The organism is Kitasatospora cinereorecta, from assembly GCF_024172095.1.
GTDB lineage: Bacteria > Actinomycetota > Actinomycetes > Streptomycetales > Streptomycetaceae > Kitasatospora > Kitasatospora cinereorecta.
Map to the genome: position 1 here is coordinate 286,049 of NZ_JAMZDX010000005.1, position 57,671 is coordinate 343,719.

Below are 57,671 nucleotides of genomic sequence, written 5' to 3' on the forward strand. Positions count from 1 at the left end.
GGCAGGCCGAGTTCGGCGCGGGCGCGGAGCCGGTCGGCGGCGGAGGCGGCGGGCGGGTAGTCGGCGGCGGAGCGGGCGTTGGGGATGGTGCGGACGCGGGCGGCCGGCAGCCGGAAGCGTTCCAGCAGCACGGCGCGGGCGCCGTCGGAGATGGCGGAGACGGCGGCGGCGCGGTGCAGGAAGGCGCCGACGCGCAGGCGCCGGGAGGTGCTCGCGGTCCAGTGCCGGGGGTCGCCGATGTTGACGTAGACGAAGGGGGTGCGGCTGCCGAGCAGGGCGAGGGCGCAGGCCTGGAGGGTGGAGGAGCCGTGGGCGACGACGACGTCCGCACCGGCGGCGCGGGTGCGCAGGGCGCGCAGGGTGGCGGGGTGGTGCCGGGAGGGGCCGAGGACGGGTGCGTCGGTGGTGTCCGGGGCGGCGTCGGGGTGCGGGTGGAGGGCGCGCAGTTCGGAGGGGTGGCCGCGGCGCAGGAGTTCGGCGTGCAGGTCGCGGGCGAGGTTCTGGGCGCCGCGCGGACGCGGATCGGTGATCACGTGCAGTACGCGGGGCGTCGGGGCGTCGGGCATGCGGCCGACAGTAGCGGCCGGTCCGCGGCGCAGTGCGGGTCTCGTCGTTTTCGTGGCGCGGAAGGCAGTTGGGCTGGGATGCTGATCCGCAGTCGGGGTGTGGGGGGTGGCGGCGGTGCATGTGCTGTACGTGATCGACAGCGTCAGCCGGGTCGGCGGGGCGGAGCAGGGGCTGGTGGCGATGGCGCCTCAGCTGGTGCGGGCCGGGGTGCGGTTGGACGTGGCGTACCTGAAGGAGTCGCCGGGGGGCTTCCAGCCGGAGTTGGCGGCGGCGGGTGCGCACGTGGAGGGGGTGCACCGGGCGGGCCGGGCGGCGACGGTGGCCGGGTTGCGCGGGCTGATCCGGCGCCGGCGGCCGGAGTTGGTGCACACGACGTTGTACGAGTCGGACGTGCTGGGGCGGGCGGCGGCACTGTCGGCGGGGACGCCGGTGGTGTCGAGCCTGGTCAACTCCTCGTACGGGCCGGAGCATCTGCACGCGCGGGGGCTGAACCCGTGGAAGGTGCGGGCGGCGCAGGCGGTGGACGCGGCGACGGCGCAGGGTACCCGGCGGTTCCATGCGCTGACGCACCATGTGGCGGGGGCGATGGCCCGGCGGCTGCGGGTGTCGCGGAGCCTGATCGACGTGGTGCCGCGGGGCCGCGATCCCGAGGTGCTCGGGTCGGTGACGGCGGAGCGGCGGGCGGCGGTGCGGGCGGCACTGGAGCTGGACGAGGGGACGCCGGTGGTACTGGCGGCGGCCCGGCAGCAGTACCAGAAGGGTCTGGACGTGCTGCTGGAGGCGTGGCCGGCGGTGCGGGCGTACGCGCCGGAGGCGGTGCTGCTGCTGGCGGGCAGCCGGGGGGCGGAGACGGCCCGGCTGGAGGCGCTGGCGGAGGCGGCGGGCAACGTGCGCTTCCTGGGGCCGCGCGGGGACGTGTTCGACCTGATGGCGGCGGCGGACGCGTTCGCGGTGCCGTCGCGCTGGGAGGGGTTGGGCAGCGCGGCGATGGAGGCGATGGGCGTGGGCGTGCCGCTGGTCTGCGCGGACGTGCCGGCGCTGCGGGAGACGGTCGGCTCCGAGGACTACGCGCTGCTGGTGGAGCCGCAGCGGCCGGGGGCGCTGGCCGCGGCCCTGGTGTCGGCGCTGGACGACCCGGGCGCGGCGGCGGTGCGGGTGAAGGCGGCCCGGGCCCGGTTCCTGACCAGCTTCACGCTGTCCGGGGTGTCGGCGCAGATGGTGGGCTTCTACGAACGGGCACTGCGCAGATCCGGCGGCTGAGCGATCGGCCGCCGGCTGACGCCGCGTCCGGTCCGACACCGTTCGACCCATCCTGGTCTCAGTATCGCCAAAGCGCTTGCGCCGCAGGTCGAAGGCGACAAGCATCCCTGTCGGGGGCGGGCACCCGGCAGCACCGGACGAGCCGCAGCACATTCGCGCGTCTCTGCGCGCGCATCGCACCAGTAAGGCGAGGGGATCCAACCGGTGGAACCGGCAAACCTTTTCACGGTCCTGAGGCGCTACTGGCGGCTGCTCGCCGGGTGCACGGTGGCCGCATTGCTGGTGGGCTTCCTGCTCACTCCGGCCGGCGACGCCGTGGACACCGCCAAGTGGCAGTGCAAGGTGGCGATAACGCCGGTGGCGGGCGCGGCCGACACGGTCCGGGCCGACCAGGTGCTGTCGTACGCGCAGGGCTCGGCGGTCTCCACCGCCGCCGCCCAGAAGCTCGGCGCCACCGACGTGGCCGCGCTGGCGGCCCGCCGCACCGTGACCGCGGCCTCCACCCAGATGCTGCTGTTCACCACCACCGGTCCCAACCAGCAGGGTGCGGCGGACCTGGCGGCGGCGCTCGCCGAGGCGACCATCAACGGGTACGCCCAGGAGTCGAAGAAGAGCGCCGACGAGTCGATCAAGCGCCTGCAGGCCGAGGCCAAGGACCAGCAGGACCAGCTGGACCAGCTCCAGAAGGACGCGAGCAAGGCGAGCGCGGCCGACCAGGCCAAGCTGGCACCGCAGTTGAGCGCGGCGACAGCCTCGCTGACCAAGACCCTCGGCGCGATCAGCGACCTGCGCAGCCACAGCCAGACCGACGCCATCCAGCAGTGGGGCTCGATCGACTGCAAGGAGGCGAGCGGCAACCCGCTGACCGCGCCCAGCCGCGGCCTGCGGCTCTCCCTCGCGGTGGTGCTGGGCCTGGGCCTGGGTGTGGTGGCCGCGCTGATGCTCAGCCGGATGGACACCCGGCTGCGCGGCCGCAACGGCGCCGAGGAGGCGTTCAACCTGCCGGTGATCGGCGAGATCCCGCTGGTGGCACGGAGGTTGCGCCGGCTGCGGGAGCCGCTGGTGGTGGCCCGGCCGTCCGACCCGGCGGCCGAGGCGTACCGCTCGCTGCGCTCGACCCTGCTGCTGACCGGGCCGGACGCGCTGGCCGCCCAGGTGGGCGAGGGGACGCTGGACCCGGCCGAGCGGGTCTCCCGGCGGCTGGCCCACCCGGCGCCGGTGATCCTGGTGATGTCCGGGCGCAGCGGCGACGGCCGTACCACCACGGTGGCCAACCTGGCGGCCGCGCTGGCCGAGACCGGGCGCCAAGTTCTCGTGCTGGACTGCGACTTCCGCCATCCGCAGGCGCATGTGCACCTGGGGGCGGCCGAGGGGCCGGGCATGGCGGAGCTGCTCAGCGGTGAGCAGCTGGCCGACCCGGGCGACCTGATCAGCCGGACCAACGTGGACGGGGTCGCGCTGATCCCGGGCGGCAACACCTCCACGGCCTACCCGGCGGCGCTGGTGCTGCGGGCGGGCGAGGTGCTGCGCCGGGTGCAGCGGCACGCGGACGTGGTGCTGGTGGACAGCTCCCCGCTGCTGCACGCCAACGACGCCTACGACCTGGTGCGGCACGCGGACGCCGTGCTGGTCACGGTGATGGCGGGCAATGTGAAGCCCGAGGAGGCGGACCGGGTGGCCGAGCTGCTGGCCCGGACCGGTGTGCCGGTCGCGGGCGTGGCCCTGCTCGGCACCGACCGGCCGGTGGGCCTGCGGCGCAAGCGCGGCAAGGCGAGGACGCTCGCCGCTCCGGCGCCCCGCGTCCCGGGTACGGCGGCGCCGGGGGCGCCCCGCCCGGCGCCGGGGGCCGAGGAGCGCAGGTCCACGCCGAGCTGGGCCCGGCGCCCGGCCCCGGACGCGCCGCCGGAGACTCCCGCGGAGACCACCCTGCGGCTGCGCCAGGGCGAGGACCTGTGACCGGCCCCGAGGGCGGCGCCGCGGGGAGCGCGGACGGCGCCCCGCGGGCCCGGGTGCTGTGGCTGGCCAAGGGCCTGGGCCGGGGCGGCGCCGAGCAGTTGCTGGTCAACTGCGCACGCCACGCCGACACCGGCCGGTACGAGATCGAGGTGGCCTACGTGCTGCCGTGGAAGGACGCGCTGGTGCCCGCGCTGGAGGCGGCCGGCGTCCGGACCCACTGCCTGGGCGGGGCGCCCGGTGCGCTGTGGCCGTGGCGGCTGCGCGCCCTGCTGGCCGAGCGGCGCTACGACCTGGTCCACTCGCACATGCCGGTCCCGGCGGTGGCCGCCCGGCTGCTCGCGCTGGGCCGTCGCTCGCCGCGGGTGGTGCACACCGAGCACAACGTGTGGGAACGCTACCGGCCGGCCACCCGGTGGGCCAACGCGCTGACGTACCGGCGCAACGACGCGGTGATCGCGGTCTCGCACGCGGTGGCGGACTCGATCAAGCAGCGCAGGCCGGCCATGGCGCGGCCCTCGGCCGCCGGCCCGGCGAGGCTGACCGTGGTGCACCACGGCCCGGACCTGGGCGGCGCGCCGCAGGGGCCGGCGGCGCGGGCCGCGGCCCGGACCGAACTCGGCCTGCCACCGGACGCGTTGGTGATCGGCACGGTCGGCAACCTGACCGCGAAGAAGGACCAGGCGACCCTGCTGGCCGCCTTCGAACAGCTGCGCAGCGCGCATCCCCGGGCCGTGCTGGTGCTGATCGGCGCCGGCCCGCTGGAGCAGCAACTTCGGTCCCTGGCAGGCGAGTCGGTGGTGTTCGCCGGCTCCCGGCCGGATGTGCCCGCACTGCTGCCGGGCCTGGACGTGTTCACCCTCAGCTCCCGGCAGGAGGGCCTGCCGGTCGCGCTGATGGAGGCGATGACCAGCGGCCTGCCGTCGGTGGTCACCCGGGTCGGCGGAATGCCGGAGGTGCTGGACGACGGCGAGCAGGGCTTCCTGGTGCCGCCCGGCGACCCCGCCGCCCTGGCCGCCGCGTTCGGCCGGCTGGCGGCCGACCGGGGCCTGCGGGAGCGGCTCGGAGCGGCGGCCCGCGAGCGATCGAAGGGCTTCGACGTCGCCGGCGCCCAGCGCTCCGTCGAGCAGGTCTACGCCCGGGTGCTGCTGCAGCGCTGATTCCCCCGAAGGGACCGGAGACGCACGTGAATTCCGACCTGACGTACCGTCAGCTCGCCGAGACGGACACCCCGGCGGTGCTGGAGCTGCTGACCGCCTCGCTGGCCGGTGGCCCGACCGGCACCCGGACCGCCGACTTCTTCGCCTGGAAGCACCACCGCAACCCGTTCGGGGCCAGCCCCGGCCTGCTCGCCGAGACCCCGGAGGGGCGGATCGCGGGCGTCCGGCTCTTCCTGCGCTGGGACTGGCGGGACGGCGAGGGCCGTACGGTGCGCGCCGTCCGCCCGGTGGACACCGCCACCCACCCGGACTTCCAGGGCCGCGGAATCTTCCGCCGGCTCACCCTGGACCTGCTCGAACAGATATCCCCGGACGCCGAGTTGGTGTTCAACACCCCGAACGGCAACAGCCTTCCGGGCTACCTGAAGATGGGCTGGCGGGAGCTCGGCCGGGTGCCGATCGCCCTGCGGGTGGCCCGGCCGGGGGCGTTCGCCCGCGGCGCCCGGGCGGCGCTGGCCCGCCGCGGTGCGGTGCGGACCGCGCCGCGCTGCGAGGTGCCCACCGCCGCCGCGTGGTTCGCCACCACGCCGAAAAGCCTGCCGGAGCTGCTGGCCGAGCGGGCCGCCGCCGACCTGGCCGACCCCCGGCTCGCGGTCCACCGCACGCCGGAGTTCCTGGCCTGGCGCTACGGCGACGCCCCCGGTCTGGACTACCGGGTGCTCACCTGCGAGCGCGGCGGCGAGCTGACCGGGGTCGCCTTCGGGCGCCCGCGGCGCCGCGGGCCGCTGGCCGAGTTCACCCTGGCCGAGGTGATCGTCCGCCCCGGCGACCGGGGCAGCGCCGCCCGGCTGCTGCGGGCCGCCGCCGCAGCCGGCTGCGACCACGCCGCCACCCACCTCGCCCCCGGCACCGAGGCCGCCGCGGCCGCACTGCGCTGCGGCTACCTGACCGCCCCGCGCACCGGCATGACGCTGGCCGCCCGCACCCCGACCGGCCCGCTGCCGGCCGACCGCACCCTCGACGCCTGGCGGTTCAGCCTCGGCGACCTGGAGGTCTTCTGATGCTCCCGCCGGCGCGGCTGGCCCGGCTGCGCTCCCTGGCGCGCCGCGGACAGCCCACCGCGCTGGCCGCCACCCTGGTGGTCGGCTACGTCACGGTCTTCGTCCTGGCCATGGTGCACACCAGCTACGACACCTGGGGCGCGCTGCTGGTGGCGCCCGCCCTGATGGTGATCGGCACCCCGATCCTGGCCCGGGTGGCCGCGGCCAACCCCGAGCGCGGCGTCTTCAAGCTGCTGATGCTGGCGATGGGCCTGAAGCTGCTCTGCGCCTTCCCCCGCTACCTGATGGCCTTCGTGCTGTACGGCGGCGCCGCCGACGCCAAGATGTACCACCAGCGCGGCAGCGAGCTCGCCCAGTACCTGGACACCACCGACCTGTTCGCCGGGATCCACTACGACCTGGGCATGAAGGTCGCCGGCACCGGCTTCGTCATCATCGTCACCGGCGTGGTCTACGCGATCACCGGCCCGACCCTGGTCGGCGGTTTCCTGGTGTTCTCCTGGATGGGCTTCTGGGGGCTGCTGCTGTTCTGGCGGGCGCTGCAGATCGCCTTCCCGGAGGCCGACTCCCGCCGCTACGCCAAGCTGGTGTTCTTCCTGCCCTCGCTGCTGTTCTGGCCGTCCAGCATCGGCAAGGACGCCTGGATGATGCTCTGCCTGGGCCTGACCACCTACGGCGTGGCCCGGCTGCTGGACCGCCGCTTCGGCGCCTTCGTCTGCATCGCGCTGGGCTCGCTGGGCACCGCGATGGTCCGCCCGCACGTCACCGTGCTGGCCGGCGCCGGCCTGATGGTGGCGTACGTGCTGCGCAAGCGGCCGCAGCAGGTCAGCGCGCTCGGCCCGCTGCGCACGGTGCTGACCGTCGCGGTGCTGGGCGTGATGGTGATGCTGATGCTGCAGCAGGTGTCGGCGTTCTTCGGCACCCAGGGCACCGACGGCGACGCGGTCAACCACGTGCTGTCGGAGACCTCGCGGCGCACCTCGCAGGGCTCGTCGGTGATCAACCAGCCGACCGCGGAGGACGCCGCCCCGTCGTTCAGCCTCAATCCGGCGCGGCTGCCGGTGGCGGTGGTGAGCGTGCTGTTCCGGCCGTTCCCGTTCGAGGCGTCGAACATCCAGAACCTGATCCAGTCGGTGGAGTGCTTCGCGCTGCTGGTGATGTTCATCCGGGACTGGCCGCGGCTGACCCGGCTGCCGCGGCTGTTCGTCAAACGCTCGTACATCGCCTTCACCTCGGTGTACGTGCTGCTGTTCTGCTGGGCCTTCTCGACCATCAACAACATGGGCATCCTGTCGCGCGAGCGCGTCCAGGTGCTGCCGCTGGTGCTGGTGCTGCTCGCGGTGCCGAAGGCCGAGTCCGCCGGGCGGAGCTTCCAGCGGCGCCGGCCGCCGGTGTGGCGGGTGCAGCCGGGCCAGTGGGGCGAGCGTGCCGAGGCCGCCGCCCGCGACGACTCTCCGGCCCGCGTGGGCGGTCCGGAGCCACCACCTCGACCCAGGGGGGATCGACCCGACCATGACGACCACTGACCTGAACCTGCCCGCCGCCCTCGGCGGCGCCCCCGCCTTCCCCGATGGCCTGCCGCTGACCCGGGTGCAGGTGCCGGACCGGGAGGGCCTGCTCTCCCGGCTCGGCGACGTCCTGGACAGCGGCATGCTCACCAACGGACCGACCGTGCGCGCGCTGGAGGAGCGGGCCGCCGAGCTGCTGGAGGTGGAGCACGTGGTCGCGGTCTCCAACTGCACGGCCGGACTGATGCTGGTGCTGCAGGCCGCCGGGGTGGGCGGGGGCCGCCCCGTGGTGATGCCGGGCTTCACCTTCTCGGCCACCGCGCACGCGGCGCACTGGGCGGGCGGCACCCCGCTGTTCGCCGAGGCCCGGGAGGAGGACATCACCCTGGACCCGGCCGACGCCGAGGCCCGGCTGAAGGCCGCCGACCACCCGGCCGCGCTGATGGCCACCCACGTCTACGGGACCCCGTGCCGGGTCGAGGAGCTGCAGCGGATCGCCGACGCGGCCGGGGTGCCGCTGGTGTACGACGCGGCGCACGGCCTGGGCAGCCGCCGCCGGGGGGTGCCGATCGGCAACTTCGGCCTGGCCGAGGTGTTCTCGATGAGCCCGACCAAGGTCGCGGTGGCCGGCGAGGGCGGCCTGGTGGCGACCCGGGACGCCGCACTGGCGGCCACCCTGCGCACCGCCCGGGACTACGGCAACCCGGGCGACTACGACACGCTCTTCCCCGGCCTGAACGCCCGGATGAGCGAGCTGCACGCGGCGGTCGGCCTGAGCTGGCTGGCCGGGCTGCCCGAGCGGGTGGCGCACCGCGGCGCGCTGGTGGCGGAGTTCGCCGCCGCGGTGGCGGGCCTGCCGGGGCTTCGGCTCGCCCTGCCGGAGGAGGGCGACGTGTCGACCTTCAAGGACCTCACGCTGATCCTGGACGCCGAGGCCTTCGGCCTGTCCGCGGACGCGCTGGCCCGGGCTCTGAAGGCGGAGGGCATCGACACCCGGCGCTACTTCCACCCGCCGGTGCAGCGGCAGAAGTCGTACGCGCACCTGGGCCAGGCCGAGGCGCTGCCGGTCACCGACCGGCTGGCGGCCTCGGTGCTGACCGTGCCGCTCTGGTCGCACATGGACGCGGCGACGGTGCGGCGGGTCGCCGAGGCGGTGGTACGCATCCAGCCGCACGCGGAGCGGCTGGGCTGAGCCGGGGCGGCGCCGTGCGGGGCCCCGGCGGGGTCGCGGGCTCCAGGATTTCGAGCCTCGCACGGCGGTTCGCCGATTGCGCAATTCAGGTGAACTCGGTTGGACCGCAAGCCTGTTGGCCGGGCACGATGGCGGCCATGTTCAAGGGATTCCGCAGCTTCCTGCTGCGCGGCAACGTGGTCGACCTGGCGGTCGGCATCGTCATCGGCGCGGCGTTCACCGCCGTCGTCACCGGGTTCGTCACCGCCTTCCTCACCCCGCTGATCGGCGTGGCGACGGGTGCGGTCGGCGACTTCTCGCAGAAGACCTTCTCGATCGCCGGCACCACGTTCCCGTACGGCGCCTTCCTCAACGCGCTGATCAGCTTCGTGCTGGTGGCGGCGGTGATCTACTTCGCCGTGGTGGTGCCGGTCGGCAAGCTGCAGAACCGGTTCCACCCGGTCAAGGACGTACCGGTCGCCAAGAACGACTGCCCGGAGTGCCTGAGCACCGTTCCGGCCGCCGCGACCCGCTGCGCGCACTGCACCACGGAGCTGGCCGGGCGGCCCGGCTTCCCCGCCCAGGCCGCGGCGCTGCAGTCCCGCTGACCTCCGCACTTCCCGCTCGGGCCCTCCGGGACCGGCCATCCGGCCGCCGGGGGGCCGCCTTCGTCGGTTCGCACGCCGTTCGACCTCCCGTCAGGTGGTCGTGATGGCCTGATTCCACCCACCCAAATGTCCGTTCTTCATCCTTTCGGGTGGTTTGATCGAGCGAAGAGTGTGTAAACAGTTGAACTCCCCGGTCTCCCACTCTCCTCAGCAGGCACATTGTGGGCTTACGGTATGCCCCATGACCTCGCCCCGCTCCTACGACGGAGTCGGCTACCCCTCTCCGTCCTTTTCCTCCGGCACGCCCATCTACGACAGCCTTGTCGCAGAACGTGGCATCCCGCAGATCGCCCCCATCAACGTGCCCCCGGCACTCCCCTCCTCGTACGGCTCCGGCTACGGCAGCAGCTCGTACGGGAGCTACGGCGGCTACGACAGCCCGGGCAGCAACCTGCCCGCGCTGCCCCCGGCCCGCCTCGCCCTGGGCCCCGGACCGAGCAGCGCCCCGGCGCCGGTCCAGCCGACTCCGGTGAGCTACGCCGGCGTCCCGCAGCCGCAGCCCGGCTACGGGGCCGCCCCGCAGCCCTACGTCCCCGGCCAGCGCCCGGGCGGCCCCGCGCCGTTCCAGCCGGCCGCCCCGCAGCCGTCCTACGGCGCGACCACCCAGGGCTTCGCCGGCCAGAGCCCCGCCTCCACCGGCTTCGCCAACGCGCCGCAGAGCTTCTCCGCGCCGAGCTTCGGCGGGCAGGGCTTCGGTACGCAGGGCTTCGGCGCGCAGGGCTTCAACGGCCAGGGCCAGCAGGCCTCGGCCGACCAGAGCTTCGGCGGCAACCAGCTGCGCCCGGCCGCACCGGTCGCCCCGGTGCGTCCGATGCAGCAGCAGTACCCGACGCAGCCGACGTACCCGCAGTACCAGCAGTACCCGCAGGCCGGCTGAGCCCAGCCGAGCCGTCCGCCCGGTGTACGAGGGAGCCGGGCGGGGTCTTGGCGGAGCAAGGGGTCGTCCCCAGGGCCGTCCGTACCGTCCACAGCGCGGTACGGACGGCCCTCGCGTCTTCCGGGCCGGTCCGCAGCCCCGGCGCTTCGCCGCCGGACGGGTCCGACCCCGGTGCCGGCGGCAGTCCGACCCCGGTGCCGGCGGCAGCGACCGGCTGGCAGGATGGGGTCATGCCACAGCTGACCGGACTCCACCTCTACCCCGTCAAGTCCACCTACCGGCTGAGCCCCGACACCGCCCGGGTCGAACCCTGGGGACTGGCCGGCGACCGCCGTTGGATGCTGGTGGACGAACGCGGGCGCGCCGTCACCCAGCGCGACGTGGCCGAGCTGGGGCAGTACCGCGCCGTACCCGAAGCCGACGGCTCACTGACCGTCACCGCGCCCGACGGCGCCCGGATCGCCGTCCCCGCGCCCGCCGTCGCCGAGGGCGCCACCGACACCGAGGTCGAGGTCTTCGGCACCTTCTTCCCCGCCGCCGAGGCGGCCAAGGAGGTGCAGATCTGGTTCGCCGAGCGGCTCGGCGAGGTCCGCCTGGTCCACCTGGACCGGCCCGGCAGCAGCCGCCCGATCGACGCCGCGTACGCCCGACCCGGCGAGACCGTGTCGATGGCCGACGGCTACCCGCTGCTGCTCACCACCACCGCCTCGCTGGCGGACCTGAACCGGCGGATCGCCGAGGACCACCCGGACGATCCGGTGAAGGCCACCGCGCTGCCGATGGAGCGCTTCCGCCCCAACGTGGTGATCACCGGCACCGAGGCGTGGGCCGAGGACGGCTGGCGGCGGATCCGGATCGGCGAGCTGACCTTCCGGGTGGCCAAGCCCTGCGGGCGCTGCGTGGTCACCACCACCGACCAGGAGACCGGCGTGCGGCGCGGCCCGGAGCCGCTGCGGGCGCTCGGCCGGCACCACCGGTTCGGGCAGAAGCTGGTCTTCGGGCAGAACCTGATCCCCGAGGGCGTCGGCACGCTGCGGATCGGCGACGAGCTGACCGTCCTGGAGGAGGGCCCGCGGCCGGAGCCGGACCGCCGCGGCTGATCCGACCCGGGTCGGGTGACCGGCGGAGGTGTCCGGGTCGGGTGACCGGCGGAGGTGTCCGGGTCGGGTGACCGGCGGCCGTCGTCCGGAACCGTGGCCGCCGTCCGGAACCGTGGCCGCCGCCACTCGTTGAACCGGATGGCCGGGAAGGGCGTTACGGTGGGGCGATCACACGGCGTCTCGACGAAGGTGGGGCTGACAGACCGTCATGGGTGAGCGTCATGGGTGAGCACAGGGTCCGGGTCACGCAGGACGGCGCCTCCCGCTGGCGGCGCCGCGCCGGGGATTACGAGACGCTCCACGAGGCCCTGGCCGTGGCCGAACCCGGCGACACCCTCACCCTGCGCCCCGGCACCTTCCGCGAAGCGGTACTGCTCGACAAGCCGGTGACCCTGCGGCCCGCCGACGGCCCGGGGAGCGTCCGCCTCGACCCGCCCGCCGGGGTCCCGCTGACCGTGACCGCCGCGGCCACCGTCCAGGGCCTGGTGATCGAGGGCTCGGACGTGTCCGTCCCGGCGGTCCTGATCACCGGCGAGAAGGCCGCCGCCCGGCTCGCCGACTGCCGGGTGGAGACCCGGGCGGCGGTCGGCGTGGAGATCACCGGCGGCGCCGACGCCGTGCTGACCGGCTGCGTCGTGGACAATCCGGCGGGCCTCGGCGTCCGGCTGCGCGGCGCCGTCGCCGAACTGCAGGACAGCGAGGTCACGGCCGCCGCCCAGTCCGGACTCGCCGTCCTCGGCGGCGCCACCGCCCGACTGGAACGCTGCCGACTGCACCACGCCGGCGGCGCCGGCGTGCTGATCGCCGACCCCGGCTCCACCGCCGAGCTGATCGGCTGCGAGATCTACGAGGTCCGCGGCAGTGGCGTCCAGGCCGAGGCGCAGGCCGTCGGCCGGCTCACCGACTGCACCGTCCACCGCGTCACCGGCAACGGCCTGAGCCTCGACAGCGAGGCCGAACTCACCCTCACCGCCTGCCGGGTGCACGACCTGCCGGAGAACGCGGCGGACCTGCGCGGCCGGTCACGGCTGCGGCTGGAGCGCTCCACCCTGCACGACTTCGGCCGCGGGGCGCTCTCGGTCTGGGACACCGGCACCCGGGTCGAGGCCGAAGGCTGCAAGATCCACTCGGCCGGCGGCGACTACCCGGCGCTCTGGGTCAGCGACGGCGCCACCGTCGAGCTGACCGACTGCGCCCTCGACGACCTGCCCGACGCGCTGTTCGTCCTCGACCAGGGATCGACCGCCACCGCCCGCGACTGCTCCTTCACCGGCATCCGCAGCTCCGCCGTGTCGGTCAGCGGCGGCGCCACCGCCGACCTCGCCGACTGCCGGATCCACCAGGCCGGCACCGGCCTGTGGTTCCGCGACCACGGCAGCGGCGGTCGGCTCACCGGCTGCGAGATCTCCGAGGTCTCCACCGGCGTGATCGTCACCAAGGGCGCCGACCCGCTGCTGCGCGACTGCACCGTCCGGGGCGCCGGCGACGCGGGCGTGTACGTCTCCGCGCAGGGCCGCGGCACCTTCGAGGAGGTCCGGGTCTCGCACGGCCGCGGCTTCGGCTTCCACGTGATCGACGGCTGCCGTACCCGCCTGGTGCGCTGCCGGGCCGAGAGCAACGGACGGGCCGGCTTCGAGTTCTCCGAACCCGGCCCGATCGCCGAGGCCTGCACCGCGGACGACGTCCTGCCCGCCGCCCCGCCGACTGCCCCACCCGCCGACCTGCCCGCCCCGCGCGGCGCCCTGCCGTCCGGGACCGGCGACCGCTCCCCGCTCCCGCACCCCGCGGAATCCGGCCCCGGCGGGCCGGGCGCCTCTGCCGTGGGCGCCTCCGTCCTGGGTGCCTCCGGCCTGGGCGCGGTCGCGCCGAGCCACGGCGGGCGGCCGCCGACCGTCCCGCAGATCGGCCCGATCCCGGACTGCCGCCCGGCCGACGAGGCGCTCGCCGAACTCGAGGCCCTGGTCGGACTCGCCACCGTCAAGCGCGAGGTGCGCACCCTGATCGACCTGATCTCGGTCGGCCGGCGCCGCCAGCAGGCCGGGCTCAAGGCCCCCTCGCCGCGCCGGCACCTGGTCTTCACCGGCTCCCCCGGCACCGGCAAGACCACCGTCGCCCGGCTCTACGGCGAGATCCTCGCCTCGCTCGGCGTGCTCCAGCGCGGCCACCTGGTGGAGGTCGCCCGGGTCGACCTGGTCGGCGAGCACATCGGCTCCACCGCGATCCGCACCGCCGCCGCCTTCGACCGGGCCCGCGGCGGCGTGCTGTTCATCGACGAGGCGTACGCCCTCGCCCCCGAGGACGGCGGCCGGGACTTCGGCCGGGAGGCGATCGACACCCTGGTGAAGCTGATGGAGGACCACCGCGACGCGGTGGTGGTCATCGTGGCCGGCTACACCGCCGAGATGGAACGCTTCCTCGCCGCCAACCCCGGCCTGTCCTCCCGGTTCTCCCGCACCGTCACCTTCCCCGACTACTCCGCCGACGAGCTGTTGCAGATCGCCCGCGCCCAGTGCCTGGAGCACGAGTACCAACTCGCCGAGGGCACCGCGAGCGCCCTGCTCGACCACTTCGCCGCCCTCGACCGCGGCACCGGCTTCGGCAACGGCCGCACCGCCCGGCAGGTGTTCGAGACCATGGTGGAGCGGCACGCCATGCGGGTCGCCCACCTGTCCGACCCGTCGACCGAGGAACTCCAGCTGCTGGTCCCGGCCGACCTGCCCGGCTGACCCGCCCAGCTCGCCCACACCGCCGAGCGTTCTCGCGTTCCGCCTCCGCCTCCCGAACGCGCGGCGGGGCATGCGAGGATGGCCGTACGATCATCTGCCGGGCTCGACGGGCTCGACTACCGGAGGGACGGTCCGTGACCGACACCAGCAACCTGCTCGCCGAGCAGCGCCGCGCACTCATCCTCGACGAGGTACGGCGCCGGGGCGGCGTCCGGGTCAACGAACTGACCCGGCAGCTGAACGTGTCGGACATGACGATCCGCCGGGACCTCGACGCGCTCGCCCGGGCCGGCGCGGTGGAGAAGGTCCACGGCGGCGCGGTCTCGGTCGAGGCTGCCCGTACCCACGAACCCGGCTTCGAGGCCAAGTCCGCGCTGGAGCCGTCCGCCAAGGAGGAGATCGCCCGCGCCGCCGCTGACCTGGTCGTCCCCGGCAGCGCCATCGCCCTCTCCGGCGGCACCACCACCTACACCCTGGCCCGCCACCTCACCGGAGTGGCCGAGCTGACCGTGGTCACCAACTCGGTCCGGGTCGCGGACGTCTTCGCCGAGGCGCAGCGCCGCCAGCCTGAGGTCCCGGCACCGACGGTGGTGCTCACCGGCGGCGTACGGACTCCGTCCGACGCCCTGGTCGGCCCGGTCGCCGACCGGGCGATCCGCTCGCTCCACTTCGACCTGCTGTTCCTCGGCACCCACGGCCTCTCCCCCGAGGCGGGTCTGTCCACGCCGAACCTCGCCGAGGCCGAGACCAATCGCGCGTTCATCGCCTCCGCCCGCCGCACCGTCCTGGTCGCGGACCACACCAAGTGGGGCACCGTCGGCCTCTCCAGCTTCGCCGACCTCACCGACATCGACACCTGGGTCACCGACGCCGGTCTCCCCGACGACGCCGCCGACACCGCCCGCGCCCACGTCCGCGAACTCATCCTCGCGGGCCGATGACCGAACTGACCTTCCGGGCACGGGACATTCGCCTGCGGCGGCGCAGTCTCGTCACCCCGGGCGGCATGGCGATCCTGCAAGCGGCCGTGCTCGCCCACCGGCAGGGCGGCGTGACCCTCTTCCTCGGGCTGTGCGGCGGAGTCTTCGGGCTGCTCGCGCTCGGCGGCCTCGTGCGCAGGCGGAGCTGGACCACGGTCGGAACCGACGGCATCACCACCTGCGGCGGACTCCGCCGCCGCAGCTACCCCTGGCAGGACATCCGCTGGATCGACGTGCGTGAGACCAGGTCCCGCGACGATGTGTCGCGGACGGCCCGGATCACCCTCGCGAGCGGCCGACGCCGTTCACTTCCGGGGCTCGTCGCGGGCACCTCGTACACCGGTCCCGACTTCGACGCGGGCTTCCAGCAGCTGATCGACCGGTGGGAGCTGAGCACCGACCCGGCCGACCGGGTGCGGCCGGCGGAGCGGCGTCGGTTACGCCGGTGGCCCGCGGCGATCGCCGTGGTGTCGACGGTCGTCGCCGGGGCCGTCGCCGTCGCGTTGTGGTGACGGTGGATCAGAGGGCGAGGCGGTAGTACTGCAGGTCGTCGTCCTGGCGGACCAGTTCCAGGCCGGCGGCGAGCAGGACCCGCTGCGAGGGGACGTTGTCGTGGGTGGTGTCGGCGAGTACCGCGGCGGCGCCGTGGCTGCGGGCGAGTTCGACGACGGCGGCGAGTGCCTCGCGGGCGTAGCCCTGGCCGCGGGCGGATTCGGCGAGGCCGTAGCCGACCTCGACGGCGCCGTTCTCGTCGGGGCCGCCGTGGAAGCCGATGCCGCCGATCGCGGTGCCGTGATCGCGCAGGCGGATCTCGTAGTTGCCGAAGGGCTGCGGGTCGCCGATGGCCGCGCACGCCTTGAGGAACATCCGCGCGCCGATCCGCTCGCCCGGCGCGGGGTAGTCCGGGGCCCAGTCGGGGTGCGAGCCGGCCTCGTCGGCGACGATGGTCTCGGCGTCGGCGGCGGTCAGCGGTCGGATGATCAGACGTCCAGTCAGAAGATCATTCATAGTCCGAGTGACTATCACACCGACGGCCCGGTCAGTCCAGCCGGGACCCGCCTGCGAGGAAGCGTTCCATCAGCTCGCGGTACGGCTCGATCTCGATGCCCTGCTCGTCGAGCCACTCGTTCGAGTAGTACTTGTCGAGGTAGCGGTCACCCGGGTCGCAGATCAGCGCGACCACGCTGCCGGTGGCGCCCTCGGCCCGCATCTCGGCGACGATCCGCAGCGCACTCCACAGGCCGGTGCCGGTGGAGGCGCCCGCCTTCTTGCCGAGGACCCGCTCCAGCACCCGGATCGCGGCGATGGAGGCGGCGTCCGGCACCCGCATCATCCGGTCGACCGCGCCCGGGACGAAGCTGGGCTCCATCCGGGGCCGTCCGATGCCCTCGATCCGGGAGCCGGTGGCGCAGGTGGCGTCGGGGTCGTGCTTGACCCAGCCGTCGAAGAAACAGGAGTTCTCCGGGTCGGCCACGCAGATCCGGGTGTCGTGCTGCATGTAGTGGACGTAGCGGGCGATGGTGGCGGAGGTGCCGCCGGTGCCGGCGGTGGCCACGATCCAGGTCGGCTCCGGGTGGGGCTCCCGGCGCAGCTGGGCGAAGATCGACTCGGCGATGTTGTTGTTCCCGCGCCAGTCGGTGGCCCGCTCGGCGTAGGTGAACTGGTCCATGTAGTGGCCGCCGGTCTCCGCGGCGAGTCGCGCGGAGACCTCGTACACCTCGCACGGGTTGTCGACCAGGTGGCACTCCCCGCCGTGGAACTCGATCAGGTCGATCTTCGCCCGGCTGGTGCTGCGGGCCATCACCGCGATGAACGGCACGCCGATCAGCTTGGCGAAGTACGCCTCGGAGACCGCGGTGGAGCCGCTGGAGGCCTCTATCACCGGCTTCCCGGGGCGGATCCAGCCGTTGCACAGGCCGTAGAGGAAGAGCGAGCGGGCCAGCCGGTGCTTGAGGCTGCCGGTCGGGTGGGTGGACTCGTCCTTCAGGTAGAGGTCGATGCCCCACTCGTCCGGCAGCGGGAAGCGCAGCAGGTGGGTGTCGGCGGAGCGGTTGGCGTCCGCCTGCACCTTGCGCACGGCCTCCTTGAGCCACGCCCGGTACTCGGCATCGGAACGGTCCACGTCCAGGGTGGGGACGACCATCGCGCACTCTCCTCGTCACCGATCTACTCCTACCGAGTGTAACAGGCGACTACGATAAGTGACGGTTACGGAACATCCAGCTTCCGCTTATCGCCCGCACGGGTCCCGGGCCGCTGGCTCACCACGCGGTGATCGGCACCGCCTGCCCGCCGACCCGCACCCGCGGGTCGCCCGCGCGCAGTTCCACGTTCAACACCGAGGGCCGGCCGAGGTCCTGGCCCTGGTACAGGGTGAGCCGCGCGTCCTCCAGATCGAACAGCTCCCGCAGGTACGCCCCGAACGCGGCCGCCGCCGCACCCGTCGCCGGGTCCTCGACCACCCCGCCGACCGGGAACGGGTCGCGCGCGTGGAACACCCGCTCCGAGTCGCGGTGCACCAGCTGGAGCGTCGTCAGGTCGAGGCGCAGCATCAGCCGGGTCAGCCGCTCGAAGTCGTACTCCAGCCGGGCCAGCCGCTCCCGGGTGGCCGCCGCCAGCACCAGGTGGCGCGCCCCGGCGTACGCGACCCGCGGCGGCAGGGCCTCGTCCAGCTCCTCGCGGCGCCAGTCGAGGGCGGCCAGCGCCTCGGCGACGTCCGCCTCCGCGACCGGGTCCACGCACGGGGTGACGCTGGTGAGCGTCGCGGACAGCACCCCGTCGCGGTCGGCGGTGACGGAGACCGGCACCGGGCCCGCCTTGGTCTCGAACAGCACCTCCCCCGGGCCGATCCGTCCGGCCAGCGCGACGGCGGCGGCGACCGTGGCGTGCCCGCAGAACGGCACCTCGGCCTTCGGGCTGAAGTACCGCACCGTGTACGTCCGCGGCTCGTCCGGCGCGGGGCACAGGAACGCCGTCTCCGAGTACCCGACCTCGGCGGCGATGGCCTGCTGCCGGGCATCGTCGAGCGCCCGCGCGTCGAGCACCACGCCGGCCGGGTTGCCGCCGGCCGGGTCGGCGGTGAAGGCGGCGTACCGCAGGACCTCGGGTTCGGCGGAGGGGGAAGAGTTCGTCATGCCCGGTCAACGACCGCTCGGGGCGCGGGAATTCCCGCCCGCCCCGGGAGACCGCTGCCGCACCGCCCGCCCCACCGGCCCCACCCTCCCTGCCGCCGCGCCGGCCCCACCTCCGCGGCGGCCGCCGTCAGACCTCGGCGACGGCCTGCGGGTCGACGAGGTACGGCTCCCAGGCGAGTTCGGCGGCGCCGACCAGCCCCGCGTGGCGGACCTGCGCGGGAACGATCGGGACGCGTCCGCTCCGCCCCCACAGGCAGCGTTCGGCAACCACCGCGGCAAGACGTTCGGGCGCGGCGGCGAGCAGGTCGAGGTGGAGGCCGCTGAGCACGATCCGGTCGGGGTTGAGGATGTTGGCGAGTCCGGCGAGCCCGAGGCCGAGGCGGTCGACCACGTGGTCGACGGCGGCCCGGGCCGCCGGGTCGGTGGCGCGGGCCAGTTCCCTGGCCTGCCCGAACAGGGGCAGCGCCGGGTCCGGCGTCAGTGCGGCGGCGGCGAACAGGGCGTCCGGGTCGGTCTCGGAGTTGAGGCACCCCCGGTTGCCGCAGGGGCACGGCCGCCCCTGCGGATCGACCGTCAGGTGGCCCACTTCGAGGGCGAGTCCGGCGCTGCCGGTGTGCAGCCGGCCGTCGATGACGAGGGCGCCGCCGACGCCGCGGTGGCCGGAGGTGACCAGCAGCAGGTGCCGGGAGCCGCGTCCGGCGCCGTGCCGGTGCTCGGCGAGCGCGGCCAGGTTGGCGTCGTTGGCGATGGCGGAGGGGAAGGCGGTACGGGCCTTCGGGCCCAGGTCGGCCTTGCGGATCTCCTCGGCGAACAGGTCGGCCACCGGTGTGCCGCTGGGCCAGCCGAAGTGGAGGGCGGCGAGCGCGGTGCCGTCGGGTTCGGTGACCGGGTTGGGCAGGGCCAGCCCGATGCCGAGGCAGCGGCGGCGCGAGCCGCGGGCGAGTCCGGCACCGGCCTCGGCGACCGCGCGCAGCAGCCGGACCGGGTCGGTGGCGGCGGGAAGCGGCAGGTGGAGCGGTTCGAGGAGCTGTCCGCCGAGGGCGGCGAGCGAGACGCTGACGCCGTCGGCGTGGATCTGGGCGGCGATCACCACCGGGCCGTCCTCGGCGAGCGCGAGGCGGTGCGAGGGCCGGCCGCGGCCGCCGCCGGCCGGGCGGGAGTCGACGGTGATCAGTCCGAGCGCCTCGAGTTCGCCGGTGACCGCACCGGCGGTGGCGCGGGTGACGTCGAGGGCGCCGGTGAGCGCCGAGCGGGTGGGCGCCTGGCCGGTGTGGATCAGCTGCAGGGCCGGACCGAGCAGGGTGCGGCCCCGGTCGGGCGCGGGTCGGCGCACGGCATCCGGGCGGCGCACAGCATCCGGTTGGCGTACAGCATCCGGGCGGCGCGGGGAGTCGGGCCGGGGGTTCGGGCTTGAAGGTGTGAGCGGCACTCCACTATTCTGACTTTGTGCCGCTACTGAACAAAACACGCGCCCGTATCGTCGGCCGTACCGTCACCCGATCCGACGCCCCCACTCACCCGCTCGGCCGCAGCTCCTCCTGGTCGGCGGCACGCATCGCCCTCACCGCCTTCTTCGCCGTCGACGGGTTCCTCTTCGCCGCCTGGGTGGTCCGGATCCCCGACATCCGCGCCCAGGTCGCCGCCTCGCACAGCGCCCTCGGACTCGCCCTGCTCTGCATCTCCGCCGGCGCGGTCGCCACCATGGCGCCGATCGGCCGCCTCTGCGTCCGGTACGGCTCCCGCCGGATCACCGTCGCATCCGTCGCGCTGCTGGCCCTCGCCGTCCCGCTCCCGGCGCACACCCACTCGGTGGCCGCGCTCGGCGGCGTCCTGCTGCTGTTCGGCGCGGGGTACGGCGCCGCCAACGTCGCCATGAACAGCGCCGCCGTCGACCTGGTCGCCCGGCTCCAGCGGCCCGTCATGCCCAGCTTCCACGCCGGCTACAGCCTCGGCGGCCTGCTCGGCGCGGCCGTCGGCGGCCTGCTGGCCGGCCGGATCACCGCCGCCTGGTCCCTCGCGCTCGCCGGACTGCTCGGCCTCGCGGTGGCCACCGTCGCCGGCACCGTCCTGCTGCGCGGCGCGGCCCCGGCCGTCTCCGCCACCTCCGCCGCGCCCACCACTGCGACGGCCGTCGGCGCCCCCGCCACGCCGCCCCGCCACGCCCGCCTGCTGGTGCTGTTGCTCGGCCTGACGGCCCTGTGCACCGCGTACGGCGAGGGCGCCCTCGCCGACTGGGCGACCCTGCACCTCACCGACGACGTCCACGCCTCCGCCGGGCTCGCCGCCGCCGGCTACGCCGCGTTCGCCTTCGCGATGACGGCCGGCCGGATCGCCGGCACCGGACTGAGCGTGCGACTCGGCCAGACCCGGGTGATGCTGTTCGGCGGACTGACCGCCTGCGCCGGCATGCTGCTCGCCGCCTTCGCGCCCACGGTCGCTGTCGCCCTCGGCGGGTTCGTGCTGGTCGGGCTCGGCCTCGCCAACGTCTTCCCGCTCGCCATCGCCCGGGCCGGCGCCCTCGGCGGCCCGCGCGGCGTGGCGACGGCCTCCACCCTCGGCTACGCAGGCATGCTGGTCGGCCCGCCGGTGATCGGCTTCCTGGCGGACGCGACCACGCTGCCCGTCGCCCTCACCACCGTCGCCGCCGCGGCCGCCCTCGCCGGCGTGCTCGCCCTGGTCGTCCGGAGCCGCCGGGCGTGACACCGCCTGGGCGGGCGCGGATCCGCGCCCGCCGGTACGCGGCAGGCGGGCCGGACGGTGGGCGGGCAGGCAGGCAGGCAGGCAGGCAGGCGCGAACTGCTCCGCGCACCCGAGTCGGCGAACGCCCCCCGTCCCTCCCTACGGCGTGGCAGGCTGACACCGTGATCAGTGCCAGGGACGTCTCAGAAGTCGACCGGATCGTCCGCGAGGTGGCCGAGCAGGAGATCGTCTCCCGCTTCGGACGGCTCGTCGCCGGGGAGATCGCCGAGAAGGCGCCGGGTGACCTGGTCACCGTCGCCGACCGGGCTGCCGAGGAGGCCCTCACCGCCCGGCTCACCGCGCTGCTCCCGGGTTCCACGGTGGTGGGCGAGGAGGCCGTGAGCGCCGATCCGGGCGTCCTGAAGGCGCTCGACGGCCCGGATCCGGTGTGGATCGTCGACCCGATCGACGGGACGCACAACTTCGTCGCCGGCAATCCGCGGTTCGCCACCCTGGTCGCACTGGCCCGGCAGGGCGAGCTGTTGGCCTCCTGGACGTACGCGCCGGAGCTCGACCTGATGGCCACCGCGTCGGCCGGCGGCGGTGCCCGGGTCGACGGGCGGCCGGTGCGGGTCGGCGCCGCCCCCTCGACCCTGCGGCACCTGGACGTGTGCGCCTCCCAGCCCCGCTGGTGGACCGCCGAGCAGCAGGCGCGCTTCAACGCCTTGTGCGGGCACGGGGTGTCGCTGTGCTTCCTGGACACCTCGGGGCTGGAGTACGTCGAGCTGGCTGCCGGTCGGCGCACCGCGATGGTGCTCACCTGGGAGTACCCCTGGGACCACGCCGCCGGCCTGCTGCTGCATGCGGAGGCCGGCGGCGTCGCGGTGGGGGCCGACGGCGCGCCGTTCCGGTTGTCCGGCGGCAACGCACTGCCGGTCGTCGTCGCGCCGGACGCCGACTGCGCGGCGCGGCTGCACGCCGCACTGGCCGGGCGGGCTCAGCCGGCCTGACTCCCCCACAGCTCTCGGCCGGGCCGCCACAGCTCCCGGCCGGTTCGCCTCGCCACCCGTCTCGGTGGAGCCGCCGCCCGGGTCACACGCAGCCGCAGGAGCGGCGGACGACCAGCCGGGAGGGGAACTGCCGCAGGCGGTCGCGGCGCGATCCGTCCAGCGGGGACGAGCCGTTCAACAGCAGGTCGACGGCGGCCTCGGCCATCGCCGTCCGGTCCGAGGCGACCGTGGTGAGCGGCGGATCGGTGAGCGACGCCTCCTTCAGGTCGTCGAATCCGACCACCGCGAGCTCGCCGGGCACGTCGATCCGCAGCTCCCGGGCCGCCCGCAGCAGCCCGATCGCCTGGTCGTCGGTGGAACAGAACACCGCCGGCGGCCGGGCCGGACCGCTCAACAGCTGCAGGCCGACCCGGTAGGCGTCGTACCGGTTGTACGGGCACGCGAACAGGCGGCCCTCGGTGGACCGGCCGGCCTCGTGCATGGCCTGCCGCCAGCCCTCGACGTGGTCGGTGACCGGGTCGCCGATCGTCGGCGTGGGCTCGATGCCGCCGAGGCACGCCACGTACGCATGCCCGTGCTCCAGCAGGTGGCGGGTGGCGAGCCGGGCGCCGCCAACGTCGTCGGTCACCACCGCGAACTCGCGGAAGGACTCGGGGCTCTCGTGCAGCAGCACGACCGGGGCGTCCCACGCGGCCAGCTCGGCCGCCGCCTGCTCGCTCGGCCCCTGGCTGACCAGGACCAGCCCCGAGACCCGCATGCCCAGGAACGCCCGCAGGTAGTGGACCTCCCGCTCGTCCCGGTAGTCCGAGTTACCGACCAGCACCATCTTGCCCCGGGCCGCTGCGGCCTGCTCCAGCGCGTGCGCCACCTCCCCGAAGAACGGCTGTCGGGCATCGGGAACGATCAGGCCCAGCAGATCGGTTCGGCGACTGGCCATCGCCTGTGCGACGCGGTCGGGACGGTAGCCGAGGGCGGCTATCGCGGCGACGACCCGTTCGCGGGTCGCCGGAGCCACAGGCCGCGGCCCGTTGTTCACCACGTAGGAGACGACCGCGGTCGAGGTACCCGCCATCCTGGCCACATCATCACGCGTCACCTTGGTCACCCGCACGAGCCTACGACGGCTTGCCGATCTCCGTACGCCGTTCGGGAACTGACCATCCTTCCGGCGCCGGTCCGCTGCGACCCCGGGCGCGGAACGCGACCCTGCGTTGGTGCGCGCGGCAGCCGCCCTTCCACGGGGTCGACATCCCGCAGGTCCGGCGTACGTCCGCCGCATGTCCGGCGCCTGTCCGGCGCAGCCGGCGGGGCGTGGCAGGATGCGTGGCTGATCGGCGGATTCGGGCGAGGACGGGAGCAGGGGCGATGGCGGTCGAGGTGCTGCGGGCGGACGAGCGGGCGGCCACGCCCTGGCTGAACGGCGGCGGAGTGACCCGGGAGGTGGCGGGCTTCCCGGCCGGCGCGGGGCTCACCGACTTCGCGTGGCGGGTCAGCCTGGCGGACGTCGGCCAGGGCGGGCCGTTCTCCCGCTTCGAGGGGATCGACCGGGTGATCACCGTGGTCGACGGCGCGGGCATGGCCCTCACCGTGGACGGCGTCGAGCACGTGCTGCCCGCGCCCTACCACCCGTTCGCCTTCGCGGGCGACTCCGACACCGACTGCCGCCTGCTCGGCGGCCCGGTCGTCGACTTCAACGTGATGACCCGCCGCGGCCGGGCCGCCGCCACGGTCGAGATCGCCGAGGCCCCGCGGACGGTCGACGTCCCGGCGGACGCGGACGCCGTCGTGCTGGTCGTCTGCCTGGCGGGCAGCGCGACGCTCGACGGGGCCGGGCACGACGGGGTGGGGCTGCGGCTGGGACGGCTGGATGCCGCGCTGCTGTCGTCGGGTGAGCGGCAGCGCCTGGACGTCGACGGGGTGGCGGCAGTGGTCGAGCTGCGGACGGTCGGCGACTGACGGCTTTCGACCGACCATCGACGGCCGGCGGCTTTCAGCCGACCGTTGACCGTAGGCCGGTGACCATCGGCCGTTGACCGTCAACCACCACTGACTGACGGATGACAGATGACGAAAATCGTCAGCGCACTACGCGGGATCATGCTCCAGTCGAAGCAGATCGGATGACCGATAAACGAAAGGGCCGGTACGGCATGCGAGTGCTGGTGAGCGGGGCGTTCGGATTCGTCGGGACCGCCGTGGTGCGCCAACTCGCAGCGGCCGGGCACCAGGTACGGGCGCTCGGCCACCGAGCCGAGCCGCCGGCCGGGCTGCCGGTGGCGGAGGTGGTCCGCGGCGACGTCCGCGAGCCCGCCGTGTGGCGGGAGGCGCTGGACGGGGTGGACGCGGTCTGCCACCTGGCGGCGCTCACCCGGGGCCGGGAGTCGGTGGAGCGTCCACAGTCCCACTGGGACGTCAACCTCGGCGGCATGGAGGCGCTGCTGGAGTCCCTGCCGTCAGGCCCCGGTCGCCTGCGGGTGGTTTTCGGCTCGACCGCGGCGGTGTACGGCGCACCGGAGCGCCAGCCGATCGACGAGCGGACCCCGCCGGCGCCCGGGAACCCGTACGGCGAGTCGAAGTTGGCGGCCGAGCGGCTGCTGCTGGCCCACGGCGCGGCGGATGCGGTGGTGCTGCGCTGCTTCAACGCGGCCGGCACCGGCGACGTGGACGAGACCCGCATCATCCCCCGCGCGCTGGCGGTGGCCGCCGGCCGTCACCCGCACCTGGAGCTGAACGGCGACGGCAGTGTGGTGCGCGACTTCGTGCACGTGGACGACATGGCGCGGGCGTACCTGCTGGCGGTGGAGCAGCCGTCCCACCGGGCGGGCGCGGAGCGGGTGTTCAACGTGGGTGCGACGCCCGCGAGCATGCGGGAGATCGTCGACGCCGTGGAGCGGGTGACGGGCCGCCCGGTGCCGCTGGTTCACCGTCCGGCGCTGCCGGAGGCGCCGCGCCTGGTGGCGGACACGGCGCTGATCCGTCGCGTGCTGGGCTGGCGTCCGGAGCGCTCCGGACTCACCCGGATGATCGAGGACGCCTGGACCAGCCCGTCCCCCTGAAGGACCGCGGCAGGCACCGGCGGGCCCCGCGGAACAGCCCGGGGAACGGCTCAGGGCCGGTCGTACCAGGAGAAGGCGGCGATCCGCCAGCCCTCCGGGGTCCGGACGAACTGGAAGGTCTTGCTGCCGCCGCCCTCGTACGGTTCGCCGTCCAACAGCCCGGACTTGCGGTACTCGCCGAAGCGGCAGGCGATGTCACCGGCAATGTCGGTCCGCTCGGCGGTCTCCCACTCGGAGAACTCGGTCAACCGGCCCTCGTTCAGCAGCCGTTCGCGCGGCTCGATGAACTCCTCGACGGAGTAGGCGGCGTAGTTCGGGCCGGTGACGACGATGACGCCGCCGGGGACCATCAGCCGGCGCAGCCGCGCCAGGTCGGCGGGCTTCCCGCCGCGGTTGTCGAAGGCTCCGAAGAACTCGGCGGTGAGCGCGTCTATCTCAAGCTTGGACATGGCCGGACGCTAGCACCGCATTACACCGCAAGGGGCCGCACCCCACACGGGGGCCTCGCCGCTGGCGCACCTCCGCTCGCCGGCACCCGGCACACCCCCCGGCGGCCGGCTACCGCTCCCCCGCCACCTGCTCGTCCGCCGCGCTGCCGCCCTCCTCGCCCGGTATCCGCAGGTCCCACCCGACCAGGGCGCGCAGCTGCTCCGCAGTGACGCCGTCGGGCAGCGGCCTGGGCGCGTCGTGCCGGATCGGCGGCTGCCAGCCCTCCTCGGCGTCCCAGCGGCGGACCACGCGGGCGGGCGCGCCGGCGACCACCGCGTGGTCGGGCACCTCACCGCTGACCACGGAGTTGGCGGCGACGACCACGTTGCGGCCGATCCGGGCGCCGGGGAGGATCACGGCGCCGGTGCCGATCCACGAGCCGGCGCCGATCTCCACGGGCTCGTTGCGCGGCCACTGCTTGCCGATCGGCAGTTCGGTGTCGCGGTACTCGTGGGCCTGGTCGGTGATGTAGACGTCGGGGCCGGTCCACACGTCGTCGCCGAGGACGATCGACTGGTGGCCGACGATGTGGCTGCCGCGGCCGATCACGCAGCCGCCGCCGATCCGCACGATCGGTTCGGGGCCGAGGTCGAGGCCGGGCAGGAAGCCGGCCGAGATGGTGACCCGCTCGCCGATGATCGAGAACGGACCGATGGTCACCCACTGCTCGTTGAAGACGGTGCCGAGCGGGAACGCCAGCTTGGTGCCGTCGCCGAGTTCGCCGAAGCGGTACGGGCCGGGGTTGCGGTTGGTGACCGCGCCGGCGTCCTGGAGCCACTTCCAGCCGCGGTGCAGGGCCCGTCCCGCCGTGCGGCGGGCGCGGTCGCGGGTGGCGGTCGCGAAGCGGTTGCTCAGCAGCGTACGGACGATCGGCATGGCTCCCACCGTATCGGCGCCGCACCCGCCCCGGACCGGTGAGGGGAGCAACATCACACTGCGGGCTCCCGGAAGCCGCCCGGGAACGGCAGAATCGGCGCGTGGAGATCATCGAACACCTCGACGCCCTGCGCCGCGAGGGCGCCCTGCTGGCCGACGCGGCGGCCGCGACGCCGCTGGACGCGCCCGTACCGACCTGTCCGGACTGGCGGCTGGCGGACCTGGTCCGGCACGTCGGCCAGGTGCACCGCTGGGCGACCGCCTTCGTCGCGGAGGGGCACCGGAAGCCACTGGACGACGCCGGGCAGCAGGCCGCCTTCGGGCCGGATCCGGCCGACGAGGAGCTGGTCGACTGGTTCCGGACCGGGCACGCCGCACTGGTGTCCGCGCTGGACGCGGCCGACCCGGGACTGGACTGCTGGAGCTTCCTCCCGGCGCCCTCGCCGCTCGCCTTCTGGGCCCGGCGGCAGGCGCACGAGACCGCCGTCCACCGGGTCGACGCCGAGTCGGCGGCCGGGGTGGAGCCGACCGCGACCGCTCCCGCGTTCGCCGAGGACGGCATCGCCGAGCTGCTGACCGGGTTCCTGGTCCGGCCGCGGGCGGCGCTGCGCAGCGAGGAGCAGCGCACGCTGCTGGTCCGGGCCACCGACCGGCCGGCGTCCTGGTTGGTGACGATCGGTCGGGACCCGGTGGTGGTCACCGAGGACGCGGCGCCGGGCGCGGCGGCCGCCGACTGCACCGTCAGCGGCCGTGCGCACGACCTCTACCTGTTGCTGTGGAACCGGCTGCCGCTGGAGCGGGTGGACACCGCGGGCGACCGTTCGCTGTTCGACCTGTGGCGTAAGACGGCCCAGATCCGCTGGAGCTGACCCGCCGCCGGCCATCCGGTGGAACGACCCAGCAGTGACCGCGCCCGGGGCGCTCCTGCCCCGGGACTACTGCCCCCGGGGCTACTGCCTCGGGTGCTACTGCGCCCAGGGCGCGGGCTTGCGCTCCAGGAAGGCGCGCATCCCCTGCTGGGCCTCCTCGGAGCCGAACAGCCGCGCCGACAGCGTCACCAGCTCCTCCGCGCCGCGCTCGAAGGAGGCCACGACGTCGGCGTTGGCCAGCCGCTTGGACTCGGCCAGGCCCTGCGGCGAGCCGAGCCGGATCGCGTCCAGCAGGGTCTTGAGCGTCGCGGCGGGGTCGTCCGCGGCCTCGGTGATCAGGCCGATCCGGGCCGCCTCGGCGGCGTCGAACGTCTCGCCGGTCAGGTAGTAGCGGGAGGCGGCGCGCGGGTCGAGCTTGGGGCGCAGCGGCAGCGAGATCACGGCGGGGGCGAGGCCGAGCCGGACCTCGGTGAAGGCGAAGGTGGACTGCGGGCCGGCCACCGCCAGGTCGCAGGAGCCGAGCAGGCCGAGGCCGCCGGCCCGGACGTGGCCGTCGACCAGCGCGATCACCGGCTTCGGGCAGTCGACGATCGCCCGCTGGATGTCCACCAGGCCGCGCGGACCCACGGTCGGGTCGCTGCCGGTCGCCTCGGACAGGTCCGCGCCCGCGCAGAACACCTTGCCGGTGTGGCCGAGCACCACGGCCCGGACCGCCGGGTCGGCGGCGGCGTCCGCCAGGCCCTGGTTGAGCTCGGCCATCAGCCGGGTGGACAGGGCGTTGCGGTTGTGCGGGGAGTCCAGTTCCAGCGTGGTGACGGCGTCGGCGGTGGTGACGCGGACGAGGGGTGCATCGACGGTCATCGTGTCGGGGCCTGCTTTCCGATTGAGGGTGGGTCGGACGGCTCGCTGCCACCCTGGCATGTCCGGGCCCCGGAGGCCAGAGCCACCCGAAATCCGCTGGTCGGACGGGGTGACGGCACGGCAGGATCGCTCGCATGACGCCCTCGCCCAACGCCGCCCACCCGCTGGCTCACCCGCTGGCTCACCCACGCTCCGCCCCGCCCGCCGACCCGACCGGCACGCCGCTGCTCCTGCTCGCCCCGAAGGTCACCGAGACCGGCCTGCAGCTGCTCACCGCCGCCCGCCGGCGCGGTCTGCGCGCGCACACCGCGCCCCGCTGGGAGGTGCCGGCCGAGCTGGCGGGCGTACGGCCGGCGCACCTGTACGGCGGGCCGCTGTTCGCCGACGCGGTCGGTCGCGATCTCGGCCTGGCCCTGCTCGACGCCCCGGCGGACTGGCTGGCCACGCTGCCGTACGACCTGACGCGCCGCCGGGTGGAGTTCACCACCTTGGCCGAGGCGCGCCGGCTGCGCGGTCCGGCGTTCGTCAAGCCGCCGGTGGACAAGGTGTTCGCAGCCCGGGTCCACCCGGACGGCTCCGCGCTGCCGGGCCCGGACGTTCTGGACGACGACACGCCGGTGCTGGTCAGCGAGGTGGTCCGGTTCGCGCGCGAGTACCGGCTGTTCGTGCTGGACGGGCAGGTTCGGACGGCGAGCCGCTACGCCGTGGACGGCGACCTGGACATGGCCGCCGACGACGAGTACGGCCCGGAGGTAGCGGCCTTCGCCGCCGACGTGCTGGCGGGCGCGGGCGGACTGCCGAGCGCGGTCGTGGTGGACGTCGGCCTCCTCGCCGACGGCGCCGGCTGGGCCGTGGTGGAGGCCAACGCCGCCTGGGCGAGCGGAGGTTACGCCTGCGACCCGGACCGAATCCTGGACGTGGTCCTGCGCGCCGCCGGCCCGGAGACCACCCTCACCGACGCCGACCGCCCCTACTGCCGCCCCCTGCCGACCATCGTGCGCTGAGCGAGCCCCGCCCACCGAAGGGCCGCCCCCAACCCGGGGCGGCCCTCGACAGCCCCGGCTCCGCCCCGCTGTCTCAGGCCCCGACCCCGCCGTCGAAGCCCCATCGCGAGGTATAGACGCGATGTATACGCTGAGAGTATTCTCCCGATCATGAGTGTTCCCCTCACCCTGCTCGGGCTCCTCGAACGCGAGCCGAGCCATGGATACGACCTCAAGCGCGACTACGACACCCTCTTCGGCCGCGGCAAGCCACTGCCCTTCGGTCAGGTGTACGCGACCCTCGGACGCCTCGCCCGGGACGGGAAGGTGGTGGTCGGCGAGGCGGAGCCGGGCGACGGTCCGGACCGCAAGCGGTACGTGATCACCGACGCCGGCGCAACCGAGTTCGAGACGTGGCTGGGCGAGCCGGTGGCGGCCGAACCGCACCTGCAGACCGTCCTGTTCACCAAGGTGGTGCTCGCCCTGATGCTCGGCCGCGACGCCGAGCGCTACCTGGACACCCAGCGCGCCGCCCACTTGGCCCGGATGCGCGAGCTGACCGAGGTCAAGCGGACCGGCAGCCTGGTCGACGCCCTGCTGGCCGACCACGGCCTGTTCCACCTGGAGTCGGACCTGCGCTGGATCGACCTGACCGCGGCCCGCCTGGACGCCCTGCGCACGGAGGTGACCACCCGATGACCGACACCAAGGGCACCGGCCCCGTCCTGGAGGCCGAGGGCGTCCATCTGTCCTTCGGCAGCACGCCCGCGCTGCGCGGCGCCGACTTAACGGTGGAGCGCGGCGAGATCCTCGCCGTGATGGGCCCGAGCGGCTCGGGCAAGTCGACCCTGCTGCACTGTCTGGCCGGGATCCTGGTCCCGGACGCGGGCGAGATCCGTTTCGACGGGCGCCGGATCGACGGCCTGGGCGAGTCCGAGCGCAGCGCGCTGCGCCGTGACCGCTTCGGCTTCGTCTTCCAGTTCGGCCAGCTGGTGCCGGAGTTGACGGCCGAGGAGAACGTCGCACTGCCGCTGCTGCTGGGCGGGATGCGCCGGGCGGCGGCCGTGCAGCGGGCCCGGAGCTGGTTCGGCCGGCTCGGCCTGGACGGCCTGGAGCAGCGCCGTTCCGGTGAGCTGTCCGGCGGTCAGGCCCAACGAGTGGCGCTGGCGCGCGGGTTGGTGGCAGAGCCGGAGATCCTGTTCACCGACGAGCCGACCGGTGCGCTCGACTCGCTGACCGGCGAGCAGGTGATGGCCCTGCTGGTGTCCGCCGCCCGGGAGCAGGGCACCACCGTGCTGCTGGTCACCCACGACGCCCGGGTCGCCGCGTACGCCGACCGCGAGGTCGTGGTCCGCGACGGCCGGGTGAACTCCTACTCCTCGCCGCGGGTGGGCTCATGATCCGCTTCGGCCTGCGGATGGCCGTGGCCGGCGGCCAGGAGGCGCTGGTCCGCCTGCTGGTCACGGCGTCCGCCGTGGGGCTCGGGGTGGCGCTGCTGCTGATCACCACCGCCGCGATCAACGGCACCAACAGCCAGAACGCCCGCTACGCGTGGTTCAATTCGGGCGTCGCATCGCCCGCGGACCACCCCGACAACACCAGCACCGCCAAGGACACCAAGGAGGCCAAGGACCCGCTGTGGTGGCTGGTCGAGGCCGACCACTTCGACGGGCGGACCATCGGCCGGGTGACCGTCGCCGCCACCGGGCCGGACGCCCCGCTGCCACCGGGGATGTCCCGGCTGCCCGGCCCCGGCGAGTACGTGGCGTCACCGGCGCTGGCGCGGCTGCTCGACGCCACGCCGCCGAGCGAGCTGGGCGACCGCTTCCCCGGTCACCTGGTCGACACCATCGGCCCGGCCGCCCTGCCGGCGCCCGACTCCCTGGTGGTCGTGATCGGCCGGACGCCCGCACAGGCCCAACAGCTGCCCGGCGTACGGCAGATCACCGCGATCCAGACGGTCTCGCCGAACCGCTGCGGCACCTGCCCGATCGGTATCAACGACAACGGCATCTCGCTGATCCTGGCGGTGGCCACGGGCGCGCTGATCTTCCCGGTACTGATCCTGATCGGCACCGCGACCCGGCTCTCCGCGGCCCGGCGCGAGCAGCGCTTCGCGGCGATGCGCCTGGTCGGGGCCACGCCGCGGCAGGTGGCGGTGGTCTCGGCGGTGGAGTCGACGGTGGCGGCCGCCGCCGGGGCGGTCCTCGGGTTCCTGCTCTTCCTGCTGGTGCGAGCGCCGCTGGCGGACATCCCCTTCACCGGCACCCGTTTCTTCCCCGCCGACTTCGCGCTGCGGCTGCCGGACGTGCTGCTGGTCGGGCTCGGCGTCCCGGTGGCGGCCGCGGTGGCCGCCCGGTTGGCGCTGCGCCGGGTGAACATCTCCCCGCTGGGCGTGTCCCTGCGGGTCACCCCGCGGCCGCCGCGGGCGTACCGCCTGATCCCGCTCGCGCTCGGACTCGGCGAGTTGGTGTTCTTCCTGGTCCGCCACCCGCCGACGGTGACCGCACAGATCTGGTCGTACCTGTCGGCGTTCCTGCTGATCATGGCGGGGCTGGTGGTCGCCGGCCCGTGGCTGACCATGGCGGGTGCCCGGGCGATGGCCCGCCGGACCCGGCGGCCGGCGGGGCTGATCGCCGCCCGACGGCTGGCGGACAACCCGGCGGCCGGCTTCCGGGCGATCAGCGGGCTGATCCTCGCGCTGTTCGTGACCAGCGCGACGGTGGGCATCATCACCACCATGGTCGACGAGCGCGGCCGGCCTCACGGGGGCACCAGGTACGCCAACGTGCTGCGCGCGGACTACACCGACGGGTACGACGAGCAGAACCGTCCGGCCGACACGGCCGATCCGATCGGGGACGACGCGGTGGCCCGGTTGCGGGCGATCCCGGGCGTGCGCGGAGTGCTGGTCGGCCACACCGACCCGGCCGCCGCTCCGGCCATGTACGACGGGGACCTGCACGTGCCGAACTACGTGGAGTGCGGCCAGCTCGCCGACGTCGCGTACTTCGGCACCTGTGAGCCCGGCGTCCGGGTCGCGGCGGTGCCGACGGTGTTCGGCGGCTGGCGCGACGTCTCGGCCGCGGTGTGGCCGGCCGCGCCCGTCGGGCCGGAGCAGGTGGCGCAGCTGCGCGTCACCCATGTGGTGGTGAACACCGACGGGTCGTCCGCGGCGCTGGAGCAGGCCCGGACGCAGCTCGCGGTCGACTTCCCGGGGCGGCGCGCCGCGATGACCCTCGGCGAGGTGGCGGTCGAGTCCTCGGCGCAGCTGGCCGGGTACCAGCGGCTGGCCGACGTGGTGATCGTCGCCGGGTTCCCGATCGCCGGCTGCAGCCTGGCGGTCAGTGTGGCGGGCGGTCTGAGCGAGCGCCGTCGCCCGTTCGGCCTGCTGCGGCTGACCGGGGTGCCGCTGCGGATGCTGCGCCGGGTGGTCGCGCTGGAGAGCGCCGTGCCGCTGCTGGCGGTGGCGGTGGTGGCGGTGGCGACCGGGCTGCTGGCCGCCGACCTGTTCCTGCGCTCGCAGCTCGACTACACGCTCCACCCGCCGGGGGTGGTGTTCTACCTGTTCGTGCTGGTCGGGCTGGCCGCCGCACTGGGGATCATCGCCGCCACCCTGCCACTGCTGAACCGGATCACCGGCCCGGAGACCGTCCGCAACGAGTGACCGTCCCCCGACCGGCGGCCCGTACCGCCTGACCGACCACGCACGAACCCGCCGCGCCGCCCCCGGGGAACCGATCCAGGGAGCGGCGCGGCGGTCGCCGTCAGCAAAGCCACCGTCGCCGGGCAGCCGTCACCGGGCCACCGCTACCGGGGACCCGACACCCGGTGCGCCCAGCGCACGGCGGGCGCCATCGCCAGGCCGGCGACGACGAACACCGCGCCCATCAGCGCCCAGCCGAGCAGCCCGTGGGTGATCACCACCGTGGTGACCAGCACCGGGCCGAGCATCATCGCGGCCGCCGTGCCGGTGTTGAAGACACCCTGGTACGCGCCGTGGGCGCCCTCCTCGGCCAGGTCGTAGCTGAGCGCCCAACCGCCGGCCTGGCTGAGCACCTCGCCGAGCGCCTGGAATCCGATGCCCGCCATCAGCAGCAGCGCGGCGGCCCACGCCGGCACCGAGCCGGCCAGCCACAGCACCAGGCAGGCGCCGGCCACCAGCAGCCCGCCGCGGGCGAACGCCCGGGCGGCCGCGGCGGGTTCCTCGGTGCCGCGGGTGGCCCGGACCTGGAGCAGGATCACCAGCGCGGTGTTGACCAGCATCGAGCCGGCCACCATCACCCGCGGCGCGGCGGTGTCCCGGACGATCCACAGCGGCACCCCGACCTCGATCATCGCGAACTGCAGGCAGAGGATGCCGTTCAGCACGGTGACGGTCAGGAAGGGCAGGTTGCGCAGTGCGGGGTTGCGTCCGCTCGCCCGGTCCGCGGCGGCGCCGGCCGCCGGACGCGGCGGGGTGGGCACGATCAGCCCGTACATCACCGCGACCAGCAGGAAGGAGAGCGCGTCGCCGAGCAGTCCGGCGAGGTACGCGGGCCGGGTGTCGGCCTGGAGGACGAGGGCGGCGAGCAGGGTGCCGACCGAGATGCCGACGTTGGTGACGGAGCGGAGGTAGGCGCGGCCGGCCACCCGCTGGTCGGCGGGGAGCACTTCGGCGTAGAGGGCGCCGCGGACCGCGGACCCGCCCCGGTCGGCGACGGCGACCACGCAGGCCAGCACCGTGAACGGGGCCAGTCCGTGCACCAGGGTGTAGCCGACGGTACCGGCGGCGAGCACCAGGTTGAGCGCGATCAGCACGGGCTTGGGCCCGAACCGGTCGGAGGCCCGCCCGGCGGGGAGGCCGGCCAGCACGCCGCAGACACCGGCGGCGGTGAGGACCGTGCCGACCTCGGTGACGCCGAAGTGCAGGACGCGGGTGAAGAAGAGGACGCCGAGGGTCATCGACAGGCCGCTGCCGATGGTGTTGACCATCGTGAGGGTGGCGAGTCGGCGGACCACCGGGTCGTGGTGGAGCAGCCGGGAGCGAAGGGTCGGACGGGCGGGCGGGGCTTGGTGTTCGGCGGTGGTGGCGGTCATGCGGTGATCAGATCGCTTACTCTCTACCGGGTGGTAGTGATTTAGCCCTGCACTGACGAATGGGGGGTCGAATGCACCGATTCCGGCTCGGGCTGGCCGATCTGGCGGCCGCTTCGTTCGCCTGCTCGCCGCTCCAGGAGGCGGTGCTCGGGCTGCGGATGTGGACCCATCCGGGGGTGTACGTGCACCAGACCCGGGCCTTCGAGCGGATCCGGCCGGAGTTCGAGCGCGCCGACACCGAACTGCTGCTCGCCCTGGTCGGCGGCAACCGCTTCGTCCCGGACTTCCTCACCCCGCGTCCCACCGTGCCGTTCCCGGACGTCGCGGCCGAGCTGGCCGCCGTCCGCGCGCTCGATCCGGCCCTGCTGCGCGCCGAGTTGGAGCTCACCCACCTGCCGCACCACGACGCGCTGCCCCCGGTGCTGGCGGCGGGGCTGGCCGACCCGGCGCGGCTGCTGGCCAGGATCGCCGACGCGCTGGAGGACTACTGGGAGCGCTGCCTGGCCCCGGAGTGGTGGCCGCGGGCCCGCTCGGTGCTGCACGCCGACATCGTGCACCGCTCGCGGATCCTCGCCGAGCGCGGCGCGGCGGCGCTCTTCACCGATCTGGACCGCCGACTCGTCTGGGAGGACGGCATCCTGACCCTCCGGCACGAGGCGTGGCCGGACGACGCGGACATCCTGGTCGAGGGTCGCGGCCTGGTCTTCACCCCGACCTGTTTCGCCCGCGGGGCGATCAGCTCGATCAACCCGGACCTGCCGCCGATGATCAGCTACCCGGCCCGGGGGCTGGCCACCATGGCGGGCCCGGTCGAACCGCCGCCCACCCCGCAGGCGCTCGGGCAGCTGATCGGCGCCCCCAAGGCCAGGCTGCTCGCCCTGCTGGACGAGCCGACCGCCACGGTGGAACTGGCCCGCCGGCTCGGTGTCACCCCGGGCGCGGTCAGTCAGCACCTCGCCGTGCTCGCCGCCACCCGGCTGGTCACCCGCGCCCGGCACGGCCGGGTGGTGCTGTACGCGCGCAGCCCGCTCGCCGAGCAACTGCTCCAGTAGACGTCAGGCATCAAGGAGCCAAGGCGTCAACTGCACTGAACCGACGGCCTGTTGACGAACAGGTCCAGACCACCCTACCCTGCCTGTGGCTCCCGGCACCCCTGGACGGATCCCCCACACCAGACAGGGAGTACCGATGCACGTCCGGTTCCGCCACCGCGCCCGAGCACGCCTGCTGGCCCTGCTCGCCACGCTCGCCATGCCGTTCGCCCTGCTCACCGCCGCCCCCGCGCACGCCGCGGGCAGCCTCACCGCCGCCTTCACCAGCGCCGACAACGGCTCCTGGTGGAAGGGCACGTACGTGGTCCGCAACGACGGCGCCTCCGCCGTGACCGGCTGGACGCTGGAGTTCGACCTGCCCGCCGGCGTCACCGTCTCCAGCAGCTACAACGGCCAGGCCACCGTCACCGGCCGGCACGTCAGCGCCACCAACGCCTACTACAACGGCACGGTCCAGCCGCACGCCACCACCGAGCCGTACAGCTTCTGGTTCGTCGCCACCGGGCCGATCGGCGCGCCGCTCAACTGCCGTATCAACGGCGACAAGTGCGACGGCAGCCCGGACGTGCCGCCGGGCGCGCCGGCCGCCCCGACCGTGGTGGACACCACCGCGCACACCGTCTCGCTGAGCTGGGGTGCCGCCACCGCCGGGGACTTCCCCGTCACCTCGTACGAGGTCCTCAGCGGCTCCACCGTGCTCGCCACCGCGACCACCACCGCCGTCACCGTCACCGGCCTCACCCCGGCCACCACGTACGCGCTGAGCGTGCGCGCCAGGGACTCCCGCGGCAACACCGGCCCGGCGAGCCCGCCGGTCACCGCCCGCACCGTCGACCCCGCCTCCGACACCGTGCCGCCGAGCACCCCCGGCCACCTCCGCTCCACCGCCGTGACCAGCACCGCGGTCTCGCTCGCCTGGGACGCCGCCACCGACAACCAGCGGGTCGCCGCCTACGACCTCTACCAGGGCGCCACCCTGGTACGGACCGTCACCACCACCAGCGCCACCGTCGACCAGCTCTCCCCCGCCACCGCCTACACCTTCACCGTCCGGGCCCGCGACGCCGCCGACAACGCCTCCGCCGCCTCCGCCCCGCTCACCGTCACCACCGGCGACCTGGCCGGGTCGGGCAAGTACACCCGGGTCGGCTACTTCACCCAGTGGGGCATCTACGGCCGCCAGTACTTCGTCAAGAACCTCGACACCTCCGGCAGCGCCGCCAAGCTCGACATCGTCAACTACGCCTTCGAGAACATCGACCCGGTCAACCTGACCTGCCTCGCCGGCGTCACCAAGGGCACCACCGCGAACCCGCAGGACCCCGACCAGGGCACCGGCGCTGGCGACGCCGACGCCGACTACTCCCGGCCGTTCAGCGCCGCCCAGTCGGTCGACGGCGTCGCCGACGACGGCTGGGCCCCGCTGCGCGGCAACCTCAACCAGCTGAAGAAGCTCAAGGCCAAGTACCCCGCCCTCAAGGTCGTGGTCTCGCTCGGCGGCTGGACGTACTCCAAGTACTTCTCCGACGCCGCCGCCACCGACGCCTCCCGCAAGAAGCTGGTCTCCTCCTGCATCGACATCTGGATCAAGGGCAACCTGCCGCTCTACAACGGCGCCGGCGGCCCCGGCACCGCCGCCGGGATCTTCGACGGCATCGACCTCGACTGGGAGTGGCCCGGCTCCCCCGACGGACACGCCGGCAACCACTGGTCCGCCGCCGACAAGGCCAACCTGACCGCCCTGCTGGCCGAGTTCCGCCGCCAGCTCGACGCGCTCGGCGGGCCGCACCGGCTGCTCACCGCCTTCACCCCGGCCGACCCGGGCAAGATCTCCCAGGGCTGGGACCTCGCGCAGATCTTCCAGTCCCTGGACGTCGCCAACGTGCAGGGCTACGACTTCCACGGCGCCGGCAGCGACAACTCCTGGGAACCGGGCCGCACCGGGCACCAGGCCAACCTCTGGACCGACGCCCAGGACCCGTACGGCTTCCACTTCTCCGTCGACAACGCCGTGCAGGCCTACCTCGGCGCCGGCGTCAACCCGCGCAAGCTCACCATCGGCTTCCCGTTCTACGGCCGCGGCTGGCAGGCCGTCACCGACGGCGGGGTGCACGGCGAGTGGCAGGCGGCGAACGGTGCCGCCCCCGGACAGTTCCAGGAGGAGGCCGGCACCCGCGGCTACAACAACCTGATCACCAGCGTGCCCAATCTGACCGTCTACCACGACGCCCAGTCGGTCTCCACGTACGGCTACACCGGCGCCGGCGGCCAGTGGTGGACCTTCGACGACCCCTGGTCGATCGGCCAGAAGACCGCCTACCTGAAGTCGAAGAACCTGCTCGGCGCGATGATCTGGGAGATGTCCGGGGACACCCCGTCCGGCACCCTGATCAACGCCCTGGACGCCGGCCTCAAGTAGCGGCATCCCCTCGGAGGTACGGCTACCCCAGGGGCGCGGGGAACTGCGCGCAGCGGAAGGTACGGGCCGAAATCCTCCCGCCCCACCCGCCGTCCGGCTCGCGCCACCACGAGTGGGCCTCGCAGTTCCCCGAGCCCCCAGCGGGACTACCGCCCGGCGACCGCCGCCAGGCGCCTCGCCGCGCCGTAGTCCCGCATGATCTGCGCGAACGTCGTGTGCCCCTGCGTGGTCCGGGCGAACGCCCGCCACGCGGGGTTCACCAGGCAGACGGCGGCGTGGAACATGTGCGGCCGCTTCTCGAAGGCGGCCAGCATGACCTTGCCGGCCCGCATCTCCACGCCCAGGCCCGCCTTGATCGCGAACGCGTAGTTGAGCGCCTGGCGCCGCACGTCCGCCGCCCCGCCGGCCTCGGCGACCCGGACCGCCCACTCGCCGGCCAGCCGGCCGGACCGCAGCGCGTACGAGATGCCCTCGCGGGTCCACGGCTCCAGCAGGCCGGCCGCGTCGCCGGCGACCAGCACCCGGCCGCGCGAGAGCGGCGAGTCCTCGGCCCGGCAGCGGGTGAGGTGGCCGGACTCCACCAGCGGCGTGAAGCCGGACAGGCCGAGCCGCCGGATGTAGTCCTGCAGGTACTTCTTGGTCGCCTCGCCGTCGCCGCGCGCCGAGATGACGCCGACGGTCAGCGTCCCGGAGTCGGTCTTGGGGAACACCCAGCCGTACGAGCCGGGGAGCGGGCCCCAGTCCAGGTGGATGGTGCCGGCCCAGTGCCGGGCGACGGCCTCGGGGACGGGGATCTCGGCCTCCAGCCCGAGGTCGATCTGGTCGAACTCGACGCCGACGTGGCGGCCGATCCGGCTCGCCGAGCCGTCGGCGCCGACCACGGCGCGGGTCTCGATCCGGCGGCCGTCGGAGGTGGTGACGAGGACCGTCCGGGCGTCGCCGTCCTGCTGCTCGACGCCGGTGACGGTGACACCGGTGGCCAGCACGGCGCCAGCCTGCTCGGCGGCCTGCACCAGGCGCAGGTCGAACTCGTCCCGGTTGACCAGGCCGAACAGCATCCGCTTGGAGCGGCGGGTACGGGTCAGCCGGCCGTTGAGGGCGAAGGTGACGTTGTGGATCCGGTCCTGGAGCGGGAGCTTGAAGTCCTTCGGCAGGCTGTCCCGGGACGGGCCGATGATGCCGCCGCCGCAGGTCTTGTAGCGGGGGTGCTCGGCCTTGTCGAGCAGCAGCACCCGGCGCCCGTGCCCGGCGGCGGCGTACGCGGCCGAGGAGCCGGCCGGACCGGCGCCGACCACGACCACGTCCCAGACGCCGTCGAGCAGGTCGGGGCCGTCGTCCTCGGCCACGACGGCGGCTTCGGCGTCCGAATCGTCGGCGTCGGCATGAGCGTCGGAAGCGCCGTCGGCATCGACCGCGGCGGCCTCGGCGGCGGCCTCGGCGGAGGTGTCTGCGGGTTCGACCGGGCCGGCGGCCTCGGCGGGCTCGGCGGGGTCGCGGTCCAGGGAGCTACCGGTGTCAGTCACGATCGCCCATCCTAGTCAACCCTCCCCGGCCCACCACCAGACACGGCCCGTCATCGGGGCAGGTCGTGCACCTATGATCGGACATACCGTTCGAAACCACCTCCGGAGCCCTGATGACCCACCAGCAGCTCGCCGCGGCCGTCCGATCCCTGATGCCGCGGGCCCATTCCGACCTGGCCGAGCTGGTCGCCTTCCCCTCGGTCGCCGACCCCCGCCAGTTCCCGGTCGAGGAGTGCCGGAAGGCGGCCCGGTGGGTCGCCGACGCGTTCGCGGCCGAGGGCCTGACCGGCGTGCGACTGCTGGACACCCCGGACGGCACCCAGTCCGTCTACGCCGAGCTGCCCGGCCCGGCCGGCGCCCCCACCGTGCTGCTCTACTCGCACTACGACGTGCAGCCCCCGCTGGACGAGGAGGCGTGGCTGAGCCCGGCGTTCGAACTGACCGAGCGCGAGGGCCGCTGGTACGGCCGCGGCGCCGCCGACTGCAAGGGCAACATCCTGATGCACCTGACCGCCCTGCGTGCGCTGCGCCAAGTGGACGGCGGCTTCCCGGTCGGGCTGAAGGTCATCGTCGAGGGCTCGGAGGAGCAGGGCACCGGCGGTCTGGAGCGCTACGCCGAGGCCCACCCGGAGCTGCTGGCGGCGGACGTGATCGTGATCGGCGACACCGGCAACACGGCGCCGGGCGTGCCCACCGTGACGGCCACCCTGCGCGGCATGACCGTGGTCGAGGTGTCGATCACCACCCTGGCCGGCAACCTGCACTCCGGCGCCTTCGGCGGGGCCGCTCCGGACGCGCTGCAGGCGATGATCCGGGTGCTCGGCACCCTGCACGACGAGCACGGCGACGTCTCCGTTCCGGGCCTCGTCTCGGACCGGACGTGGGCGGGCGCCCCGTACGAGGAGGAGCGCTTCCGCGCCGACGCCCGGGTGCTGGACGGGGTCGCGCTCACCGGTACCGGCACGGTCGCCGACCGCCTGTTCGCCCGGCCGTCGATCACCGTGCTCGGCATCGACGCCCCGCCGGTGATCGGCGCCACCTCCTCGGTGCAGGCGAGCGCCCGGGCGCTGGTGAGCCTGCGGGTGCCGCCGGGCATGGAGCTGAAGGCGGCGCAGCAGGCGCTGGCGGCGCACCTGGAGGCGGCGGTCCCGGGCGGCGCGCAGGCCCATGTGCAGGTGCTCAGCGGCGGCGAGTCCTTCGAGGCGGACCTGAGCGGCCCGGCGTACGAGGCGATGGGCGCGGCGATGCGGCAGGCGTTCGGCCGGGAGATGGTGGCGGCGGGCGAGGGCGGATCGATCCCGCTCTGCAACACGCTGCGGACCCTCTACCCGCAGGCGGAGATCATCCTGATCGGCGTGGAGGATCCGACCACGCAGATCCACGCGGTCAACGAGAGCGTCGACCCGGCGGAGCTGGAGCTCATGGCCCTCACCGAGGCGCTCTTCCTCCAGGAGTACGCGAGCCGCCGCTCCGCCTGATCGATCGTCAACTCAGTGGCTGATAACCGCCGTTGACACTGAGCTCGCGGCACCGGTAAATCTTTGCCCATCCGATACATAACACTGTTACGTATGGAGGGGTCACCATGAAGCTGCGCCGCGCGGCCACCGCGTTCGCACTCGTCGCCGCCTCGGCGGCCGTCGCCGTCGCACCCCAGACGGCGACGGCCGCCGCCAACTGCTCCTACACGTTCAGCAACCAGACCCCGCTGGTGGACCTGGGATCCGCCACCTACCAGGGCCAGTCCGGCGGCCTCTACCCCGGCGCGAGCAACACCCGGCCGGCCGCCCACACCCAGGCGGGCAAGGACATCGCGCTGAACCACGTGCTCCCGCGCAACGCCGCCGGCCAGGTCGACCTCGTCAACGGCAAGGTGGTGCTGATCTCGATCGGCATGTCCAACACCACGCAGGAGTTCCAGGCCTTCATCGCCAAGGCCAGGCAGTACCCCAACCTCAACACCCACCTGGTCATCGTCGACGGTGCCCAGGGCGGCCAGGACGCCCACGCCTGGGCCGACCCGGCCAACGCCACCTGGTCCGTCCTGGCCAACCGGCTCGCCACCGCCGGCGTCACCGCCGCCCAGGTGCAGGCCGTCTGGATCAAGGAGCAGTACATCGGCGACAACCTCGGCGCCTTCCCGGCCGGCGCCCAGAGCCTGCGCGACACCCTGGCCACCATCGCCCGCAACGCCCGTGCCAAGTACGCCAACCTGGCGCTCGGTTACGTCGCCAGCCGGATCTACACCTACGACTCCACCCGCAGCGCGGGCGCGTACCAGCAGGGCTTCGCCGTCAAGTGGCTGATCGAGCAGCAGATCAACGGCGACCCCACCCTCTCCTACGGCGCCGGCGGCGTCGCCCCCTGGCTCTCCTGGGGCCCGTACATGTGGGCCGACGGGCTCGGCTCGGACGGCGTGGCCGGCGGGATCCCCGGGCGCAGCGACGGCCTGGAGTGGAAGTGTTCCGACCTGGAGTCCGACGGCGTGCACCCCGGGCCTACCGGGGAGCAGAAGGTCGCCAATATGCTGCTCAATCAGTTCAGCACGGACGAGACCACCGTCTCGTGGTTCACCAAGTAACCCGCCACGGAGGCCAATTCCCATGCCGCACATCGCCGTACCCGAGAACAGGCCCGGCATCCGCGGGCTGATGGCCAGCAAGCCGTCGTCCGGCCGCAAGCTCAGCGAACTCGCGCAGCAGCTGCTGCGCGGCGACTCCCCGCTCACCCCCGGCGAACGCGAACTGATCGCCGCCTACGTCTCCACCCGCAACGAGACCCGCTACTGCGCGGGTTCGCACGGCGCGGCCGCCGCGCACGCGCTCAGCGGCGGCGACTACACCGTGGTCGACGCGGTCCGCCTCGACCTGGCCACCGCACCGGTCAGCGCCAAGCTGCGCGCGCTGCTGGAGCTGGCGGGTCAGGTCCAGGTCAGCGGCCTGGCCGTCACGGAGGAGCACATCGCCGCCGCCCGCGCCGAAGGGGCCGACGACGAGACCATCCACGACACCGTCCTGATCGCGGCGGCATTCTGCATGTACAACCGCTACGTCGACGGGCTCGCCGCGATCACCCCCGACGACCCGGCCGTCTACGACGAGATCGGCGAGAACCTCGCCGCCAAGGGCTACCTGTCCTGACCCGCGCCGACCGCCGCGGCCCCGGACGGCCCGTGCCGTCCGGGGCTCCGGCCCACCGCCCGACGGACGCCAGCAGCGCCGCGCCGACCGCCGCCCCGGCGCCCGCGCCGAAGCACAGCTCGTCGATCCACCCGCGCTCGCGCCGGGCCAGCCGGTGGCCGGCGCCCAGCAGCGCCGAGCCGCCGAGCACCGCGGCCGTCCGGCCGTCCACCGCCCGCGGCGGCCCGTACCGGCGGGCCAGCACGGCCAGGCCGAGCAGTGAAGTGCCGTACTGCAGCACGGTGTACAGCGGCACCCCCGCCACCGGCCGGGCCAGCATCGGCAGTACGCGGACCCCGGCCCGGCCCTCGTGGGTGAACGCGTCCCAGCCCAGGTGGGTGGCGGCGCCGAGCGCCGCCGACACCGCGAACCAGCCCGGCCGCCCGAACTCCCCCGGCACCCGCCACAGCGCCCGCGCGCCCGCCACCACCGCCGCGCTCAACGCCACGTCCACCGTCGGCGCGGCCCACCAGCGGTGCGTGAGGCACCCGTACCGGTAGGTGCCGCGCAGCAGCGAGTCGGCAAAGTACGGCAGGTCGGGCACCATCGCCCCGGTCACCAGCCCGGCGGCCACCAGCTGCCCGCGCCCCCGGCCGTCCCGCACCAGCGGCAGGACGGCGGCGACGTGGCTGAGCGTGAACGGCACCCTCCCATCCTCGCGGCCCGCACGCCGGGGCGCAGGCCGGCCGGAACGGGCGCGCACCCGGGCGGTCCGGGCGCCGCCACCACGCCGCCACCACACCACCGCGCCGCCACCGCGCCGCGCGCCCGGCGCCCGGCCTGCGGCTCAGCCCGCCGCGGCGGCGCCGATCCCGGCCGGCACGCCCGCCTCGAGGTAGCGCAGTTCACCGCGCTCGCGGGCCTCCAGCGCGGCGGCGAGCCGGCGGTGGCGGGTCGGCGGGAGCAGCGTGGCGGCCTCGTCCAGGGTGACGAAGCGCCAGCTGCGCAGTTCGTCGGCGGGCAGCCGCAGGCGGGTGGCGTCGCCGCCGAGGCGGCCGCCGTCGTACACCAGGCGCAGGCCGCCGCGGCCGGGCCCGGTGCCGGGCTCCCAGTCGACGGTGACCAGCCGGAGCGCGTCCGCCTCCAGGTAGAGCCCGAGCTCCTCGGCGGCCTCGCGGACGGCCGCGTCGGTGGGTGCCTCGCCGCGTTCGACGACGCCGCCGGGGAACTCCCAGAAGGGCTTGTACACCGGGTCGACCAGCAGGACCCGGTCGTGGTCGTCGAAGAGCAGGACGGCGGCGGCCACGGTGTCGGCGACGGCGTCGCTGCTGCGGACGATCGGGCAGCGGGCGCTGCCGTCCCGGACCAGCTCGGCCAGCCGTTCGGCGGTCTGCCGGGGGGTGAGTCCGGCGGTGTCGACCAGTTGGGCGTCGCGGGCCAGCCAGCGCCGCGCGGTGCGGTACCTGGACAGGTGTTCCAGGCTCCACTGCCGGATCCGGGCGGTGGCCTGCGGATCGCCCGGGCAGTCGTCCCGGTCTCTGATCCGTTGCTGCAGGATCGTTTCCGCAGGATCCAGTACCAGATGGTGCACGGCGAGGCCGCGGGCGGCCAGCGCGCCGAATATCTCGTCCCGGTAGTCCTCGCGCAACAGGGTCATCGGCACCACCAGCGGCCCCGGCACCTCGGCGAGCAGCGCGGCCGCGACCTCCGGCACCAGCCGCCGCCAGGACGGCAGGTCCTGGAAGTCCGAGACCGGCGCCATCCGGTCGGCGGGCAGCAGCCGCCGCAGACCGTCACCGACCAGCTCGGGATCGAACAGCAGACTCCCGGGCAGCAGCTCCACCAGTTCCCGGCAGGCAGTCGTCTTGCCCGCACCGAATGTCCCGTTGACCCAGACGATCACAGCTTCCCCTGCCCTCGGCTCGCCCCGGCGGCGAACCCCGCCGGGCGGCTGAGGCCGTGCCCGGCCCCCACGCCACCGGAGGTGGTACCCGCGCCGCCCCGGTCCCCATGCCTGCGGCCCCGCCGGGCGCCCCGCGGACCGTCGCCCGTCGGCCGCCCGGCACATGCCACCGGCGTGGCGCCCGGTTCCGCACTAGCCCAAGTCCAGCAGCTGCTTCTTCAGCACCTTGCCCATCGCGTTGCGCGGCAGCTCCGGGACCAGCACCACCCTCCGGGGCCGCTTGTGCACCGAGAGCCGCTCGGCCACGAACGCGGTCAACTGCTCCCCGGTGACCGGCCCGTCCGCCATGACGTACGCCACCACGACCTGCCCGAGGTCGCCGTCGGGGGCGCCGACCACGGCCGCGTCGGCGACCGCCGGGTGGTCGCGCAGGGCGGCCTCCACCTCGCCGGCGCCGATCCGGTAGCCGCCGCTCTTGATCAGGTCGACCGAGGCGCGGCCGACGATCCGGTGGAAGCCGTCCGGGCCGATCACGGCCACGTCGCCGGTGCGGAACCAGCCGTCGGCGGTCCAGGCCTCGGCGTCGGCATCCGGCCGGTTGAGGTAGCCGCGGAACAGGGTCTCCCCGGCGACCTGCAGTTCTCCGACGCTCTCCCCGTCGTGGGGGACGGCGCCGCCGTCCTCGCCGACCAGGCGGGTCCGCACCCCGGCCAGCGGCAGCCCGACGCTGCCGGGCCGGCGCTCGCCGTCGGCGCGGGTGGAGACGGTGATCAGCGACTCGGTCATCCCGTACCGCTCGATCGGGGCCCGCCCGGTCAGCGCGGTGAGCTGCTCGAAGACCGGGACCGGCAGCGGGGCGCTGCCGGAGACCAGCAGCCGGGCGGCGCCGAGTTCGCGGGCCGCACCGTGGTCGGCGGCCAGCCGGGACCAGACGGTCGGTACGCCGAAGTACAGGCTGCCGCGCGCGCCGGCGTACCCGCCGGGTGTGGGGCGCCCGGTGTGCACCAGGCGACTGCCGGTGCGCAGTGCGCCGAGCACGCCGAGCACCAGGCCGTGCACGTGGAACAGCGGCAGGCCGTGCACCAGGGTGTCCTCGGCGGTCCACTGCCAGGCGTCGGCGAGGGCGTCCAGGTCGGCGGCGACCGCGGCGTGCGGGATCACCGCGCCCTTGGGCGCGCCGGTGGTGCCGGAGGTGTAGAGCACGAAGGCGGTGGTGTCCGGGGTGGGCTCGGCGGCCGCGGGGGCCGCGGCGCCCGCGCGCGCCGCCAGGTCGACCGGAAGCAGCCCGATCCCGGCCCCGGCCTCCGTCGGGTCGGTGTCCGCGTCCTCGCCGCCGACCGCCAGCAGGGCGGCGCCGGAGTCGCGCAGGATGTGCGCCCGCTCCTTGGGCCCCGAGTCGGGCGGCAGCGGTACCACCGGCACGCCCGCGAGCAGGCCGCCGACCACGGCGGCCACCGTCTCCAGCGTCGGCCGGGCCAGCACCGCCAGCGCCGTCGCCCCGGCGGCCCGCTCGGCGACCGCCCCGGCCGCACCGAGCAGCCCCTCCCACGAGGACGACCGGCCGTCCATCACCACCGCGTCGCCCCGGTCGCCGTACCCGCCCTCAAGTGCCGTCAGCAGTCCCATGCCGCAGACTCTACGCAGCCCGTGACCGTACGGCGGCGGGGAGCGCCGGTGCGGGCCGCCTCCGGAGCCCGGTCCCGACACACCGTCAGCACCGGATCCGACCTGCACCGTTACCGAATCCGGGGAATTCCTTTACCCGAATCGGTGGCCGATCAGGGCCATGCCGACCACCCCGGTCCGGCTATGGCTAGGGGGACCGTGCTGCCGATGGGATAGGGGCGCCGGCCGTTCGGCCGGTTTCCGCCTTCCATGGGAGTCTCCTTGGGCATCACCCCCGCCTCCGCGGGCCCCCGACGCTCCACCACGGTTCGCGCCCTCGCGCTCCTCGCCGTCGGGGCCACCGCCCTGACCGGTGCCACCGCCACCGCGCAGACCCTCTCCGGCCGGGGCCACTCGCCCTTCCACCTGCGTCCGGCCTCCGCCGGCCACATCGACGCGGTCGGCCGTACGGCTCCGATATCCACCTCCGACTGCGTGTCGCAGATCGGAATCCACTGCTACTCGCCGCTGCAGTACCGGGCCGCCTACAACCTGGGCCCGCTCTACCAGCAGGGCGTCACCGGCAAGGGCCGGACGATCGTCATCGTCGACTCCTTCGGCTCGCCGACGATCCAGCACGACCTCGAGGTCTTCGACAAGCAGTGGGGTCTGCCCGACACCAACGTCGACGTGGTCAAGTGGGGCAACGTGCCGCCCTTCGACCCGACCAACCCGGACCACACCGGCTGGGCCGGCGAGACCACGCTGGACGTCGAGTACGCCCACGCGATCGCCCCGGACGCCCACATCGTCCTGGTGGAGACCGGCGTCGCCGAGACCGAGGGCGTCACCGGCCTGCCCGAGATGATGGACGCCGAGAAGGCGTACATGCAGCACCACGACGTCGACGTGATCTCGCAGAGCTTCGGCGCCACCGAGAACACCTTCCCCGGCTACGACAAGGGGAACTTCAAGTCGATCAACGACCTGCGCTACGCGTTCAAGTTCGCCGCCGCCAAGGACGTCACCGTGCTCGCCGCCTCCGGCGACAACGGCGCCACCGACGCCATGGAGAACGGCAGCGACCTGTACCCGTACAAGGTCAACTCCTGGCCGTCCGCCGACCCGCTGGTCACCTCCGTCGGCGGCACCGAGCTGACCCTCGACAACGACGGCAAGCGCACCGCCCCGGACAAGGTCTGGCACGACGACTACGGCGCGGCCGGCGGCGGCGTCTCCGGCGTCTTCGAGCGCCCCTGGTACCAGCTGGGCGTCGCCGGCGTGACCGGCAACCACCGCGGCACCCCGGACATCTCGATGAGCGCGGCCGTCGACGGCGCCGCCTGGACCTACGAGTCCTACGACCCCACCCGGGTCGGCTGGCACCTGACCGGCGGCACCAGCGAGGCCACCCCGATCTTCTCGGGCATCGTGGCGCTCGCCGACCAGCTCGCCGGCCACCGCCTGGGCCAGCTCAACTGGCGGATGTACGCGCTCAGCGGCCTGCCCTCGCAGTGGAGCGGCATCGTCGACGTCACCGCCGGTGACAACTCCTGGGACAAGGTGACGGGCTACCAGGCGACCAAGGGCTACGACCTCGCCTCGGGCCTCGGCACCATCGACGCCAACCGCTTCGTCCGCGCCCTCGCCGGCCGGTAGGCACCCGCTGCAGAACCTGCCCCACCTGTACGCCGAAGGGCGCGGTACCCGGACGTTCTCCGGGTACCGCGCCCTTCGGGCGTTCAGCTGCTGGGCCGATCAGCCCTTGCGCGCCTTGACCTCACCGGTGAGCTGGGGGAGGACGGTGAAGAGGTCGCCGACGATGCCGTAGTCGACGAGTTCGAAGATGGGGGCCTCGGGGTCCTTGTTGACCGCGACGATGGTCTTCGAGGTCTGCATGCCGGCCCGGTGCTGGATCGCGCCGGAGATGCCGGCGGCGATGTACAGCTGCGGGGAGACCTGCTTGCCGGTCTGGCCGACCTGGTTGGTGTGCGGGTACCAGCCGGCGTCGACCGCGGCGCGGGAGGCGCCGACGGCGGCGCCGAGCGCGTCGGCGAGGTCCTCGACCACGCCGAAGCCCTCGGCGGCGCCGACGCCGCGGCCGCCGGAGACCACGATCGCGGCCTCGGTCAGCTCGGGGCGGCCGGAGGACACCCGCGGGGTGCGGGCGGTGACGGTGGCGGCGTTGCCGGTGAACGCGACCTCGACCGCCTGGACGGTGCCGGCGGCGGGGGCCGGCTCCGGGGCGACGGCGTTCGGCTTGACGGTGATGACCGGCGCGCCGTGGGTGACGGTGGACTTCACCTGGAAGGAGGCGGCGAACACCGACTGGGTGGCGACCGGGCCGCTCGCGCCGGCCTCCAGGTCGACCGCGTCGGTGATCAGGCCGGAGCCCAGCCGCAGGGCGACGCGGGCGGCGATCTCCTTGCCCTCGCCGGAGGAGGTCACCAGCACCGCGCCGGCGCCGGTGGCCTTCGCGATCTGGGTCAGCGCGTCGACCTTGGGGACGACGAGCTGCGCGGTGAACTCGGGGGCGTCGGCGGTGTGGACGGTGGCGGCGCCGTACTCGGCGGCCTTGGCGGCGATCGCCGCCGCGTTGTCGCCGGCGCCGAGGACGACGGCGGCGGGGGTGCCCAGGCGGCGGGCGAGGGTGAGCAGCTCGAGGGCGGGCTTGCGCACCTGGCCGTCGGCGTGGTCGACCAGGACGAGGATCTCGGTCATGTCGTGGCTCTCTTCTTCTTGTCCGGGGTCCCGGTCAGATGAACTTCTGCTCGGCGAGGAACGCGGCGAGCTGCTTGCCGCCCTCGCCCTCGTCGGTGACGATCGTGCCCTTGGAGCGCGGCGGGCGGGCGGTGACGGTCTCCACCTTCGTCCAGGCGCCGGCCAGGCCCACCGCGTCGGCGTCGATGCCCAGGTCGTCCAGGTCCAGCGACTGCACCGGCTTCTTCTTCGCGGCCATGATGCCCTTGAAGGAGGGGTAGCGGGCCTCGCCGGACTGGTCGGTGACCGAGACGACGGCGGGCAGCTGGGCCTCGACCTGCTCGGAGGCGGCGTCGCCGTCGCGGCGGCCCTTGACGGTGGTGCCCTCGACGCTCACCTCGGACAGCAGGGTGGCCTGCGGCACGCCCAGGCGCTCGGCCAGCAGCGCGGGCAGCACGCCCATGGTGCCGTCGGTGGAGGCCATGCCGCACACGACCAGGTCGAAGCCGACCTGCTCCAGGGCCTTCGCCACGATCGCGGAGGTCGCGATCACGTCCGAGCCGTGGATGTCGTCGTCGTTCACGTGGACGGCCTTGTCCGCGCCCATCGACAGCGCCTTGCGCAGCGCGTCCTTCGCGTCGTCCGGACCGACCGTGAGCACGGTCACCTCGGCGTCCCCGGACGCCTCCGCGATCCGCAGCGCCTGCTCGACGCCGTACTCGTCCAGCTCCGACAGGAGGCCGTCCACGCCCTCCCGGTCGGTGGTGGTGTCGTCCGCGAAGCGACGGTCACCGGTCGCGTCGGGCACGTACTTCACACAGACAACGATCCTCAAGCTCACGGCCTGTCTCCTGTACTGGTCTCGTCCGGCGGCTGCGGCTGTGCAAGTTGGGTGGCACACGCACCAGCCCCGCGTGGAGCGGCGTGCGCCGGTGCCCGTCCGGAACTCCCGGCAGCATACTCGCGAGTAGCTTAGCCGTCACTACTGGCCAGTAGCTTACGCTCCCGCCGCCGGGACCCGACGGCTGCACCGCCGTCTGCGCCCATCCTGCCCCAGCCCGGCACCCTTACCACCTGACAGGGCGGCAGATCGGCTGTGAGATTGATCCACCCCGAGCGCAAACCCGGACAGGACGGGCACGATCACCGATCCGCCGACGCGTCCTCGGGGGACTGCAGCGCCACCCCGAGCGCCGCGATCACATCGACCCTCCGCGGCTGCCCGGCCGCCCGGCGGACCACCCGTCCCCCGGCGTCCAGCACCAGCACCGTCGGCGTCCGCTCCACCGCGAGCCGCCGTACCAGCTCCAGATTGGCCTCGGCGTCCACCTCGACGTGCGCCACCCCAGGCACCATCGCGCCCACCTCGGCCAGCGTCCGCCGCGTCGCCCGGCACGGCTGGCAGAACGACGTGGAGAACTGCACCAGCGTCGCCCGCTCCCCCAGCTCCGCGCCCAGCTCGACCGCCGACAACCGCACCGCTCCGCCCTCCACCACGTCCTGCCGCTCACTCCTCCCCCAGTCTGCGCCACCGGCCGCGCCGACCCTCCGCCGGGCCCTCGCCCCCGCCGTTTCGACCCCACATGAGGCAGATCTCCCCCGCCCGAACCTGGCCGCCGGACGGCCGAGCGTGACAGACCGTGCCCCTTCGGGGGATCATCTGGGTGAAACACACCCGTGGCCGCCGCGGCGTGCCGCGACCTCGCCGGCCCCAGCCACGCCCCGGGTACCACCGGACCGGGCCCCAGGCCCGTGGGAAGTAGGACTGACCGTGGCTGAGTTCGTGTACCCGCCGGTGATCCGCGCCGCCATCACCGCATTCAAGGCTCTGGACCTGCGGATCGAGATCGTCGGCGCCGAGCACATCCCCGCCACCGGTGGCGCCGTCCTGGTCAGCAACCACATCAGCTACCTCGACTTCCTCTTCGCCGGCCTCGGCGCCTACAAGGGCGGCAAGCGCAAGACCCGCTTCATGGCGAAGGACGACGTCTTCAAGCACGCGATCTCCGGCCCGCTGATGCGCGGCATGAAGCACATCTCCGTCGACCGCACCGACGGACAGCCCGCCTACGACGAGGCCGTCAAGGCCCTCCGCGAGGGCGAGGTGGTCGGTGTCTTCCCCGAGGCCACCATCAGCCGCTCCTTCACCCTCAAGAAGTTCAAGACCGGCGCCGCCCGGATGGCCGCCGACGCCGGCGCCCCGCTGCTGCCCGTCGTCCTCTGGGGCACCCAGCGCCTGTGGACCAAGGGCCGGCCCAAGAACCTCACCAAGCGCCACGTCCCGGTCACCATCCTCATCGGCGAGCCGATCGAGCTCACCCCCCAGGACAAGCCGGTCATGGTCACCCGCCGCCTCCGCGCCGCGATGACCGAGATGCTCGACCGCGCCCAGCGCGAGTACCCGGTCAAGCCCGCCGGCCCCGACGACACCTGGTGGCAGCCCGCCCACCTCGGCGGCACCGCCCCCACCCCCGAGGTCGCCGAGGCCGAGGACGAGGCCGAGGCCGCCGCCAAGGCCGAACGCCGCGCCCAGGGCTGACCCGGACTCACCCCGGACCCCCTCCGTACGGCCGGCGGCCCGCCCGCCCCCGTCGAAATCCCGTCACCCCACGCTCCGCAATCTCGCCATCCGCCCCGGCCGGGCCCTCGGCCGGGGTAGACCTGGAGGCGTCCACACCCCGGAACCGCCTCGCGAGGAGCGTCCATGACCGGAACCCCGCAGATAACCCACCGCGTCGTCGAATCCACCGGCGGCCTGCCCCTGCACATCGCCGAAGCTGGCAGCGGCCCGCTCGTCCTGCTGCTGCACGGCTTCCCCGAGAGCTGGTACTCCTGGCGCCACCAGCTGCTCGCCCTCGCCGAAGCCGGCTACCACGCCGTCGCCCCCGACCAGCGCGGCTACGGCAGGACCGGCGGGCCCGACGCCGTCGAGCAGTACAGCATCCTGCACCTCGCCGGTGACGCCCTCGGCCTGATCCCCGCCCTCGGCGCCGACCGCGCCGTCGTCGTCGGCCACGACTGGGGCGCCCCCGTCGCCTGGCACACCGCCCTGCTCCGCCCGGACCTCGTCCGCGGCGTCGTCGGCCTCTCCGTCCCGCCCTTCCCCCGCGGCGACCACCCGCCGACCCACGCCCTGCGCCACCTGCTCGGCGACGCCCACTACATGCTCTACTTCCAGCAGCCCGGCGTCGCCGAGGCCGAACTCGGCCGCGACCTGCACGCCACCTTCCGCCGCCTCCTCGGCGGCTCCTCCGCGCTCGGCCCGTCCCGCCTGCCCCTGGTCCCCGACGGCGGGGGCTTCCTCGACATGCTCCGCGACCCCGACACCCTGCCCGACTGGCTCAGCAACGAGGACATCGCCTTCCTCGCCGCCGAGTTCACCGCCGCCGGCTTCACCCGCCCGCTCAACTGGTACCGCAACCTCGACCGCAACTGGGAACTCACCGCCCCCTGGCACACCGCCCGGATCGAGCCGCCCGCCCTCCTCATCCTCGGCGAGAAGGACCTCACCGTCTCCAACGACGCCGCCCGCGCCGCCCTCCACACCCTCCCCGCCCTGGTCCCCGACCTCCGCGACATCCTCTGGCTCCCCGACACCGGCCACTGGACCCAGCAGGAGCGCCCCAAGGAAGTCAACGAAGCGCTGATCGCCTTCCTCGCCTCCCTCTGACCGACTGCGACCGACTGCGACCGACTCCGACCGAGGAACCGAACCGTGCTGACGCGGTGTCACTTCTGCGGAACACCAACGAAGGAGACCACTGTGACCCCGCAGACCACCGAACAGCACGGCCCGGCCGGCCGACACCGCAGGCTCCGCTCCGGGCTCGCCACCTGGTCACTCGCCGCCGCCACCCTCGGCGCCGTGCTGACCCTGACCATCGTCATGGTCGGCCCCCAAAGCGACACCATCGACCGCCGCGCCTACCTCGACGGCTACCGCACCGCGAAGCAGTCCGCCCTCCAGACCCGCAACACCACCACCGACGCCCTCGCCGTCGGCCGCACCTGCTCCGACCTCGCCGGCCGGCCCGTCGCCCAACCCTGGTACGACGGCTGCGCCGACGCGGTGACCGGCAAGACCTCCACCTACTGACACCCCCTCGGCGGCCCCGCCCCCTTCCCCGCGGGGCCGCCGAACCTCCCGCCCCGCCCCTGCCCACGTATGCGCTCACGGGGAATCAACCGCTCGGGTGACGGGGCACGCGGTCCGGATCTGGGTACGGTCACCAGCATGTCCACCGCTGCGCTGTCCTTTGGTTCCGCTGCCCGCCTGTACGACTCGATCCGGCCCACCTACCCGGTGCGGGCGGTCACTTGGGCCACCGGCGCCGAGCCGGTTCGCGTACTGGACCTGGGGGCGGGCACCGGGCTGCTGATCGGCGCCCTGCACGCCGTCGGCCACGAGGTGATCGCGGTCGAGCCCGACGAGCAGATGCGCGCCGTGGCCGCCGAACGCCACCCGGGCACGCGGGTGCTCGCCGGCAGCGCCGAGGACATCCCGTTGCCGGACGAGTCCGTCGACGCCGTCGTGGTCGGTCAGGCCTACCACTGGTTCACTCCGCAGGACGCGCTGCCGCAGATTCACCGGGTGCTGCGCGAGGACGGCGTCTTCGCTGCGATGTGGAACATCCGTGACGATCGGACCCCGTGGGTGGCCGCGCTCTCCGGCATCGTCGGCAACGAGGGATACGGCCTGGAAAGTGCCTGGCAGTACGGGCCGGTGACGCCATGGTTCACCGAACCCGAACGTGGCTCGATCGAGCACACCGTGACCGTCCCGACGGACCGGCTGGTCGACCTGGTGCGGTCCCGCTCCTCCTACCTGACCGCCGACGCCGCCGAGCAAGCCCGCTTGGACCGGGAGATCGGCAAGCTCGCCGCCACCGACCCGGCCCTGGCCGGCCGCGACAGCGTCGAGATGCCCTACCGGACCTGTGTCTACCGGATGCGGCGGGTCTGATTCCTGGCCGGAGCCCCGGCCGGCCACCGGTGACCGGGCCCGGAAATGCGAAAAGCCCCTCCCGGGTCTCCCCGGGAGGGGCTATTTCTGAAGAATTGTTCGGCGGCGTCCTACTCTCCCACAGGGTCCCCCCTGCAGTACCATCGGCGCTATGAGGCTTAGCTTCCGGGTTCGGAATGTAACCGGGCGTTTCCCTCACGCTATGACCACCGAAACACTATGAAACTGTCGACCCGCCGGCAGGGCGGTCGTTGTTTCAGAACAACACAGTGGACGCGAGCAACTGAGGACAAGCCCTCGGCCTATTAGTACCGGTCAACTCCACCCCTCACGAGGCTTCCATATCCGGCCTATCAACCCAGTCGTCTACTGGGAGCCTTACCCTCTCAAGGAGGTGGGAGTGCTCATCTCGAAGCAGGCTTCCCGCTTAGATGCTTTCAGCGGTTATCCCTCCCGAACGTAGCCAACCAGCCATGCCCTTGGCAGAACAACTGGCACACCAGAGGTTCGTCCGTCCCGGTCCTCTCGTACTAGGGACAGCCCTTCTCAACACTCCTACGCGCACAGCGGATAGGGACCGAACTGTCTCACGACGTTCTAAACCCAGCTCGCGTACCGCTTTAATGGGCGAACAGCCCAACCCTTGGGACCTACTCCAGCCCCAGGATGCGACGAGCCGACATCGAGGTGCCAAACCATCCCGTCGATATGGACTCTTGGGGAAGATCAGCCTGTTATCCCCGGGGTACCTTTTATCCGTTGAGCGACGGCGCTTCCACAAGCCACCGCCGGATCACTAGTCCCTACTTTCGTACCTGCTCGACCCGTCAGTCTCACAGTCAAGCTCCCTTGTGCACTTACACTCAACACCTGATTGCCAACCAGGCTGAGGGAACCTTTGGGCGCCTCCGTTACTCTTTAGGAGGCAACCGCCCCAGTTAAACTACCCACCAGACACTGTCCCTGATCCGGATCACGGACCCAGGTTAGACATCCAGCACGACCAGAGTGGTATTTCAACGTCGACTCCACGACAACTGGCGTTGCCGCTTCACAGTCTCCCACCTATCCTACACAAGCCGAACCGAACACCAATATCAAGCTATAGTAAAGGTCCCGGGGTCTTTCCGTCCTGCTGCGCGAAACGAGCATCTTTACTCGTAATGCAATTTCACCGGGCCTGTGGTTGAGACAGTCGAGAAGTCGTTACGCCATTCGTGCAGGTCGGAACTTACCCGACAAGGAATTTCGCTACCTTAGGATGGTTATAGTTACCACCGCCGTTTACTGGCGCTTAAGTTCTCAGCTTCGCCTAGTCGAAACTAGACTAACCGGTCCCCTTAACGTTCCAGCACCGGGCAGGCGTCAGTCCGTATACATCGCCTTACGGCTTCGCACGGACCTGTGTTTTTAGTAAACAGTCGCTTCTCGCTGGTCTCTGCGGCCACCACCAGCTCGGGGAGCAAGTCCCGTCACCAGCAATGGCCCCCCTTCTCCCGAAGTTACGGGGGCATTTTGCCGAGTTCCTTAACCACAGTTCACCCGAACGCCTCGGTATTCTCTACCTGACCACCTGAGTCGGTTTGGGGTACGGGCCGCCATGAAACTCGCTAGAGGCTTTTCTCGACAGCATAGGATCATCCACTTCACCACAATCGGCTCGGCATCAGGTCTCAGGCTCATGTTGTGCGGATTTGCCTACACAACGCCCTACACCCTTACCCCGGGACTACCACCGCCCGGGCTGGACTACCTTCCTGCGTCACCCCATCGCTCACCTAATACCCCGTTGGGTCACCGGCTCCACCACGTCCCTTTGTCCGAAGACTCCGGGCCGGCTTCACGGGCTTAGCATCAGAGGGTTCAGCGTTGGCGCTTCAAAGCGGGTACGGGAATATCAACCCGTTGTCCATCGACTACGCCTGTCGGCCTCGCCTTAGGTCCCGACTTACCCTGGGCAGATCAGCTTGACCCAGGAACCCTTGGTCAATCGGCGCAAGAGTTTCCCACTCTTGTATCGCTACTCATGCCTGCATTCTCACTCGTGAACCGTCCACAACTCGATTCCTCGGCTGCTTCACCCGGCACACGACGCTCCCCTACCCATCACAGCGGGCGTTGGCCCTATTGCTGCAATGACACGACTTCGGTGATGTGCTTGAGCCCCGCTACATTGTCGGCGCGGAATCACTTGACCAGTGAGCTATTACGCACTCTTTCAAGGGTGGCTGCTTCTAAGCCAACCTCCTGGTTGTCTCTGCGACTCCACATCCTTTCCCACTTAGCACACGCTTGGGGACCTTAGTCGGTGTTCTGGGCTGTTTCCCTCTCGACCATGGAGCTTATCCCCCACAGTCTCACTGCCGCGCTCTCACTTACCGGCATTCGGAGTTTGGCTAAGGTCAGTAACCCGGTGAGGCCCATCGCCTATCCAGTGCTCTACCTCCGGCAAGAAACACGCGACGCTGCACCTAAATGCATTTCGGGGAGAACCAGCTATCACGGAGTTTGATTGGCCTTTCACCCCTAACCACAGGTCATCCCCCAGGTTTTCAACCCTGGTGGGTTCGGTCCTCCACGCGGTCTTACCCGCGCTTCAACCTGCCCATGGCTAGATCACTCCGCTTCGGGTCTTGGGCATGCAACTCAAACGCCCTATTCGGACTCGCTTTCGCTACGGCTACCCCACACGGGTTAACCTCGCTACACACCGCAAACTCGCAGGCTCATTCTTCAAAAGGCACGCAGTCACAGTCCGAAGACTGCCCCCACGGCTTGTAGGCACACGGTTTCAGGTACTATTTCACTCCGCTCCCGCGGTACTTTTCACCATTCCCTCACGGTACTATCCGCTATCGGTCACCAGGGAATATTTAGGCTTAGCGGGTGGTCCCGCCAGATTCACACGGGATTTCTCGGGCCCCGTGCTACTTGGGAAATGAGCAAGCAAGCCGCTGATGTTTCGTCTACGGGGGTCTTACCCTCTACGCCGGACCTTTCGCATGTCCTTCGACTACACCAACGGTTTCTGACTCGCCGACCGGCCGGCAGACCGATCAAGCTCACTCCCACGACCCCCAAGTGGCAACCCCTGCCGGGTCTCACACCACTCGGGTTTAGCCTCATCCGGTTTCGCTCGCCACTACTCCCGGAATCACGGTTGTTTTCTCTTCCTGCGGGTACTGAGATGTTTCACTTCCCCGCGTTCCCTCCACATACCCTATGTGTTCAGGTATGGGTGACAGCCCATGACGACTGCCGGGTTTCCCCATTCGGACACCCCCGGATCAAAGCTCGGTTGACAGCTCCCCGGGGCCTATCGCGGCCTCCCACGTCCTTCATCGGTTCCTGGTGCCAAGGCATCCACCGTGCGCCCTTAAAAACTTGGCCACAGATGCTCGCGTCCACTGTGCAGTTCTCAAACAACGACCAGACACCCACCCGAACAGGCATGGGACCGGCACTCCATGAGGCAACTTCCGTTCCCTCAGGACCCAACAACGTGCCCGACACACCAAGCGGTGACCCACGTTCCACGCCGAAGCAGTACTAGTGATCCCTACCAAGTGTGCCGAATAGTCAACGTTCCACCCATGAGCAAGCACTCCGGGACATTCGCCCGAAGCTGCCATGTGCTCCTTAGAAAGGAGGTGATCCAGCCGCACCTTCCGGTACGGCTACCTTGTTACGACTTCGTCCCAATCGCTGGTCCCACCTTCGACGGCTCCTCCCCTTACGGGTTAGGCCACCGGCTTCGGGTGTTACCGACTTTCGTGACGTGACGGGCGGTGTGTACAAGGCCCGGGAACGTATTCACCGCAGCATGCTGATCTGCGATTACTAGCAACTCCAACTTCATGGGGTCGAGTTGCAGACCCCAATCCGAACTGAGGCCGGCTTTTTGGGATTCGCTCCGCCTCGCGGCATCGCAGCCCTTTGTACCGACCATTGTAGCACGTGTGCAGCCCAAGACATAAGGGGCATGATGATTTGACGTCGTCCCCACCTTCCTCCGAGTTGACCCCGGCAGTCTCCTGTGAGTCCCCGACATTACTCGCTGGCAACACAGAACAAGGGTTGCGCTCGTTGCGGGACTTAACCCAACATCTCACGACACGAGCTGACGACAACCATGCACCACCTGTACACCGACCACAAGGGGGCTGATATCTCTACCAGTTTCCGGCGTATGTCAAGCCTTGGTAAGGTTCTTCGCGTTGCGTCGAATTAAGCCACATGCTCCGCTGCTTGTGCGGGCCCCCGTCAATTCCTTTGAGTTTTAGCCTTGCGGCCGTACTCCCCAGGCGGGGAACTTAATGC

48 protein-coding genes and 3 rRNA genes (2 of these 51 running past the window's edge) are annotated in these 57,671 nt (G+C 73.0%); 31 read left to right on the forward strand and 20 right to left on the reverse strand.

The features are described from left to right. Window positions 1-566: the 5' portion of a glycosyltransferase gene (locus FHR36_RS26935; RefSeq protein WP_253801173.1), read on the reverse strand. Its footprint begins 520 nt before the window's first position; 566 of the gene's 1,086 nt are visible here — the first part of the coding sequence; it begins with the start codon at window positions 564-566; the stop codon falls past the left edge of the window. Between the two features lie 106 nt (window positions 567-672). On the opposite strand from FHR36_RS26935, the gene FHR36_RS26940 reads away from it, so the two are divergent. The 12 genes from FHR36_RS26940 (at window position 673) to FHR36_RS26995 (ending at window position 15,543) form a co-directional block, all read left to right on the forward strand. Next, window positions 673-1,827, forward strand: coding sequence for a glycosyltransferase family 4 protein (locus FHR36_RS26940; RefSeq protein WP_253801175.1), 1,155 nt, complete (start codon window positions 673-675; stop codon window positions 1,825-1,827). A gap of 204 nt (window positions 1,828-2,031) precedes the next feature. After that, entirely contained in the window at window positions 2,032-3,783 is a 1,752-nt protein-coding gene (locus tag FHR36_RS40050; RefSeq protein ID WP_253801177.1) for a tyrosine-protein kinase family protein, read from the forward strand. After that, window positions 3,780-4,940, forward strand: coding sequence for a glycosyltransferase (locus tag FHR36_RS26950; RefSeq protein ID WP_253801179.1), 1,161 nt, complete (start codon window positions 3,780-3,782; stop codon window positions 4,938-4,940). The genes FHR36_RS40050 and FHR36_RS26950 overlap by 4 nt, the downstream gene beginning before the upstream one ends. Window positions 4,941-4,966: 26 nt before the next feature. Further along, the gene (locus FHR36_RS26955; RefSeq protein WP_253801182.1) at window positions 4,967-6,001 is read left to right on the forward strand and encodes a GNAT family N-acetyltransferase; all 1,035 of its coding nucleotides are present in this window, start codon (window positions 4,967-4,969) and stop codon (window positions 5,999-6,001) included. Then, window positions 6,001-7,527, forward strand: coding sequence for a hypothetical protein (locus tag FHR36_RS26960; RefSeq protein ID WP_253801184.1), 1,527 nt, complete (start codon window positions 6,001-6,003; stop codon window positions 7,525-7,527). The genes FHR36_RS26955 and FHR36_RS26960 overlap by 1 nt, the downstream gene beginning before the upstream one ends. Next, the gene (locus FHR36_RS26965; RefSeq protein WP_253801186.1) at window positions 7,514-8,701 is read left to right on the forward strand and encodes a DegT/DnrJ/EryC1/StrS family aminotransferase; all 1,188 of its coding nucleotides are present in this window, start codon (window positions 7,514-7,516) and stop codon (window positions 8,699-8,701) included. The genes FHR36_RS26960 and FHR36_RS26965 overlap by 14 nt, the downstream gene beginning before the upstream one ends. Before the next feature lie 137 nt (window positions 8,702-8,838). After that, entirely contained in the window at window positions 8,839-9,288 is a 450-nt protein-coding gene (gene mscL, locus FHR36_RS26970) for a large conductance mechanosensitive channel protein MscL (RefSeq protein WP_253801188.1), read from the forward strand. 241 nt (window positions 9,289-9,529) lie between these two features. Next, window positions 9,530-10,225, forward strand: a complete 696-nt coding sequence (locus tag FHR36_RS40055; protein WP_308199646.1) for a DUF6643 family protein — start codon at window positions 9,530-9,532, stop codon at window positions 10,223-10,225. Between the two features lie 230 nt (window positions 10,226-10,455). After that, window positions 10,456-11,325 carry an MOSC domain-containing protein gene (locus FHR36_RS26980; RefSeq protein WP_253801190.1) on the forward strand — a complete coding sequence of 290 codons (870 nt, stop codon included), beginning with the start codon at window positions 10,456-10,458 and terminating at the stop codon, window positions 11,323-11,325. A gap of 221 nt (window positions 11,326-11,546) precedes the next feature. After that, window positions 11,547-14,051 carry a right-handed parallel beta-helix repeat-containing protein gene (locus FHR36_RS26985; protein WP_253801192.1) on the forward strand — a complete coding sequence of 835 codons (2,505 nt, stop codon included), beginning with the start codon at window positions 11,547-11,549 and terminating at the stop codon, window positions 14,049-14,051. A 134-nt stretch (window positions 14,052-14,185) separates the two neighbouring features. Further along, window positions 14,186-14,992 carry a DeoR/GlpR family DNA-binding transcription regulator gene (locus tag FHR36_RS26990; protein ID WP_253801194.1) on the forward strand — a complete coding sequence of 269 codons (807 nt, stop codon included), beginning with the start codon at window positions 14,186-14,188 and terminating at the stop codon, window positions 14,990-14,992. After that, window positions 14,989-15,543 carry a PH domain-containing protein gene (locus tag FHR36_RS26995; RefSeq protein WP_253801196.1) on the forward strand — a complete coding sequence of 185 codons (555 nt, stop codon included), beginning with the start codon at window positions 14,989-14,991 and terminating at the stop codon, window positions 15,541-15,543. The genes FHR36_RS26990 and FHR36_RS26995 overlap by 4 nt, the downstream gene beginning before the upstream one ends. A 7-nt stretch (window positions 15,544-15,550) precedes the next feature. On the opposite strand, the gene FHR36_RS27000 is transcribed toward FHR36_RS26995, so the two are convergent. The 4 genes from FHR36_RS27000 to FHR36_RS27015 all read right to left on the reverse strand — a co-directional run bounded on the left by FHR36_RS27000 (window position 15,551) and on the right by FHR36_RS27015 (window position 19,498). Continuing rightward, window positions 15,551-16,039 (reverse strand): GNAT family N-acetyltransferase, encoded by a 489-nt coding sequence (locus tag FHR36_RS27000; RefSeq protein WP_253801198.1) that lies wholly within the window; start codon window positions 16,037-16,039, stop codon window positions 15,551-15,553. 31 nt (window positions 16,040-16,070) lie between these two features. Further along, window positions 16,071-17,174: a PLP-dependent cysteine synthase family protein gene (locus FHR36_RS27005; RefSeq protein ID WP_253801200.1), complete on the reverse strand. Its 1,104-nt coding sequence runs from the start codon at window positions 17,172-17,174 to the stop codon at window positions 16,071-16,073. A gap of 118 nt (window positions 17,175-17,292) precedes the next feature. Continuing rightward, a complete protein-coding gene (locus FHR36_RS27010) occupies window positions 17,293-18,165 on the reverse strand; it encodes a PhzF family phenazine biosynthesis protein (RefSeq protein ID WP_253801201.1) in 873 nt (290 codons plus the stop codon). Between the two features lie 127 nt (window positions 18,166-18,292). Further along, entirely contained in the window at window positions 18,293-19,498 is a 1,206-nt protein-coding gene (locus FHR36_RS27015; RefSeq protein ID WP_253801203.1) for an ROK family protein, read from the reverse strand. Between the two features lie 113 nt (window positions 19,499-19,611). On the opposite strand from FHR36_RS27015, the gene FHR36_RS27020 reads away from it, so the two are divergent. Both FHR36_RS27020 and FHR36_RS27025 read left to right on the forward strand, forming a co-directional pair. Beyond that, complete coding sequence (locus FHR36_RS27020; RefSeq protein ID WP_253801206.1) at window positions 19,612-20,865, forward strand: MFS transporter; 1,254 nt, start codon at window positions 19,612-19,614, stop codon at window positions 20,863-20,865. 161 nt (window positions 20,866-21,026) lie between these two features. Continuing rightward, the gene (locus tag FHR36_RS27025; protein ID WP_253801208.1) at window positions 21,027-21,854 is read left to right on the forward strand and encodes an inositol monophosphatase family protein; all 828 of its coding nucleotides are present in this window, start codon (window positions 21,027-21,029) and stop codon (window positions 21,852-21,854) included. A gap of 82 nt (window positions 21,855-21,936) precedes the next feature. Here the strand turns inward: FHR36_RS27025 and FHR36_RS27030 are convergent, their stop codons facing one another. Next, window positions 21,937-22,959, reverse strand: coding sequence for a LacI family DNA-binding transcriptional regulator (locus FHR36_RS27030; protein ID WP_253801210.1), 1,023 nt, complete (start codon window positions 22,957-22,959; stop codon window positions 21,937-21,939). A gap of 260 nt (window positions 22,960-23,219) precedes the next feature. On the opposite strand from FHR36_RS27030, the gene FHR36_RS27035 reads away from it, so the two are divergent. Further along, entirely contained in the window at window positions 23,220-23,810 is a 591-nt protein-coding gene (locus tag FHR36_RS27035) for a HutD/Ves family protein (protein WP_253801211.1), read from the forward strand. A 164-nt stretch (window positions 23,811-23,974) separates the two neighbouring features. Beyond that, entirely contained in the window at window positions 23,975-24,910 is a 936-nt protein-coding gene (locus FHR36_RS27040; RefSeq protein WP_253801213.1) for an NAD-dependent epimerase/dehydratase family protein, read from the forward strand. Window positions 24,911-24,960: 50 nt separating this feature from the next. On the opposite strand, the gene FHR36_RS27045 is transcribed toward FHR36_RS27040, so the two are convergent. Together FHR36_RS27045 and FHR36_RS27050 are read right to left on the reverse strand one after the other, a co-directional pair. After that, a complete protein-coding gene (locus FHR36_RS27045; RefSeq protein ID WP_253801215.1) occupies window positions 24,961-25,359 on the reverse strand; it encodes a nuclear transport factor 2 family protein in 399 nt (132 codons plus the stop codon). Window positions 25,360-25,468: 109 nt separating this feature from the next. Beyond that, entirely contained in the window at window positions 25,469-26,275 is an 807-nt protein-coding gene (locus tag FHR36_RS27050; RefSeq protein ID WP_253801217.1) for an acyltransferase, read from the reverse strand. A 101-nt stretch (window positions 26,276-26,376) separates the two neighbouring features. Here FHR36_RS27050 and FHR36_RS27055 point away from each other — a divergent pair, with 101 nt between their 5' ends. After that, complete coding sequence (locus FHR36_RS27055; protein WP_253801218.1) at window positions 26,377-27,144, forward strand: maleylpyruvate isomerase family mycothiol-dependent enzyme; 768 nt, start codon at window positions 26,377-26,379, stop codon at window positions 27,142-27,144. A 96-nt stretch (window positions 27,145-27,240) separates the two neighbouring features. Here the strand turns inward: FHR36_RS27055 and FHR36_RS27060 are convergent, their stop codons facing one another. Next, entirely contained in the window at window positions 27,241-28,005 is a 765-nt protein-coding gene (locus tag FHR36_RS27060) for an enoyl-CoA hydratase family protein (protein ID WP_253801221.1), read from the reverse strand. Window positions 28,006-28,139: 134 nt separating this feature from the next. Here FHR36_RS27060 and FHR36_RS27065 point away from each other — a divergent pair, with 134 nt between their 5' ends. The 4 genes from FHR36_RS27065 to FHR36_RS27080 all read left to right on the forward strand — a co-directional run bounded on the left by FHR36_RS27065 (window position 28,140) and on the right by FHR36_RS27080 (window position 32,655). Further along, window positions 28,140-29,009, forward strand: coding sequence for an ATP-grasp domain-containing protein (locus FHR36_RS27065; protein ID WP_253801223.1), 870 nt, complete (start codon window positions 28,140-28,142; stop codon window positions 29,007-29,009). 150 nt (window positions 29,010-29,159) lie between these two features. Then, window positions 29,160-29,687 (forward strand): PadR family transcriptional regulator, encoded by a 528-nt coding sequence (locus FHR36_RS27070; RefSeq protein WP_253801224.1) that lies wholly within the window; start codon window positions 29,160-29,162, stop codon window positions 29,685-29,687. Next, on the forward strand, window positions 29,684-30,388 hold the full coding sequence (locus tag FHR36_RS27075) for an ABC transporter ATP-binding protein (protein ID WP_253801225.1): 705 nt from the start codon (window positions 29,684-29,686) through the stop codon (window positions 30,386-30,388). The genes FHR36_RS27070 and FHR36_RS27075 overlap by 4 nt, the downstream gene beginning before the upstream one ends. Continuing rightward, complete coding sequence (locus FHR36_RS27080) at window positions 30,385-32,655, forward strand: FtsX-like permease family protein (RefSeq protein ID WP_253801226.1); 2,271 nt, start codon at window positions 30,385-30,387, stop codon at window positions 32,653-32,655. The genes FHR36_RS27075 and FHR36_RS27080 overlap by 4 nt, the downstream gene beginning before the upstream one ends. Window positions 32,656-32,798: 143 nt before the next feature. Here the strand turns inward: FHR36_RS27080 and FHR36_RS27085 are convergent, their stop codons facing one another. Continuing rightward, window positions 32,799-34,067 (reverse strand): MFS transporter, encoded by a 1,269-nt coding sequence (locus FHR36_RS27085; RefSeq protein ID WP_253801227.1) that lies wholly within the window; start codon window positions 34,065-34,067, stop codon window positions 32,799-32,801. A 71-nt stretch (window positions 34,068-34,138) separates the two neighbouring features. On the opposite strand from FHR36_RS27085, the gene FHR36_RS27090 reads away from it, so the two are divergent. Both FHR36_RS27090 and FHR36_RS27095 read left to right on the forward strand, forming a co-directional pair. Continuing rightward, window positions 34,139-35,119, forward strand: a complete 981-nt coding sequence (locus tag FHR36_RS27090; RefSeq protein WP_253801228.1) for a winged helix-turn-helix domain-containing protein — start codon at window positions 34,139-34,141, stop codon at window positions 35,117-35,119. A gap of 136 nt (window positions 35,120-35,255) precedes the next feature. Next, a complete protein-coding gene (locus FHR36_RS27095; protein WP_253801230.1) occupies window positions 35,256-37,538 on the forward strand; it encodes a glycosyl hydrolase family 18 protein in 2,283 nt (760 codons plus the stop codon). Between the two features lie 146 nt (window positions 37,539-37,684). Here FHR36_RS27095 and FHR36_RS27100 read toward each other — a convergent pair whose 3' ends face one another. Continuing rightward, window positions 37,685-39,061: a geranylgeranyl reductase family protein gene (locus FHR36_RS27100; RefSeq protein ID WP_322791138.1), complete on the reverse strand. Its 1,377-nt coding sequence runs from the start codon at window positions 39,059-39,061 to the stop codon at window positions 37,685-37,687. Window positions 39,062-39,174: 113 nt separating this feature from the next. Between FHR36_RS27100 and FHR36_RS27105 the strand changes: the two genes are divergently transcribed. From FHR36_RS27105 to FHR36_RS27115, 3 genes are all read left to right on the forward strand, one after another. After that, on the forward strand, window positions 39,175-40,539 hold the full coding sequence (locus FHR36_RS27105) for a dipeptidase (protein ID WP_253801232.1): 1,365 nt from the start codon (window positions 39,175-39,177) through the stop codon (window positions 40,537-40,539). Window positions 40,540-40,646: 107 nt separating this feature from the next. After that, on the forward strand, window positions 40,647-41,642 hold the full coding sequence (locus FHR36_RS27110) for a hypothetical protein (RefSeq protein ID WP_253801234.1): 996 nt from the start codon (window positions 40,647-40,649) through the stop codon (window positions 41,640-41,642). A 22-nt stretch (window positions 41,643-41,664) separates the two neighbouring features. Beyond that, the gene (locus tag FHR36_RS27115) at window positions 41,665-42,201 is read left to right on the forward strand and encodes a carboxymuconolactone decarboxylase family protein (protein WP_253801235.1); all 537 of its coding nucleotides are present in this window, start codon (window positions 41,665-41,667) and stop codon (window positions 42,199-42,201) included. On the opposite strand, the gene FHR36_RS27120 is transcribed toward FHR36_RS27115, so the two are convergent. The 3 genes from FHR36_RS27120 to FHR36_RS27130 all read right to left on the reverse strand — a co-directional run bounded on the left by FHR36_RS27120 (window position 42,131) and on the right by FHR36_RS27130 (window position 45,709). Further along, window positions 42,131-42,886, reverse strand: a complete 756-nt coding sequence (locus FHR36_RS27120) for a DUF4184 family protein (RefSeq protein WP_253801236.1) — start codon at window positions 42,884-42,886, stop codon at window positions 42,131-42,133. The genes FHR36_RS27115 and FHR36_RS27120 overlap by 71 nt on opposite strands. A 141-nt stretch (window positions 42,887-43,027) precedes the next feature. Further along, entirely contained in the window at window positions 43,028-44,083 is a 1,056-nt protein-coding gene (locus tag FHR36_RS27125) for an NUDIX hydrolase (RefSeq protein WP_253801237.1), read from the reverse strand. A gap of 192 nt (window positions 44,084-44,275) precedes the next feature. Then, window positions 44,276-45,709, reverse strand: coding sequence for an acyl-CoA synthetase (locus FHR36_RS27130; RefSeq protein ID WP_253801238.1), 1,434 nt, complete (start codon window positions 45,707-45,709; stop codon window positions 44,276-44,278). 261 nt (window positions 45,710-45,970) lie between these two features. On the opposite strand from FHR36_RS27130, the gene FHR36_RS27135 reads away from it, so the two are divergent. Continuing rightward, the gene (locus FHR36_RS27135) at window positions 45,971-47,347 is read left to right on the forward strand and encodes a S53 family peptidase (RefSeq protein WP_253801239.1); all 1,377 of its coding nucleotides are present in this window, start codon (window positions 45,971-45,973) and stop codon (window positions 47,345-47,347) included. A 99-nt stretch (window positions 47,348-47,446) separates the two neighbouring features. On the opposite strand, the gene FHR36_RS27140 is transcribed toward FHR36_RS27135, so the two are convergent. The 3 genes from FHR36_RS27140 to FHR36_RS27150 all read right to left on the reverse strand — a co-directional run bounded on the left by FHR36_RS27140 (window position 47,447) and on the right by FHR36_RS27150 (window position 49,882). After that, window positions 47,447-48,409, reverse strand: coding sequence for an electron transfer flavoprotein subunit alpha/FixB family protein (locus FHR36_RS27140; RefSeq protein WP_253801240.1), 963 nt, complete (start codon window positions 48,407-48,409; stop codon window positions 47,447-47,449). 34 nt (window positions 48,410-48,443) lie between these two features. After that, window positions 48,444-49,229 (reverse strand): electron transfer flavoprotein subunit beta/FixA family protein, encoded by a 786-nt coding sequence (locus FHR36_RS27145; RefSeq protein WP_253801241.1) that lies wholly within the window; start codon window positions 49,227-49,229, stop codon window positions 48,444-48,446. 302 nt (window positions 49,230-49,531) lie between these two features. Beyond that, window positions 49,532-49,882: a TlpA family protein disulfide reductase gene (locus FHR36_RS27150; protein WP_253801934.1), complete on the reverse strand. Its 351-nt coding sequence runs from the start codon at window positions 49,880-49,882 to the stop codon at window positions 49,532-49,534. A 277-nt stretch (window positions 49,883-50,159) separates the two neighbouring features. On the opposite strand from FHR36_RS27150, the gene FHR36_RS27155 reads away from it, so the two are divergent. From FHR36_RS27155 to FHR36_RS27170, 4 genes are all read left to right on the forward strand, one after another. Then, the gene (locus FHR36_RS27155; protein ID WP_253801243.1) at window positions 50,160-50,927 is read left to right on the forward strand and encodes a lysophospholipid acyltransferase family protein; all 768 of its coding nucleotides are present in this window, start codon (window positions 50,160-50,162) and stop codon (window positions 50,925-50,927) included. 165 nt (window positions 50,928-51,092) lie between these two features. After that, window positions 51,093-52,058: an alpha/beta fold hydrolase gene (locus tag FHR36_RS27160; RefSeq protein ID WP_253801244.1), complete on the forward strand. Its 966-nt coding sequence runs from the start codon at window positions 51,093-51,095 to the stop codon at window positions 52,056-52,058. Between the two features lie 93 nt (window positions 52,059-52,151). Further along, window positions 52,152-52,484: a hypothetical protein gene (locus FHR36_RS27165; protein ID WP_253801245.1), complete on the forward strand. Its 333-nt coding sequence runs from the start codon at window positions 52,152-52,154 to the stop codon at window positions 52,482-52,484. A gap of 138 nt (window positions 52,485-52,622) precedes the next feature. Next, entirely contained in the window at window positions 52,623-53,351 is a 729-nt protein-coding gene (locus FHR36_RS27170) for a class I SAM-dependent methyltransferase (protein WP_253801246.1), read from the forward strand. Window positions 53,352-53,448: 97 nt separating this feature from the next. Here FHR36_RS27170 and rrf read toward each other — a convergent pair. From rrf to FHR36_RS27185, 3 genes are all read right to left on the reverse strand, one after another. Then, a 5S ribosomal RNA gene (gene rrf / locus FHR36_RS27175) occupies window positions 53,449-53,565 on the reverse strand. 71 nt (window positions 53,566-53,636) lie between these two features. Continuing rightward, window positions 53,637-56,741 (reverse strand): 23S ribosomal RNA (locus FHR36_RS27180). A gap of 253 nt (window positions 56,742-56,994) precedes the next feature. Continuing rightward, window positions 56,995-57,671 (reverse strand): 16S ribosomal RNA (locus FHR36_RS27185) (it continues 840 nt past the right edge of the window). The 16S, 23S and 5S rRNA genes sit together here, the layout of an rRNA operon.

Coding starts and splice junctions, on each gene's coding strand:
- FHR36_RS27170 (WP_253801246.1), top strand. CDS start 52,623: ATGTCCACCGCTGCGCTGTCCTTTGGTTCCGCTGCCCGCCTGTACGAC.
- FHR36_RS27065 (WP_253801223.1), top strand. CDS start 28,140: ATGACGCCCTCGCCCAACGCCGCCCACCCGCTGGCTCACCCGCTGGCT.
- FHR36_RS40055 (WP_308199646.1), top strand. CDS start 9,530: ATGACCTCGCCCCGCTCCTACGACGGAGTCGGCTACCCCTCTCCGTCC.
- FHR36_RS27040 (WP_253801213.1), top strand. CDS start 23,975: ATGACCGATAAACGAAAGGGCCGGTACGGCATGCGAGTGCTGGTGAGC.
- FHR36_RS27060 (WP_253801221.1), bottom strand. CDS start 28,005: ATGACCGTCGATGCACCCCTCGTCCGCGTCACCACCGCCGACGCCGTC.
- FHR36_RS27105 (WP_253801232.1), top strand. CDS start 39,175: ATGACCCACCAGCAGCTCGCCGCGGCCGTCCGATCCCTGATGCCGCGG.
- FHR36_RS27005 (WP_253801200.1), bottom strand. CDS start 17,174: ATGGTCGTCCCCACCCTGGACGTGGACCGTTCCGATGCCGAGTACCGG.
- FHR36_RS27130 (WP_253801238.1), bottom strand. CDS start 45,709: ATGGGACTGCTGACGGCACTTGAGGGCGGGTACGGCGACCGGGGCGAC.
- mscL (WP_253801188.1), top strand. CDS start 8,839: ATGTTCAAGGGATTCCGCAGCTTCCTGCTGCGCGGCAACGTGGTCGAC.
- FHR36_RS27050 (WP_253801217.1), bottom strand. CDS start 26,275: ATGCCGATCGTCCGTACGCTGCTGAGCAACCGCTTCGCGACCGCCACC.
- FHR36_RS27160 (WP_253801244.1), top strand. CDS start 51,093: ATGACCGGAACCCCGCAGATAACCCACCGCGTCGTCGAATCCACCGGC.
- FHR36_RS27115 (WP_253801235.1), top strand. CDS start 41,665: ATGCCGCACATCGCCGTACCCGAGAACAGGCCCGGCATCCGCGGGCTG.
- FHR36_RS27000 (WP_253801198.1), bottom strand. CDS start 16,039: ATGAATGATCTTCTGACTGGACGTCTGATCATCCGACCGCTGACCGCC.
- FHR36_RS27085 (WP_253801227.1), bottom strand. CDS start 34,067: ATGACCGCCACCACCGCCGAACACCAAGCCCCGCCCGCCCGTCCGACC.
- FHR36_RS26995 (WP_253801196.1), top strand. CDS start 14,989: ATGACCGAACTGACCTTCCGGGCACGGGACATTCGCCTGCGGCGGCGC.
- FHR36_RS27010 (WP_253801201.1), bottom strand. CDS start 18,165: ATGACGAACTCTTCCCCCTCCGCCGAACCCGAGGTCCTGCGGTACGCC.
- FHR36_RS26960 (WP_253801184.1), top strand. CDS start 6,001: ATGCTCCCGCCGGCGCGGCTGGCCCGGCTGCGCTCCCTGGCGCGCCGC.
- FHR36_RS27045 (WP_253801215.1), bottom strand. CDS start 25,359: ATGTCCAAGCTTGAGATAGACGCGCTCACCGCCGAGTTCTTCGGAGCC.
- FHR36_RS27075 (WP_253801225.1), top strand. CDS start 29,684: ATGACCGACACCAAGGGCACCGGCCCCGTCCTGGAGGCCGAGGGCGTC.
- FHR36_RS26985 (WP_253801192.1), top strand. CDS start 11,547: ATGGGTGAGCACAGGGTCCGGGTCACGCAGGACGGCGCCTCCCGCTGG.
- FHR36_RS26980 (WP_253801190.1), top strand. CDS start 10,456: ATGCCACAGCTGACCGGACTCCACCTCTACCCCGTCAAGTCCACCTAC.
- FHR36_RS27080 (WP_253801226.1), top strand. CDS start 30,385: ATGATCCGCTTCGGCCTGCGGATGGCCGTGGCCGGCGGCCAGGAGGCG.
- FHR36_RS27070 (WP_253801224.1), top strand. CDS start 29,160: ATGAGTGTTCCCCTCACCCTGCTCGGGCTCCTCGAACGCGAGCCGAGC.
- FHR36_RS27090 (WP_253801228.1), top strand. CDS start 34,139: ATGCACCGATTCCGGCTCGGGCTGGCCGATCTGGCGGCCGCTTCGTTC.
- FHR36_RS27035 (WP_253801211.1), top strand. CDS start 23,220: ATGGCGGTCGAGGTGCTGCGGGCGGACGAGCGGGCGGCCACGCCCTGG.
- FHR36_RS26965 (WP_253801186.1), top strand. CDS start 7,514: ATGACGACCACTGACCTGAACCTGCCCGCCGCCCTCGGCGGCGCCCCC.
- FHR36_RS27140 (WP_253801240.1), bottom strand. CDS start 48,409: ATGACCGAGATCCTCGTCCTGGTCGACCACGCCGACGGCCAGGTGCGC.
- FHR36_RS27110 (WP_253801234.1), top strand. CDS start 40,647: ATGAAGCTGCGCCGCGCGGCCACCGCGTTCGCACTCGTCGCCGCCTCG.
- FHR36_RS27095 (WP_253801230.1), top strand. CDS start 35,256: ATGCACGTCCGGTTCCGCCACCGCGCCCGAGCACGCCTGCTGGCCCTG.